The organism is Marinifaba aquimaris, assembly GCF_013328345.1.
Classification (GTDB): Bacteria; Pseudomonadota; Gammaproteobacteria; order Enterobacterales; family Alteromonadaceae; genus Marinifaba; species Marinifaba aquimaris.
In genome coordinates this window covers 1-56,514 of sequence record NZ_JABULX010000027.1, presented here as the reverse complement: position 1 = coordinate 56,514, position 56,514 = coordinate 1, and the positions used below count along the sequence as shown (strand labels likewise).

General features: G+C 40.5%; 57 protein-coding genes. 29 read left to right on the top strand and 28 right to left on the bottom strand.

The features are described from left to right. The 12 genes from HR060_RS19210 to HR060_RS15245 form a co-directional block, all read left to right on the top strand. A partial coding sequence (locus HR060_RS19210; RefSeq protein ID WP_217434950.1) for a hypothetical protein occupies nucleotides 1-234 on the top strand: 234 nt, incomplete at its 5' end. An 888-nt stretch (nucleotides 235-1,122) separates the two neighbouring features. Then, nucleotides 1,123-1,830: a MalM family protein gene (locus tag HR060_RS15295; RefSeq protein WP_174201163.1), complete on the top strand. Its 708-nt coding sequence runs from the start codon at nucleotides 1,123-1,125 to the stop codon at nucleotides 1,828-1,830. A 125-nt stretch (nucleotides 1,831-1,955) separates the two neighbouring features. Further along, complete coding sequence (locus tag HR060_RS15290) at nucleotides 1,956-2,978, top strand: IS110 family RNA-guided transposase (protein ID WP_174201162.1); 1,023 nt, start codon at nucleotides 1,956-1,958, stop codon at nucleotides 2,976-2,978. A gap of 354 nt (nucleotides 2,979-3,332) precedes the next feature. Further along, nucleotides 3,333-4,397, top strand: a complete 1,065-nt coding sequence (locus HR060_RS15285; RefSeq protein ID WP_174201161.1) for a hypothetical protein — start codon at nucleotides 3,333-3,335, stop codon at nucleotides 4,395-4,397. A 98-nt stretch (nucleotides 4,398-4,495) separates the two neighbouring features. Continuing rightward, complete coding sequence (locus tag HR060_RS15280; RefSeq protein WP_174201160.1) at nucleotides 4,496-6,619, top strand: KAP family P-loop NTPase fold protein; 2,124 nt, start codon at nucleotides 4,496-4,498, stop codon at nucleotides 6,617-6,619. Nucleotides 6,620-6,726: 107 nt separating this feature from the next. Continuing rightward, nucleotides 6,727-7,044 carry a hypothetical protein gene (locus HR060_RS15275; protein ID WP_174201159.1) on the top strand — a complete coding sequence of 106 codons (318 nt, stop codon included), beginning with the start codon at nucleotides 6,727-6,729 and terminating at the stop codon, nucleotides 7,042-7,044. After that, nucleotides 7,045-7,596: a hypothetical protein gene (locus HR060_RS15270; RefSeq protein ID WP_174201158.1), complete on the top strand. Its 552-nt coding sequence runs from the start codon at nucleotides 7,045-7,047 to the stop codon at nucleotides 7,594-7,596. A gap of 90 nt (nucleotides 7,597-7,686) precedes the next feature. Then, entirely contained in the window at nucleotides 7,687-7,968 is a 282-nt protein-coding gene (locus HR060_RS15265) for a hypothetical protein (protein ID WP_174201157.1), read from the top strand. A 91-nt stretch (nucleotides 7,969-8,059) separates the two neighbouring features. Then, complete coding sequence (locus HR060_RS15260) at nucleotides 8,060-8,308, top strand: hypothetical protein (RefSeq protein WP_174201156.1); 249 nt, start codon at nucleotides 8,060-8,062, stop codon at nucleotides 8,306-8,308. Between the two features lie 61 nt (nucleotides 8,309-8,369). Continuing rightward, nucleotides 8,370-8,981 carry a DUF1294 domain-containing protein gene (locus HR060_RS15255; RefSeq protein ID WP_174201155.1) on the top strand — a complete coding sequence of 204 codons (612 nt, stop codon included), beginning with the start codon at nucleotides 8,370-8,372 and terminating at the stop codon, nucleotides 8,979-8,981. A 126-nt stretch (nucleotides 8,982-9,107) separates the two neighbouring features. Next, on the top strand, nucleotides 9,108-9,851 hold the full coding sequence (locus HR060_RS15250; RefSeq protein ID WP_174201154.1) for a metallophosphoesterase family protein: 744 nt from the start codon (nucleotides 9,108-9,110) through the stop codon (nucleotides 9,849-9,851). A 203-nt stretch (nucleotides 9,852-10,054) separates the two neighbouring features. Continuing rightward, nucleotides 10,055-10,615 (top strand): outer membrane beta-barrel protein, encoded by a 561-nt coding sequence (locus tag HR060_RS15245; protein WP_174201153.1) that lies wholly within the window; start codon nucleotides 10,055-10,057, stop codon nucleotides 10,613-10,615. An 83-nt stretch (nucleotides 10,616-10,698) separates the two neighbouring features. Here HR060_RS15245 and HR060_RS15240 read toward each other — a convergent pair whose 3' ends face one another. From HR060_RS15240 to HR060_RS15225, 4 genes are all read right to left on the bottom strand, one after another. Then, a complete protein-coding gene (locus HR060_RS15240; protein ID WP_174201152.1) occupies nucleotides 10,699-12,150 on the bottom strand; it encodes an NAD(P)-binding protein in 1,452 nt (483 codons plus the stop codon). Between the two features lie 39 nt (nucleotides 12,151-12,189). Further along, entirely contained in the window at nucleotides 12,190-12,888 is a 699-nt protein-coding gene (locus HR060_RS15235; protein WP_174201151.1) for a phosphoglycolate phosphatase, read from the bottom strand. Between the two features lie 211 nt (nucleotides 12,889-13,099). Then, a complete protein-coding gene (locus tag HR060_RS15230) occupies nucleotides 13,100-14,296 on the bottom strand; it encodes an ABC transporter permease (RefSeq protein WP_174201150.1) in 1,197 nt (398 codons plus the stop codon). Between the two features lie 2 nt (nucleotides 14,297-14,298). After that, nucleotides 14,299-14,970: an ABC transporter ATP-binding protein gene (locus tag HR060_RS15225; protein ID WP_174201149.1), complete on the bottom strand. Its 672-nt coding sequence runs from the start codon at nucleotides 14,968-14,970 to the stop codon at nucleotides 14,299-14,301. A 102-nt stretch (nucleotides 14,971-15,072) separates the two neighbouring features. Here HR060_RS15225 and HR060_RS15220 point away from each other — a divergent pair, with 102 nt between their 5' ends. Continuing rightward, nucleotides 15,073-15,714 (top strand): DUF3299 domain-containing protein, encoded by a 642-nt coding sequence (locus HR060_RS15220; RefSeq protein WP_174201148.1) that lies wholly within the window; start codon nucleotides 15,073-15,075, stop codon nucleotides 15,712-15,714. A gap of 4 nt (nucleotides 15,715-15,718) precedes the next feature. On the opposite strand, the gene folE2 is transcribed toward HR060_RS15220, so the two are convergent. The 4 genes from folE2 to HR060_RS15200 are packed head-to-tail and all read right to left on the bottom strand — an operon-like array spanning nucleotide 15,719 to nucleotide 19,444. Beyond that, the gene (folE2, locus tag HR060_RS15215; RefSeq protein ID WP_246283192.1) at nucleotides 15,719-16,624 is read right to left on the bottom strand and encodes a GTP cyclohydrolase FolE2; all 906 of its coding nucleotides are present in this window, start codon (nucleotides 16,622-16,624) and stop codon (nucleotides 15,719-15,721) included. Between the two features lie 8 nt (nucleotides 16,625-16,632). Further along, nucleotides 16,633-17,964, bottom strand: a complete 1,332-nt coding sequence (locus tag HR060_RS15210; RefSeq protein WP_174201147.1) for a dihydroorotase — start codon at nucleotides 17,962-17,964, stop codon at nucleotides 16,633-16,635. Between the two features lie 50 nt (nucleotides 17,965-18,014). Then, nucleotides 18,015-18,734 carry a ZrgA family zinc uptake protein gene (locus tag HR060_RS15205; RefSeq protein WP_174201146.1) on the bottom strand — a complete coding sequence of 240 codons (720 nt, stop codon included), beginning with the start codon at nucleotides 18,732-18,734 and terminating at the stop codon, nucleotides 18,015-18,017. 23 nt (nucleotides 18,735-18,757) lie between these two features. After that, nucleotides 18,758-19,444 (bottom strand): DUF1826 domain-containing protein, encoded by a 687-nt coding sequence (locus tag HR060_RS15200; protein WP_174201145.1) that lies wholly within the window; start codon nucleotides 19,442-19,444, stop codon nucleotides 18,758-18,760. On the opposite strand from HR060_RS15200, the gene HR060_RS19690 reads away from it, so the two are divergent. Continuing rightward, nucleotides 19,443-19,571, top strand: a complete 129-nt coding sequence (locus tag HR060_RS19690) for a hypothetical protein (protein ID WP_281362623.1) — start codon at nucleotides 19,443-19,445, stop codon at nucleotides 19,569-19,571. The genes HR060_RS15200 and HR060_RS19690 overlap by 2 nt on opposite strands. Nucleotides 19,572-19,602: 31 nt before the next feature. On the opposite strand, the gene HR060_RS15195 is transcribed toward HR060_RS19690, so the two are convergent. Further along, nucleotides 19,603-20,067 carry a carboxymuconolactone decarboxylase family protein gene (locus tag HR060_RS15195; RefSeq protein WP_246283190.1) on the bottom strand — a complete coding sequence of 155 codons (465 nt, stop codon included), beginning with the start codon at nucleotides 20,065-20,067 and terminating at the stop codon, nucleotides 19,603-19,605. A gap of 181 nt (nucleotides 20,068-20,248) precedes the next feature. Here HR060_RS15195 and HR060_RS15190 point away from each other — a divergent pair, with 181 nt between their 5' ends. Continuing rightward, a complete protein-coding gene (locus HR060_RS15190) occupies nucleotides 20,249-21,142 on the top strand; it encodes a LysR family transcriptional regulator (RefSeq protein WP_174201144.1) in 894 nt (297 codons plus the stop codon). Between the two features lie 23 nt (nucleotides 21,143-21,165). On the opposite strand, the gene HR060_RS15185 is transcribed toward HR060_RS15190, so the two are convergent. Continuing rightward, nucleotides 21,166-22,026, bottom strand: coding sequence for a LysR family transcriptional regulator (locus HR060_RS15185; RefSeq protein ID WP_174201143.1), 861 nt, complete (start codon nucleotides 22,024-22,026; stop codon nucleotides 21,166-21,168). A gap of 118 nt (nucleotides 22,027-22,144) precedes the next feature. Between HR060_RS15185 and HR060_RS15180 the strand changes: the two genes are divergently transcribed. Then, on the top strand, nucleotides 22,145-22,807 hold the full coding sequence (locus HR060_RS15180) for an FMN-dependent NADH-azoreductase (RefSeq protein ID WP_174201142.1): 663 nt from the start codon (nucleotides 22,145-22,147) through the stop codon (nucleotides 22,805-22,807). Nucleotides 22,808-22,903: 96 nt separating this feature from the next. Here HR060_RS15180 and HR060_RS15175 read toward each other — a convergent pair whose 3' ends face one another. From HR060_RS15175 to HR060_RS15155, 5 genes are all read right to left on the bottom strand, one after another. Further along, nucleotides 22,904-25,459, bottom strand: a complete 2,556-nt coding sequence (locus HR060_RS15175) for a TonB-dependent receptor (protein WP_174201141.1) — start codon at nucleotides 25,457-25,459, stop codon at nucleotides 22,904-22,906. Nucleotides 25,460-25,624: 165 nt separating this feature from the next. Further along, entirely contained in the window at nucleotides 25,625-27,235 is a 1,611-nt protein-coding gene (locus HR060_RS15170) for a glycoside hydrolase family 3 protein (protein WP_174201140.1), read from the bottom strand. 94 nt (nucleotides 27,236-27,329) lie between these two features. Further along, complete coding sequence (locus HR060_RS15165; RefSeq protein WP_174201139.1) at nucleotides 27,330-28,106, bottom strand: ATP-binding cassette domain-containing protein; 777 nt, start codon at nucleotides 28,104-28,106, stop codon at nucleotides 27,330-27,332. Continuing rightward, complete coding sequence (locus HR060_RS15160) at nucleotides 28,099-29,067, bottom strand: ABC transporter permease (RefSeq protein ID WP_174201138.1); 969 nt, start codon at nucleotides 29,065-29,067, stop codon at nucleotides 28,099-28,101. The genes HR060_RS15165 and HR060_RS15160 overlap by 8 nt, the downstream gene beginning before the upstream one ends. A 12-nt stretch (nucleotides 29,068-29,079) precedes the next feature. Next, nucleotides 29,080-30,168, bottom strand: coding sequence for a substrate-binding domain-containing protein (locus HR060_RS15155; RefSeq protein WP_246283189.1), 1,089 nt, complete (start codon nucleotides 30,166-30,168; stop codon nucleotides 29,080-29,082). A gap of 173 nt (nucleotides 30,169-30,341) precedes the next feature. Here HR060_RS15155 and HR060_RS15150 point away from each other — a divergent pair, with 173 nt between their 5' ends. Both HR060_RS15150 and HR060_RS15145 read left to right on the top strand, forming a co-directional pair. Next, nucleotides 30,342-31,538, top strand: coding sequence for an ROK family protein (locus HR060_RS15150; RefSeq protein ID WP_174201137.1), 1,197 nt, complete (start codon nucleotides 30,342-30,344; stop codon nucleotides 31,536-31,538). Nucleotides 31,539-31,660: 122 nt separating this feature from the next. Beyond that, nucleotides 31,661-32,518 carry an alpha/beta hydrolase gene (locus HR060_RS15145; RefSeq protein WP_174201136.1) on the top strand — a complete coding sequence of 286 codons (858 nt, stop codon included), beginning with the start codon at nucleotides 31,661-31,663 and terminating at the stop codon, nucleotides 32,516-32,518. A 90-nt stretch (nucleotides 32,519-32,608) separates the two neighbouring features. Here the strand turns inward: HR060_RS15145 and HR060_RS15140 are convergent, their stop codons facing one another. Beyond that, entirely contained in the window at nucleotides 32,609-34,198 is a 1,590-nt protein-coding gene (locus tag HR060_RS15140; RefSeq protein ID WP_174201135.1) for an ABC-F family ATPase, read from the bottom strand. 141 nt (nucleotides 34,199-34,339) lie between these two features. Between HR060_RS15140 and HR060_RS15135 the strand changes: the two genes are divergently transcribed. Next, complete coding sequence (locus tag HR060_RS15135) at nucleotides 34,340-34,669, top strand: DUF1820 family protein (protein ID WP_174201134.1); 330 nt, start codon at nucleotides 34,340-34,342, stop codon at nucleotides 34,667-34,669. A 16-nt stretch (nucleotides 34,670-34,685) separates the two neighbouring features. Here HR060_RS15135 and HR060_RS15130 read toward each other — a convergent pair whose 3' ends face one another. Further along, nucleotides 34,686-35,117 carry a CBS domain-containing protein gene (locus HR060_RS15130; protein WP_174201133.1) on the bottom strand — a complete coding sequence of 144 codons (432 nt, stop codon included), beginning with the start codon at nucleotides 35,115-35,117 and terminating at the stop codon, nucleotides 34,686-34,688. A 77-nt stretch (nucleotides 35,118-35,194) separates the two neighbouring features. Between HR060_RS15130 and HR060_RS15125 the strand changes: the two genes are divergently transcribed. After that, entirely contained in the window at nucleotides 35,195-35,578 is a 384-nt protein-coding gene (locus HR060_RS15125; RefSeq protein WP_174201132.1) for a DM13 domain-containing protein, read from the top strand. A gap of 29 nt (nucleotides 35,579-35,607) precedes the next feature. On the opposite strand, the gene HR060_RS15120 is transcribed toward HR060_RS15125, so the two are convergent. The 4 genes from HR060_RS15120 to HR060_RS15105 form a co-directional block, all read right to left on the bottom strand. Next, nucleotides 35,608-36,204, bottom strand: a complete 597-nt coding sequence (locus tag HR060_RS15120; RefSeq protein WP_343044252.1) for a MarC family protein — start codon at nucleotides 36,202-36,204, stop codon at nucleotides 35,608-35,610. Between the two features lie 11 nt (nucleotides 36,205-36,215). Next, the gene (locus HR060_RS15115; protein ID WP_174201131.1) at nucleotides 36,216-36,728 is read right to left on the bottom strand and encodes a YcgN family cysteine cluster protein; all 513 of its coding nucleotides are present in this window, start codon (nucleotides 36,726-36,728) and stop codon (nucleotides 36,216-36,218) included. A gap of 80 nt (nucleotides 36,729-36,808) precedes the next feature. Beyond that, nucleotides 36,809-37,858: a lytic murein transglycosylase gene (locus HR060_RS15110; RefSeq protein ID WP_174201130.1), complete on the bottom strand. Its 1,050-nt coding sequence runs from the start codon at nucleotides 37,856-37,858 to the stop codon at nucleotides 36,809-36,811. Beyond that, nucleotides 37,851-38,144: a YcgL domain-containing protein gene (locus HR060_RS15105; protein WP_174201129.1), complete on the bottom strand. Its 294-nt coding sequence runs from the start codon at nucleotides 38,142-38,144 to the stop codon at nucleotides 37,851-37,853. The genes HR060_RS15110 and HR060_RS15105 overlap by 8 nt, the downstream gene beginning before the upstream one ends. Before the next feature lie 207 nt (nucleotides 38,145-38,351). Between HR060_RS15105 and minC the strand changes: the two genes are divergently transcribed. The 4 genes from minC (at nucleotide 38,352) to HR060_RS15085 (ending at nucleotide 40,916) form a co-directional block, all read left to right on the top strand. Beyond that, on the top strand, nucleotides 38,352-39,065 hold the full coding sequence (gene minC / locus HR060_RS15100; protein WP_174201128.1) for a septum site-determining protein MinC: 714 nt from the start codon (nucleotides 38,352-38,354) through the stop codon (nucleotides 39,063-39,065). A gap of 22 nt (nucleotides 39,066-39,087) precedes the next feature. Next, on the top strand, nucleotides 39,088-39,897 hold the full coding sequence (gene minD, locus HR060_RS15095) for a septum site-determining protein MinD (protein WP_174201127.1): 810 nt from the start codon (nucleotides 39,088-39,090) through the stop codon (nucleotides 39,895-39,897). Nucleotide 39,898: 1 nt separating this feature from the next. Then, nucleotides 39,899-40,162, top strand: coding sequence for a cell division topological specificity factor MinE (gene minE, locus HR060_RS15090; RefSeq protein WP_174201126.1), 264 nt, complete (start codon nucleotides 39,899-39,901; stop codon nucleotides 40,160-40,162). A 70-nt stretch (nucleotides 40,163-40,232) separates the two neighbouring features. Continuing rightward, nucleotides 40,233-40,916, top strand: a complete 684-nt coding sequence (locus HR060_RS15085) for a hypothetical protein (protein ID WP_174201125.1) — start codon at nucleotides 40,233-40,235, stop codon at nucleotides 40,914-40,916. Between the two features lie 88 nt (nucleotides 40,917-41,004). Here HR060_RS15085 and HR060_RS15080 read toward each other — a convergent pair whose 3' ends face one another. Beyond that, nucleotides 41,005-41,670, bottom strand: coding sequence for an SDR family oxidoreductase (locus tag HR060_RS15080; protein WP_174201124.1), 666 nt, complete (start codon nucleotides 41,668-41,670; stop codon nucleotides 41,005-41,007). A 192-nt stretch (nucleotides 41,671-41,862) separates the two neighbouring features. On the opposite strand from HR060_RS15080, the gene HR060_RS15075 reads away from it, so the two are divergent. Further along, nucleotides 41,863-44,907: a phosphorylase b kinase regulatory subunit alpha/beta gene (locus HR060_RS15075; protein WP_174201123.1), complete on the top strand. Its 3,045-nt coding sequence runs from the start codon at nucleotides 41,863-41,865 to the stop codon at nucleotides 44,905-44,907. A 75-nt stretch (nucleotides 44,908-44,982) separates the two neighbouring features. Here HR060_RS15075 and trhO read toward each other — a convergent pair whose 3' ends face one another. Continuing rightward, nucleotides 44,983-45,906, bottom strand: a complete 924-nt coding sequence (gene trhO / locus HR060_RS15070) for an oxygen-dependent tRNA uridine(34) hydroxylase TrhO (RefSeq protein WP_174201122.1) — start codon at nucleotides 45,904-45,906, stop codon at nucleotides 44,983-44,985. A 167-nt stretch (nucleotides 45,907-46,073) separates the two neighbouring features. Between trhO and HR060_RS15065 the strand changes: the two genes are divergently transcribed. Both HR060_RS15065 and ppnP read left to right on the top strand, forming a co-directional pair. Then, nucleotides 46,074-47,384, top strand: a complete 1,311-nt coding sequence (locus tag HR060_RS15065; protein WP_343044251.1) for a glycosyltransferase — start codon at nucleotides 46,074-46,076, stop codon at nucleotides 47,382-47,384. Between the two features lie 91 nt (nucleotides 47,385-47,475). Beyond that, nucleotides 47,476-47,757, top strand: coding sequence for a pyrimidine/purine nucleoside phosphorylase (gene ppnP, locus HR060_RS15060; RefSeq protein ID WP_174201120.1), 282 nt, complete (start codon nucleotides 47,476-47,478; stop codon nucleotides 47,755-47,757). Nucleotides 47,758-47,793: 36 nt separating this feature from the next. Here the strand turns inward: ppnP and HR060_RS15055 are convergent, their stop codons facing one another. The 4 genes from HR060_RS15055 to HR060_RS15040 form a co-directional block, all read right to left on the bottom strand. Then, entirely contained in the window at nucleotides 47,794-47,964 is a 171-nt protein-coding gene (locus HR060_RS15055; RefSeq protein ID WP_174201119.1) for a hypothetical protein, read from the bottom strand. A gap of 139 nt (nucleotides 47,965-48,103) precedes the next feature. Then, nucleotides 48,104-48,922 carry a LytR/AlgR family response regulator transcription factor gene (locus HR060_RS15050; protein ID WP_174201118.1) on the bottom strand — a complete coding sequence of 273 codons (819 nt, stop codon included), beginning with the start codon at nucleotides 48,920-48,922 and terminating at the stop codon, nucleotides 48,104-48,106. A gap of 35 nt (nucleotides 48,923-48,957) precedes the next feature. Next, nucleotides 48,958-50,046: a histidine kinase gene (locus HR060_RS15045; protein ID WP_174201117.1), complete on the bottom strand. Its 1,089-nt coding sequence runs from the start codon at nucleotides 50,044-50,046 to the stop codon at nucleotides 48,958-48,960. A gap of 101 nt (nucleotides 50,047-50,147) precedes the next feature. Beyond that, complete coding sequence (locus HR060_RS15040; protein ID WP_174201116.1) at nucleotides 50,148-50,612, bottom strand: Mpo1 family 2-hydroxy fatty acid dioxygenase; 465 nt, start codon at nucleotides 50,610-50,612, stop codon at nucleotides 50,148-50,150. A gap of 125 nt (nucleotides 50,613-50,737) precedes the next feature. On the opposite strand from HR060_RS15040, the gene HR060_RS15035 reads away from it, so the two are divergent. Beyond that, nucleotides 50,738-52,513, top strand: a complete 1,776-nt coding sequence (locus tag HR060_RS15035) for a M61 family metallopeptidase (RefSeq protein ID WP_174201115.1) — start codon at nucleotides 50,738-50,740, stop codon at nucleotides 52,511-52,513. Nucleotides 52,514-52,749: 236 nt separating this feature from the next. Then, nucleotides 52,750-53,925: a chorismate mutase gene (locus HR060_RS15030; RefSeq protein ID WP_174201114.1), complete on the top strand. Its 1,176-nt coding sequence runs from the start codon at nucleotides 52,750-52,752 to the stop codon at nucleotides 53,923-53,925. A gap of 139 nt (nucleotides 53,926-54,064) precedes the next feature. On the opposite strand, the gene fusA is transcribed toward HR060_RS15030, so the two are convergent. Next, entirely contained in the window at nucleotides 54,065-56,146 is a 2,082-nt protein-coding gene (gene fusA, locus HR060_RS15025; protein WP_174201113.1) for an elongation factor G, read from the bottom strand. Nucleotides 56,147-56,514 lie beyond the last annotated feature (368 nt).

Sequence of the window (56,514 nt, the reverse complement as noted above, 5' to 3'; positions counted from 1 at the left end):
AGTAGACTATTCGAGTGTTTTGCTTGGAGTCCTATTAGGTGTTCGCTCTTGTTATCGGTCTCTCAACTGAGGAGCCACGCATCAATCGAACTACCTAATAGAAAGGCCTTAGTTGCAGCTAAGGCTTGGGTCTCACTTTACCGAAATAGTTTTAAAATGTGTGGGGAATTATCCATACAAACGCCTCAAGGTAATCGGACGCATAAAGGTTGGTTTGCGCTCGTACCTCGCTAATTATAACCAACCTTTATTTACCGCTTAGGCGGGCGTTAGTTGCCTATAAATTTAAGTACAAATGTTTGGCTATATATTCTTTTTAATTTTCATTTTCCCATTGGCTTTATTAGCTATCAGTGTACTTTCTGAGCAATTCAAACTAAAAGAAACACCTTTCTTAAAAGCTGTTGTTTATGGAGCTTTTTGCTCGCCTTGTATCGTGATAATCGGTGAAAGTTTAAGAAACCAAACAATAACTTTAGGTTTATATTCCTTGTTCCAAGGGTATGATAATCAAAGTACAGTAATACAAATGTGCGTTTGTATCTTTTGCCTTTTCATTTACTTTATGCGTAAAGGCAACTAACAAACGCCTCAAGGAATCGGACGCATAAAGGTTGGTTTGTGCTCGTGCCTCGCAAAAGTTTAACCAACCTTTATCTGCCGCTTAGGCGGACGTTGTATGGTATTGGTAAAATGCTAGGTGTTAACCACTTTTTGAGTCTTGTGTTTTCGGTTGTTGTTTCTCTTTTTTATCTGCCAATCACAAGCTAAATGGTTAACGCGTATTCGTTTTAAACGTGGTTGTTTTTAACAATCAAAAACTGTGGTTTAATTAATCTCAGTAAAAAAATAAGCAAGGAAAGCTTAAATAACATCAGGGTCAATAACTACTCGGCATTCGTGCCCTTTTCTCTTGTGTTGTTTTCAGCTTTTCTTTCAAATTAATAATCGTGGTTTGTTCTATTAGTGCTAGGCGGTAAACCGCTCACTTTCAGTAACAAGCCATACAACAAGGCGCTCAAGCAAGGACTCCAAAAGTTTGGCTCGGCTCATTCTTCGCCAGTGTAGCCAAAACTTTTTCCGCCTCTTAGCTTGGCGTTATAACTCAATAAAGGTTTGTTTATGAACGTTAAGATATTCTTAATATTTCTTTTTACTATAATTTCTAGTGGTTGCCAAATGACAACCAAAATTCCCAAAAATATAGGAAGTGAACGTTCATATGAACTTAGAAATGATGCTTATAAAAGAAAAGCATGCTGCGTAGAATTAAATGCTCTCAAACAGTCAGCCCTAAAAGACTCGCTGATTGTTAACATGGAGGAAAACGAAGAGCTTGTTCAAGTAAACTCAATTACGTCTCCTTATCATTTAATAAAACTAGAAGGGCAAGAGAATACTGAATATTTTTCAGTTAAAAGCTTTTACCTTGAGCATAAGTTTGCATTTATACCAATGGTTAGTGTCCTAGATTCAGATTTTAATATAATCAAACAAACTAACTTAGAATATATGCGATATAAACATCAAGATTTAGTTTACGACGACTCTCATTTTTGGATGTACTTCAGTATCGATAAACAAAAATCACCAACAGCCCAATATATTCTCATTCACTCAGCTATAGAATTAGGAACAAAAGTCGCAATTAATAGCGATTCTTATGGTGGTGCTCAAATGACTATGGTTGGTGAACAACCTATCGTTTATCATCAAAAAGCTACAGCGTTTAAAGTAAACCCAGTTGCTTCACCTTCGGGCGCAGTAGTTATTAAAAAGTTAGGTTCTTGGTCTAAGCCTGTTAATGATTGGGTAATTGAACAACTGTAGAGGTTGAGTTATAACAAAGCTGTAAACGCGGACAAACAATAATTGGCTTTGTTCAATGGTATGGACTCCCCACCTTTTGTCGTTTTCGACTAAGGTGAAGTGACCAAACTAACGGAGCCCATACCATGCAAAAGTCTAGCACCATTACTATCGATTTAGCCAAAACTGTTTTCCAAATCGCCTTCTTTAATAAGTTCGGCATTCTTAAATCCAATACCAAAATGAATGAGCAACGTATGTTGAACTTTGTTGCTCAACATCCTGAAGCCTGTGTTTGCATGGAGGCTTGTGGCACCGCTCATCACTTCGGACGATTATTCAGCAAGCAAGGGCATGAAGTTAAATTAGTACCTGCCCATATTGTCGCTAAGTATCGTACGGGTAATAAGAATGATGCTAACGATGCCTTAGCTATTTTTGAGGCCATTAAACGCCCCAACACCTATTTTGTTAAAGTGAAAACCCTCGAACAACAAGACTTGGCTTGCTTGTTACGTTTGCGCCAAGGGTATATCAAGCAACGCACGCAGTTAGTTAATCGTGCGCGGGGATTGGGCTTGGAGTATGGCGTTAAAATACCGAAAACCGTAGCGCAATTTAAAAAGCATCTACCTGATTATTTAGAAGATGCTGACTGTCATTTAACCCACCAAGCGCGCTTTGTTCTGAGCCAATTATTGCAAGAGCTTTACCATGTAGAAGACTTGGTTAAGCAAACCACGGATGCACTGACCGAGATGGCGAAGCAAGTTCAAGCGTGTAAGTTGCTCGTCTCTTTACCGGGTGTCTCTTGGATTATTGCCAGCGGTTTATATGCAAGGCTTGGCGACGCATCTGCTTATAAATGCGGACGCGATGCCAGTGCCAGCATTGGCTTAGTTCCTCGGCATAATGGGACGGGTGGGAATAACATCGTGCTAGGTATTACCAAGCGTGGTGACCGCTATTTACGCTCACTGGTTGTGCATGGTGCGCGCGCCGTGGTCTGTGCCGTTCAAGACAAACAAGATAAACTCAGTTGTTGGATACGCAATCAAGCCAGTCACAATCATTTGAACAAAACCACCGTTGCCTTAGCCAATAAGCTTGTAAGAATGGCTTGCGCTATTTTGAAGACAGGCACGCCTTATCAGCCTCAATTCGCTTAATGAGATTTGATAAGGGGAAATAAAGGCAAGGTGGTAGCCTTGTAAACGCAAGTATGTGAAACTAATGAAAAAGTGTTGCTAAGAGCACGCAAGACAAAACCTGTGAGGGACGTCGGTAGATTTGATACCTTTCGTTCGTTAAGGAGTCTTGAACGGTGGATAAAACCATTAAGGCTTGGGGTAGCGCCCCACTAAAAAGCCGAATATACGTGAACTTGCTATACACACTTTGAATTTAATTAAACAGGCTTGCTTTACTCGGGGAGTCCATATACGTACCTCGCTTTTTTAGCCAAACTTTTTAAGCCCGTTATTAGGGCGTTAGATTTTTAATCAGATAAAGGGAGAAACTGGATGAAAAAGTTATATATCTTATGCCTGCTTGGTTTAGCAGGGTGCACCACAAACCCCCTCAATATAAATGAACCAAACCGCCCCGTCGCTACTGAAGAAACAAGTATTTATTATGCTAATGAAACACCGATGCCAGCTCATACTGCATGGCAAGGTGCTTCAGGAGCAAAGGGATTACTTGATAATTTTGCAACTTGTGAGTCAGCAAGTGAAGCAAATGAAGTGACTGTTAACGGTAAGAAATTTAAAAGTTCAACTAGATGTCATTTAGATCTTCTTTCAAATAGTGATTCTGAAACTTATGTCAGAAGCCTAAGCGGTTCAACGAAGGGGCAGATTTTAACAAGTAGCCTGAGTGTTGAGGGGCAGTCCTATGAGGTCACCATGTTATGGTCTAAGCATACTTGGATGGGAAGTCCAGATGATGATGGTTTAGATGCTGCAAGGTATCAAATAGGTGTGGGCGCCAAAATAGTTGCAAAAATATATAACGCAAAAGCTGGTATAGATTTGGCCGATATATCTGGTTTGGCAGCGTCTGCTGAAACGAGTAATTTAACTGGTTCAATTACATTCAAAAGAATCGGTATAAACGGAAAATTGTCAGAAATCATTCTTCCTGGGTTTACCGACACTCTTGATACTGATGCCGTTATCAATGCCGTGCAAAGTATGCAAAAAATACAAATACTCCTGCATTCAGATGAAGACGTAACTATTAAACCTTCAGTTTTGGGTTACGTATTACCGAGACAAGAAGAAGTAGAAAGTGAAGGTCTAGGGTGGCTATATATCGGACACTATCCTACTGAAACCAGCTTGCTCGTCCCTAAGTTCAAAATTACGAGTGTTGGCAACAAGAAAGTGAACGAGCTACTCGATACAACGATAAAACTAGCATCTGAAAAGAATATTAGAGCCGATAAACCTAGATTTCCATATTACACCGTGGCTCAAGCTGTAACTACGGTGCCAGTGGGCTGTCAGCTTAAGATCAATCAAATAGACAGCGTTGGCCAAAGTAAGTATTGGGCTTACGTATCTGCAGTGCAAGATTGCGAGTAACAAAATCTAACAAGTGGCTGCTAGGGGCTGCATTACGCTGCGCTCCATGCAGCCCCAGAGCCAGGCGTTAGCAATCTTCACAAATAATGGATCTATGAATGGGAAAGTACCATAACGACCAACCGATACAGGGTGGTCCCAATGACCCTGATTTACTAAATAGACTCGACTTTGCCAACCATTTAGCAAATGTACTTCTATTGAATCATGATGATGATTGTTTAACAGTTTCTTTGGAAGGGGAATGGGGTTATGGAAAAACGTCAGTAATAAACCTTGTCAAAGGCGCTTTAAATGAAAAAGAATCTGCACCAATTATTATTGAATATAACCCTTGGTTGGCTGGCAAGCCAGAGTCGTTAATTCAGGATTTCTTGCTTCAATTTTCATCACAGCTAAATATTAAAGATAATTCTGAGGTAGCTCTAAAAGCCTCCAAGGAGTTAATTGCATATTCAAGCCTCTTTAGCGTCGCTAAGCTAGTTCCTGGTGCGGAGCCTTGGGCATCAATTGTTGAAAAAGTATTTTCTAAGTTTGGAAATTCAACAAAGAAGATTGCAGAGCTGAAAAAACTTGATTTATTGGGAAAAAAGAAGAAGGTTGTATCTGCGATAGAAAAAATAAAAACACCAATAGTTGTCGTTATTGATGATATTGATAGGTTGACACCATCTGAAACATTCCAAGTCCTGCGTCTTGTTAAGGCTGTAGCAGACTTTTCTGGCACATCGTTTCTATTGGCGTTTGATTCAAACTATCTTATCTCTGTTTTAGATAAGAACAACATAGTAAATGCCTCTGAATACATCAACAAGGTAATACAGCTTAGGGTGCCTCTACCTGTAATTTCAGAACGAGGTATGAATGAGCTTGCAAATGTTGAGTTGAAAAACTTAAGCGATAAAAACCTAACTGATAGATTTGAAAGTGACCAAGATAGGTTAAGCTGGATCTATCATAATTATTTCAAACATTTAATCAAAAACCCTAGAGAGCTAAAAAGATTTTTTAATCACTTGAGGTTTGTGCTGGAGCAGGTAGAAGGCCAGGTTTGTTTTTCAGACCTTTTCTCGTTATCGATAATTGCTACTAAAGCCAATTCTTTATACGAGCATATCAAGAACTCGCCTGAAGCTTACATCGGAAAAAGATTTTCCAATGACGGTCTTATGATGGATAAGCCAGAAGAGGTAGTTGAGTCGTTTAAGGATGAACGAGCTTGTATCCTCAAAGTATTTAGCGAAAGAGATCGTAAATTACTAGAGGGGCTTATCGGTGATACCTTTCCGCTTCTGGATTCGGGAGGGTATTCTCATTATGGAGTTTCCGATACAGATTCCGCCGGTCGAGTGTCTGCCCCTCAAAGGCTTCACGTTGCATTTCACTACAAAACACCAATAGGATACCTTTCAGATCAGGAGATTCTTGACTTTATCTCTGGAGAAATTGACAGAGCAGAATTTCTTGAAAAAGTGATTTCTGAAGACGCCGATGATCGATTCTTTGAAATGATGACGAATTATGCAAAAGAATGCGGAGGCAATAGCTTTGATATATTGATTAGCATTTATAACGCACTTCTCAACTCTGAAAAGCTAATATCGTCTCTAGAAAGTAATTATGGCTTTATGTCTAAGGATCTTTATCGCCAAATGAATTGGCTTACAAATAAGGTGATCTCTGAGAGTGACGATAAATATACACTGATTAATAATCTTGTTGTAAGAGAAGAAAGCGCACCTTTGGCTGCAGACGTTTTGTACAAGATTCGAGGTCAGCTCCACGGAGAAAGCTATGATGAACCATGGGTCTCTGAAGAACAGCTGGCTGAGCTTGAGGTTGGCTATCAAAAGATGGCTATTAAATCTCTTTCTAATGGAACGCATATTAACAATCATCTTGAGTCACACGTTTTCTATGAGTTAAAGAGAAGCTCAAAAGATAAAACATCTGAATTTATGGATGCAGTCATGAATAGTGAGAATGGCGTAATTAGAGTGGCCGAAATAATTGGTAACTCTGGCAGTGATTCTACCAATGGCCCTTATGTTCAGATTGATGAACAAACTTTTGGTGATGTTATGGATTTAGAAAATCTTAGAGAACAAGCAGAAAAAATAGATGTGACGACCCAACCTATCCACATTCAAGCAGTACTTAAAAGTATTCTTGATGGGAAAAAATACTACCTCAGAGATGGACAGCTAGGAGAACGATGGTAGTCACAATTGCTAACAAGGCGCTATTATCGGACTGTTTTTCCGCTGCGCTTCAAACCAGCCGCAAAGCACGGCGTTATATTTTTATCCAGCAATTTAAGGAGAAAACTATGGATGATAAACAAAAAGTAAAACAAGCAATAAATGGATTATATAAATTTGCAGGCATTAATACTCAATTTAATGGAGATGTAAATAAGCAGGTCGCAGAGGTATTTGGGGAGCTATTGAAAGAAATAAATACTTGCTCCGATGCGTTTAGTTGGGTTCCTAGGCCAACAGGTGGTAAAGCAACTATAAGTTGGGTTGCTACTAATATGTCTAAAAGAGTTCTTGAGCAATTTTCTGATAAACAATCATACACTTGTGCTAGAGTGAGAGAGGCACAATATCAGCGCAGACTTCAACTAGCAGGGCTGGGTATATAGATGAAACATAAACATATTCTGTTTTCTTTAATGCTATACCCTACTCTTTGTGCCGCATCTAGTGAAATACCTAGAAAAAGCGTATGTACAAATAAACAAATCAGTGCATCAATAGCTGATATTCATCATTGTATAGATCGAACAAGTGTTACTAATATTGAAACATTAGGGGGAAGTATTCCAACTACTCACTTTAAATATAGTAATGGGCTTGAGTATTCAGTTGCATATATCCCATCCAAACTAGCGACAAATGGACTTCACACTAAATACAATATGTCAGTTAAATCATTTTTTAGTGCTCTATATGAAAAAAATTCGCCAAATGATAAATTTCAATTGATCCGTTCAGCATATAATATTGATAGCGAAAATAAATTAATTAAATTTAAACATAAACACTTTGATGTATATGGAATTATCGGAACATCGGTATTTGATTCTCTGTATATAGTTTTAGAGAATGATGAATTTTTGTACCAAATATCAGGCAACTTTAGTGAACTGGAAGCTAATAATATTTTAGATAAGCTTGAATTAAAAAAAATATAGCAAGTTGCGCAAACCAGACACGCAACGCTTGCTCGCGCTTCGCGCATTATAGCAAACGTTGCATAGCCGTTTGGCCAAAGCGTTAACAGTATGAATAAAACTCTGGTGTTTAAGTACATTGCCGTGCCAATTCTTGCAATATTTCTCATTGCATTAAGTATGTTTTTATTTGCATTTGTTTTTTCTGGAGACAAAATAGTGCAAGAAAATCCAACTATTGCTGATGATACTAATATGTTCGCCAAACCAACATCTATATGCGGTTGTTGGTATACGGCAGAGTTTGGGAAGTACAAAGAAATTCAAGGTAACACTGGCTGTAATATATTAAAAATGGATATACCTAACCGAGAAGAGCTACCTAGGTGCTAAATACAGCTAACAAGTAAATACAGAGCGGACGCATAAAGGTTGGCTTGGTTCGTGCCCCACTAATTTTAGCCAAGCATTAGATAGCTCAAGCATGGATGTAGTTATATATCAGGGCAAAAATATAAGAGTCCAAGAAGTTGCTCGCCCAATGTGGGGCACTATTTTATATCAAGCTCAAGAATCAAATGACATGTTTATCGTGTATCTTGTTTCAACTGGCCCATATAAAATGGATATACCTAATGTTTACAAACTATCCGTAAATGAGGTTGCTCAATTTCATGCTAAAAAGCTAAATATAGAGGCCTTGTGCCAAAGGTTACTGTCACACGCTACCTAACAGCCTGCAAAAGAAAGCACGTAATGGATAAGGTCGAATTTTATTTAACAGGAAGTCAGCATTGAAATATCAGGGAAAATTAACCAATTGGGATGATAAAAAAGGGTTTGGTTTTGTAGAGCCAAACGGCGGTGGCAATAGCGCTTTTGTCCATATTAAGTCTTTTAAAAAACGTTCTAAAAGACCTACTGAAGGAGACTTAATCATATATGAGCAAACCAAAGACGCCCGAGGAAAATTCAAAGCTATCAATGTAAGTTTAGTTATCGATCGCAAACTCAACAAAGCGGCGTATCAAAAACCACGTAAGTTTGGTTATTTTATTGCTGCTATTTTCTGTATTGTTTTAGCCACTGTAACCTACCTAAAATTAATACCGATTGAAGTAATGTATTTGTATGTTGCGGCAAGCTTTATCGCTTTTATTGTTTATGCGCTTGATAAATCATCTGCTAAAAATGGCCGTTGGCGCACACCCGAAAGCCACCTGCACTTACTCAGTTTGCTTGGTGGTTGGCCAGGTGCTTTTTATGCACAAAATAAGCTGAAACACAAATCCAGCAAAAGAGCATTCAAAAACATGTATTGGCTAACCGTTACTGCAAATATTGGGGCATTGGTTTGGCTTTTAGGTGCACAAGGCCAACAGTTTTTACAATCAATTTTGGGTTAGCCTATTATCAATGCAGGCCTTTACAGCTTACTCCAACAAGCAAAGCACTGGTTATTCGCTTTTTTATCACTAACTAAAAGACAGGTCTTTTATCCCACTTGTCAAACATCACCTTAAGAGTATTTTATGAGAATTGCTTTATTATCAGATATCCACAGTAATGTGTTTGCGCTTGATGCCGTCATTAAAGATTTAGCTAATCGCAATGTCGACTTAAAGGCTAACCTTGGCGATATTCTCTATGGCCCTATTGCACCTAGAGCCACTTTTGAAATGCTAATGGAACATGATTTTGTCACTATTTCAGGCAATCAAGATCGTCAAATTTATCAGTCAACGGATGAAGAGATTGCATCCAACCCTACCCTGCAATTTATTTTAGACGATTTAGGCACTCAACCTTTGGCATGGATGAAATCTTTACCTTTTGATATGCAGGTTAATGAAGAGGTTTATTTGTGTCATGGCACACCTGAAGACGATTTAGTTTATCTGCTAGAGGATGTCAGTAAAGGTTATGCGCAACTGCGATCAGATAACGAAATAATCAATTTACTCGCTGGTCAGCAATCTAAACTCATTTGTTGTGGCCATACACACACTCCAAGAGCAGTACACTTGAGTAGCGGCCAACTTGTTGTAAACCCGGGTAGTGTTGGTCTTCAAGCCTATACAGATGAAGAGCCCGTGGTTCACTCTATGGAAAATTTTAATCACTACGCGGCGTATTCAATTGTTGAAAAATCGGCTTTGGGATGGGTTGTACAGCATATTAACGTTCCCTATGACTTTGAGCGTGCAGTAAAAGAAAGTAAAAAGCGCAACCGCAGTGATTGGGCTCACTTTTTATCAACCGGCAGGCGTGTTTAACAGGCCACTCTAAACGGAGATTTGAATAAACTACCTTGGCCAGTTTACCTGTGGGTATTGCCACTATTTAAGCAACACTTTTAGTGCTTATTTCCCTCCCTACTCTTGTAATATCGCATTGGTGAACCTGATGTTAAGTGGCACATTGTGTCACAGTTCGATAAGGTTGAGGGCTAGATAAAAATAAAGGTCCTTCTTTGATTATGAATATAAAAATAACCGCGCTCGCATTCGCTTCTTCTTTATTATTAACCGCGCAAGTACAAGCTAAAGAAGATGCTACTGAAGGTAAAACAGGCTTTTATGCCGGTTTTGGTTTATCGAGCGTAAGTGCGGATGAAAGCGGTGTTTCATCTGACGAGATTGGCTTTTCTGTGTTGGGTGGCTATACGTTTTCACCTTACTTAAGTACTGAAATGTCGTTGTTTAACATAGGCGATCATCAAGATTTAGGCATTGAAGGTCATGGTATAAGCCTAAGTGCCATTGGCAGTTACCCTGTCACCGATGACATCAGTATTTTTGTAGAGTTTGGCGGTATGACTGTTGATGTTGAAGTTGATGAAGCGAAAAACTTAAGCTATTCCAACACAAATGGTGACGATGAAGAGTCGCTAGAAGACGGCCAAGATTCCAGTTTATTTTACGGTGTTGGTATTAAGTATCAATTTGATGATAGTTGGACGTTTGCTTTAAGACAATCGACTGCTGATCTTGATGCCGATATGGAGTTTTATTCTATTCAAGCCCACTACAACTTCTAATCAGCTTAGTTAAGTTTCTCTAATTTAAAGTGGTCTTTAATTCATTTATGCTTAAATTAAAGACCGCTTCGCTATTTTTTTAATTAAAGACTATTGGTTAGCGCAGCCATCTCTTTTGGGAAATTCCTGGCTAACGCTAAACTCTCTGCGCGTGCGCTTACTTCTTCTTCAGCTAAATCAACCGTCATTACATTGCCAGTATCTGGCGTGTCAGTATCAACCAAAATACCCTGCTCAATTAGGTGTTCGATGATGGTATTGGCTGCCGGTAATGCCGACGATGCTTTTACAATTTCACACCTTGCATAGGTTTTATCTTCAAAAGCCACATCTGCAACACGGAGCGAAGCATCAACACCAGGAATTTGCTGAGCACCATACATAGGCGGGCCGCCAACCGTTGCATCACTAAAAGAGGGAATAAATGTCGCAACCTTATCAATCGCTTTGGTGGTTCTGCTATTGATAATTGCAGGCTCCCATTGGTGATTGACCTTGGCCATAAACTTATTGGGTAATTGCGGCTGTGCACTGGTTAATGCAGAAGATACTAGGCCATCTTCAAACAAGGTCACATCGGGTGTCATAGCGTGAATTTGAAAGTAGCCATTTGGGTATGGCGTCAGCTGTGTCATCCCGTTTTTAGTGCCGCGTGTACCGTGAAAAATAATTTCTGGCCAGTTATTCTCATGACGAGCCCAATGGCTAATGTAAGCGGCTTTAAATTCGACCATACGCTTTGGTTGAAGACCGACCATGTCATCTATGGTTCCGGTTCTAAACCCGCAAGCATTAATTAGGTAGTCCACCTCAAACGTTTGGTTTTTATCTGCAACCGAGGCTTCAATGGTCCATTTATGGTTCTGTTTGTTTTGGTTAACAGAAATCACCTGCGTTTGGGTCAGTACTTGGCAATTATCACTTTTTTCTAACGTCAAGCTGGCAATGGCAGCTAATCGAAACACGCTAATGCCGTATTCTTGAACTAAGCAAACGGGGTACTTTAACTGGTTTAAGTCAGTATTTTTTGCAAAGGCGATCATCCATTGATCAGGCGTTTTTGGCACTTTAGGCGTTGGCTGCGTTTTTAATGCTTCAAGTGCTTGTCGGTCATACTGGGTAAAATATTCTGCTGCAGGGCCCAATACTTGGTTGCATGGGTCATCGGCAATTAGCTGACGATATTCTTGTTGCAGTATGTTTAGCCGAGCAATGACATCTTCTGTTCGACCATTGTCATCAATTGGCACGGCAATAACTGTCGGTCTGTAATCTATCGCATCGCGATAAAGTCTTGCCGTACTGATAGATTGCTTTAAAAGGTCGATACATTGCTGGTCTGATATTTCTCGGTACAGGTTACCGCCAGCGTGCAGATGGCACATGGGCGGACCATTAACTAAGCTGGTTTCTTTTTCAAATAAGACAACGTTCGCACCTTGCTCACTCAGTTTTAATGCGATGGTTGCGCCACCTACACCACCACCAATAATACCAATACGAGGTTTTGAACATTCAGAACTTTGAGACAACATATTTACGATTTTAGATAAACGAGATTGGAAATTTTACAATTAATTGGCAACTGCCGTTGAGCAAGGTAGTGTTTCGATAATATCGGCAAAATCATCTAATACGACCGTTGCACCTTGGCTCTTGATATCTTCGCCATGATTGTAGCCATAAGTTAAACCTATGCTTTCGATGTTAGCGGCAGTCGCTGCTGAGATGTCGTTTTTCGAGTCGCCAATCATCACGCATTCATTTTGGTTAACTTTCAACGTGTTATATACGTGAATTAACGGCATTGGATCAGGTTTGCGCTTAGGTAAACTGTCGCCGCCTAAAATCAGCTCAAATAGATCATCTAAGCCAAATTTTTCAAGGATAGGCCTAACAAACTGCTCGGGTTTATTAGTGACAATCGCTAATCGATAACCTTTGCTGTGCAAGCTTTTTAATGTTGTGGTGACATTGGGGTACAAGGTGGTATCCACACAGACATTTTGCTCATAGTAATCTAAAAATATGGCAAGCGCTTTTTCGAACAAGGCATTATCAAGATTGGGGCATATATCAATACTGGCCGATAACGCTCTTTTGGTTAACACCGCCGCACCGTTACCAATCCAGCTGCGAATTTCATCGATTGGAAAAGTCGCTCTACCTAAAGTTTCTAACATTTGGTTAATGCTGAGGGCTAAATCTGGAACGCTGTCTATTAACGTGCCATCTAAATCAAAAATCAGTACTTCTTTATTGTTAAATTTCAATTTAAAACTCGTGTTTAACGCCATTAATTGCCGGCGTATTGTATCTTTTATGGTTTATTTTTTCTATTAGTACGATAGAGGCCATCAACTTCGATTAACCTTAATATATAACTCTTTTTTTAGATGTGGGTTAATGGGTTATAACCTAAACAAAAGCCTGCGCTCGCTTTGTAGCTCAGCAGGCTTTTTAAGTTCACTCAACAATTAGAACCTATCGCAATTGTTTGCTGTTTTTATACGCACCAATGGCCGGTAGTAAGGCCGAAAGACTAGTGAGTAATACAATTATCGCCAGATAAATCAGTGTATTTTGATTGAGAAAATCAGTTGAAATTTGTAAGCCGAATTCACTGATAAGCGCATCGCTAAAGCCGTTAATACCTGTGTACAAGGCGATAATGGCAAGGCTTATGCTGACTAAACACATCAAAATAGCTTCAAGTTCAATTAACGCAAACACAAACCAAGATGAGGCACCGATATTTCTAAGTAATATCAGCTCTTGTTGGCGTTCGCGTAACGATGCAATCAACATGGCGCTTAAACCTAACAAAGCGGCCACTAAAACAAACACGGCAATGAGGCTCAGAGTATTTTCTAGCACTGTCATCATTTGCCATAACTCAGCTAGCGCCACACCCGGTAACACAGCCATTAATGGCTCTTGTTTGTAATTGTTAATTGAGCGCTGAATATGAAATGTCGCCAATTTAGATTTTAACCCTAACATCATCGCAGTAATGCTTTTAGGGGTTAATGCTTGTGCACTATGGCCATGGTGATGAATGGCCTCTATTCCCTGTAGGCTTACATGTAAGGTTTGATCAACGGGCGTACCGGTTGGCGCTAAAATGCCTGTCACCACAAATGGGTGTTTGTCGTGCTGATGAAAACTGGTATTACCAATACCATGTGACAAGACAATTTTATCGCCCAGCTGATAATTAAGGGCTTTGGCCACTTCACTGCCAAGCACTACATCGAGTAAATCATGAAATTGTTTGCCTTGAGCAAAACTCAATGCTGTTTTTTGTGCATAGCGGTAATGCAAAAAGTAGTCTTGATTGGTACCTAGTACGCGATAACCTTTGTGCGAATCGCCCAGTGAAATAGGAATAGCCCACTCCACTTGTTTATGAGCCGCTAGTTTTTGATAAGCCTGCCAACTGATATTGTTCGTTGGTGAGCCAATGCGAAAGACTGAATACAACAATAAATTAAGTTGGCTGGTTTTAGCCCCGACGATTAAATCGGTACCCGATACCGTGCTGGCAAAACTCGCTTTGGCTTGCTCCCTAACATGTTCAACGCCAATTAACACAAATATGCTTACCGTCATGGCAAAAATGGTTAATAGCACTGACGCTTTTCGATTAATCAGGCTTTTTGCTGCTAGGGTCAAAAACATACTTACGCCCTCCCCGCACTGTTTATGTCTGCCAGCGCCACTGCCTGATCAAACCGCTCGGCTAAGCGCCAATCATGGCTGACAAAAACTAGCGTACTTTGGGTGTTATTAACCTGCTCTAACAAAACTTGCATAAATCGGTCACTGTTTTGTTGATCAAGCGCTGAGGTTGGCTCATCGACAATAATTAGCTCAGGTTGGTTAACCAAAGCCCGAGCAATCGCCACGCGTTGCTGCTGACCAATACTGAGCTGCTGAACCGGCTTTTTATGTAAATCAGTTGAGATATTTAAGTCAGCTAATAGCGCTTGATTGCTCATTTTCGGCTTTTTGTTGCTGGCAAAACGGCGCGCTAAATTTAAGTTATCTAGCACACTCAAATAAGGAATAAGGTTAAATTGCTGAAACACATAGCCTAGGTGATTAGCCCGAAATTTATCGCGCTTGCCCGCACTTAATTTACCAATCGCATTACCAAGAATGGTCAGCTCGCCTGAACTTGGCGTTAAAATGCCAGATAGCACATTGAGCAAGGTTGACTTGCCCGTGCCAGATGGTCCGTGTAAAAACACTTTTTGGTTTTTCTCAACGTGCCAATTTTCAATCTGTAAAGTGGCTTGTGACTGATTGGGGTAAGTGAACGTCAATTGGTTCACTGAGATAGCGTTAGACATAAAGATAAAACAAAAATAGTAAAGTTATTTCACACCTAGGGAAAATAAGGTTATAACATATCAAATCTATGAGTTTTAGTTTAATCAATTAACTTTTTCGATATGTTACTTAAAGATTTATTATCACCCGTATTCAGCGTATTTTTACTGCTTTTTAGCTCATCTGTACTGGCTGATATTGTCACCAAGCCTGAACAAAAAAAACCTGCAACCGTCGAGAAAAAAGTACCAACAACGATTAAAACGTTTCGAGAGGTCGAGTGGACAGAACTCATTCCAGAAGATGACTTAAATGCCATTTTAAACCCACCTAGTTATATCGATGATATTGAAGATGGCTCAATCGAAGATCAAATTGGTGCGCAAGTTGAAAACGGGGTCTCGTCTCCTGAGGATGATGTTTATCAGCGAGCGCTGAACTCAACCCGCATCATAGAGAAGATGAACAACCAAGCGATTAAAATTCCGGGGTTTATTGTTCCGCTCGAATTTAACGAAGACAGAACCATCAGCCGCTTCTTTTTAGTGCCTTATTTTGGCGCTTGTTTGCATATGCCGCCACCGCCACCCAATCAAATTATTTTTGTCACGGCAGAGCCAGCTATCGAATTTCAATCTCTGTATGATGCGTTTTGGATATCAGGTATGTTAAAAACCAAGATGTTTGAGTCAGAAATGGCGACTTCAGCTTACACACTCGATTTGGCTGATATCGAGTATTATGATCAGCCAGCCGCCAATTAAACCGTTAAAAGCTAGATTCAATGACTACAGCATTGTGGGCGTGTAAGCTCTCTTGGTGCTCAACCTTAAACCAATAAGCTTGCACGGCTTGCATCTTAGCTAAATAGGTTTTGAGCTTTCTTGCCGCATCTTCACAAAACATCAAGTTTTGAGCATTTAGTCGAGCAAAAGCCTGTTCATCTTCGCGTTTAACCGCTGTTTGCACAGGCGTGGCTATCACCTCTTCAAAAGCAAAAATTAGAGATGCAATATCAGGTAACTCAGTACCTAATTGCAGCTTGATATAAGCATGAGAGCGTTGGCTATGCGGTGTAGCGACAGAACCTGCCTTAGATGCAATCCAATCGAGTAACTGAGCTTTATCGATGGTATCGGTGCTAAATTGCTCATCTACGGCTTCTTTATAAAGCTGACGCGATAAAGAAGCCGAGCACGGACAGGTACTGGAATACGGAATATCTAAATTAAGCTCAACGGCTAATGTATCGTTTTGATATTCCAAACACACTTCAACAGGGTACGCCTGATACCCAAAGTTATCAGACAACAAGGCTGGTTTATTGAGCATTAAGTCAAAGCGCAAATTTAATTTCGCCGCCTGACTTAAGCCCGCCTGCGATGTGATGAGTGCTTGCATTAATTGAGTCAATGTATCAACCGATAATTCACTCCCCGCTAAGTGTTCATTCAGTAAAAAATACAAGCGAGACATATGTATGCCTTTGGCTTTTTCATCTTCTAAACTAACAAACACATCAGCCATCGCACTAATGCGGTTTGACGCTAGGTGCTGACCAGCTAGCGTCAAAGGTACGGCAATTTTTTCCATCCCGACCCATTGTAATTTCAGTGGGCTATCACTTGCAGTCGATGAAGTGATATCAGGCAAGTTAGCCATTTTTTCTATCATCAATTCACTTACCTCAAAAATGCTAAACGCTTAGCCGATTGGGTAAAGTGCGTATCTTGACCGTCATAAACTAAACTACCGTTAACCCAAGTGCTCAGTACCTTACTTTTGAAAGTGTGACCATCAAATGGGGTCCACTGACATAAATAGCGCACCGATGAGTGATTAGCTGCCGTTAATCCTTCTGGATCAACTAACACTAAATCAGCAAAGTAACCTTCTTTGATGTAACCGCGCTTATCGATTTGATAACGAATAGCAGGGTTGTGACAGACTTTTTGAACCACTTGTTCGATAGTCATTCGCCCTGCGTGAACATGGTCAATTAAGCTAATTAAGGCGTGTTCAACCAAAGGTAAACCTGCTGGCGCTTGGTTGTAATCAACCTGTTTTTCAGCAAAGGTATGCGGCGCATGGTCGGTAGCAATAATATCTATTTGCCCGGTTTTAAGGGCTTCAATTAATGCGGCTCTGTCATCTGCTGATTTAATGGCAGGATTACATTTAATTAAGTTACCTTTTTCTTGATAATCTTCTTGGCTAAACCACAAGTGATGCACACAAGCCTCGGCAGTAATTTGTTTACCTTCAATTGGGCCTTTTTCAAAGAGACTTAACTCTTTTGCCGTCGTGATGTGCAGTACGTGTAATTGTGTACCGTTGCGTTTAGCCAAATCGACCGCGTACGATGAAGAGGCATAACAAGCCTTGTCATCGCGTAAAATAGGATGGTCGAAAATGGTAGGTGTCACGCCTTTATCTTTATAGCGCTGAGCATTTTGCTCCATCACAGGACCACTTTCACAATGTGTCACAATAAGGCTTGGGCAATGTTTAAAAATGGCTTCAAGCGCTTGTGGTTCTTCAACCAATAAATTACCCGTCGATGCGCCCATAAAGACCTTTAAACCACAAACTTGGCTTGGGTCGATTTTTTTAATTTCTTCTAAATTATGTTCAGTTGCGCCTAAGTAAAATGAATAGTTGGCAAACGATTTTTCTTGGCCAATGGCAAATTTTTTCTCTAACGCTTCAATCGATGTCGTCGCAGGATTTACATTTGGCATTTCCATATAGCTGGTAATACCGCCTGCAACCGCTGCTCTAGATTCACTCGCAATATTCCCCTTGTGCGTCAGACCCGGTTCTCTGAAGTGTACTTGGTCGTCAATCATACCCGGTAATACCCAAGCACCTTTTGCATCAACCACTTCGTCAGTTGGTCGTGCGCTAATATCATCGGCAATTAAACTGATGTATTCATTCGTAATTTGAATATCTGCATGACGAATACTTCCTTCATTCACCATTCGCGCATTTTTAATAAGAGTGTGTTTCATGATCAGTACCTTTAATTCGGCCTAAAAGTGGAAAAGCAGGTTCATTGCTTTTAAAAACGAATCACTGAGTTATGGGCATTAAGTGCAGACAGGCCTTGTTTATCTGCACTGAGCCAAATAACGTTTAATGTTTCAATACCGGGAAATAAATCTAAAAAACCCAGCTTTAACTGAGATAACTTGGCGGTATCACTGCAATGAAATTGATAGCTGGCGGTAATTTCACTGTGTGTATTGTGCTCGACATGTTCTGTATGCTCAGCGTCATGTTTATGGGCATGTGTTATGTGCTTATCATTTTCACTTTTTGCGTGAATATGCCCGTGCGCCTGATGATCGTGTTGAGGGTGATCGTGTTGATGGTGCTCATGTTGGTGCTTGTGATGATCATTTTCATCATAAGCAATGGGCGCAGCATCTGGCATAGGGTCAAGACTCGTTTCAGCGTCAATGCCCTGCCCCATAACAATTAATTTATCCGCAATATGACAATCGGCACCGGTAAAGCTAAACAACTGAGCAGTTTGATTCAGCTGATTTTCAGTTTTTTGGATTTGTTGTTTTTCCGCTTGGGTTTTAGCCATATGCTCAAAACTCAATAAATTGCCGGCAGGCGAGATAAACTCCACGGCCACCTGATTTTGCTCAACAGCAATATTAAGCTCAGCTTGTCCGTGAATATGTGCCGCTAAATGCTGACCATCATCATAGCTGTGATCTTGATGGCCTAATTGCAATGAAAGCGCTAATAAATGAATAAATGACATCATCTTGTTAACTCAACAAACCCTTTCTAACCAACAAAATCTAACGTCAGCAGTAATCGCTTTTCGCCGTCTTTAAGTGCAGGAGAACGATGCACTAAGCCTGCACTTTCATTTCCTGCCCACAATTCACCTTTTAACAATGAGACATCACCTGTCGACATACTTTGAATATGTTCGGCCGATTGATATAAACCCGATGCTTCATCACAACGGCCTCGATTACCTGCACCTAATTTAGTGCGATCCACATGCTCATGTGCAAGCCACTGTGAGTTGGCACCAAAATAAGTGGTGATCAAACGACACGGCACACGATCAACATGAAAGCGTGGACACATGGCTTTATCTAATACCGTTAACCTGAGCCCAACTTTCTCAAGCTCAAATAAACAGGTAAACATATCGACTAAATCAGCAATATCAGCACTTAAACGCTCAGCACCAACATAGCCTTTGAGCTTACTTCTCATGGTAATTTGTGCATTGGCTGCGGTGAGGGTTTCCGATAATTTGAAACTCGGCGCTTGCTCTATGAAGGTTTTGATTTCATTGCTGAAGGTCTCATCAATGTCGCGCTGCCAAATGGCGAGGTTGTTATCCTCTTGGTAAATATCCGCAAGCACTGCTGCATCAGTTGAAGTAGATGTAGTTCGAACTAAACCAGGTTTATTGAGAAATGCCTCATCGACAGGCTGAAAAGGAGCTAATTGCATGCAGAAAACCTCATTACAACGCAAAACAAAAGATATGTTACAACATAACATACTTGAGTTATTGCTGTCACTGATAGCTCAAGCAAAGCGCATCATGCAAATTGGCGATTTTACCCGAGATGTATAACAGGCGAGCCGTATCTAGCTCGCCCTCTCGTTTAACTAAACTGCCCCAGTTGATAACTGCCAGGTACAAAACCAAAGGCCTTGGCTAATCGGGTCCATGTATTGATTTGCGTAATAGCCAACGTGAGTTGTGTAATTTCAGTTTGGCTAAAATGTTCAGCCAATGCTTGATAATAAACATCTACTTCGCTACCGGATGTTTCGAGCTTGGTCAGCCAATTAGCCCATGATAATAAAGCTTTTTCTTGTTGGTTAAAGTAATCGGTTTGCTGGTAAACCATCACAGAATGCAACCTTTGCGGCGTCTCTCCTGCCCCAATGGATTCTTTAAAATGCATATCCATACAATATGCACATTGGTTAATAGCCGAGACGTAATAACGCACTAATTCAAGTAATGAAAAATCCAATGGGCTGGTTTCATTGACGTAATTTTCAGTTTGCATCATGCAAGCTAATAAGGGCTCAGGGATTTGATTAAAAGGGATCCTATTCATTTTTCTCACTCAGTTGTTGAAGAGATTTCATCTTAATTCAACAGATAAGCGCACAGAAGATAGACAATAAACTCATCACTTTTGCATTATTTGCAAAAATAAATGTGTTAGGGTGAGAATTAAATAAACAAAATTACGCGATTTAGCGTTCAGCTCAAGTTCAGTTCAAAAAGGTTAAGCAATGTTATCCTCTGCCAGAGTATTTTTAAAAGTTAGCGAGTTGGGGAGCTTTTCAAAAGCGGCCAAAGTCATGGATATGGCGCCCTCTTCTATTGCACGTACCATAGACAACTTAGAGCAGACACTAAAAGCAACCCTGTTTAAACGCAGTACCCGTCAATTGCAATTAACTCAGCAAGGTGAAATATTCTTAAAAGGGGCAATGCAGTTAGTTAATGATGCCGATGCACTTGTCGCCTCGATGAACCCAAGTGTTCAGCAACCCAGTGGCCAGCTGAGTATATCGGTATTTGAAAGCTTTGGCCGTATGCATATTTGCCCGCTGATACCTGAATTTCTAAAACGCTACCCTGACATTAACATCAAGCTAGATTTGAACAATCAACTGACCGATTTGTACGAGAGTAATATCGATTTAGCCATTCGCATCGGTACACCCAATGATTCGAGCTTAAAAGCGCGGCGTTTGATGAGTAACCACACCATCATCTGCGCATCGCCAGATTACCTTGCCAAACACCCGCCGCTTAACGAACCGAGCCAATTAGCCGAGCACAATTGTTTATTGCTGAGTAACGATAGGCAACGCACTTATTGGCACTTTTTAAAAGACCAACACAAAACAAAAGTATTGGTAGCGGGTAATTTTCAGTCGAAAGGCGGCACACCGCTGCTCAGTGGTGCACTCGCTGGGGTGGGTATTGTTCAGTTAGCCAATTGGTTTGTTGCCGATGCAATCGAAAAAGGTCAATTAGTACCCTGTTTAACCCATTGGCAAGCCTCACTGAACGATACTGACAGCGGCGAGATTTACGCGGTTTACCCCAATACGCGATTCCCCAATCCCAATGTCAGGTTATTTATCGACTTTATGGTGGAATACCTCGCGCTGTGATCAGTACTTGATTAGCGCTTTCCCTACATTTGATTAAAACACTGTTTAAACCACGCCACTAAATGCTGCACTTTAGCGACGTGTTTTCTTTGTGGATTAACTCTTAAGTAATAATGGTAACCGGCAAACGCCTTTACCTTATCGCTTGGCGATATCCAATCTTGATTGAGCGAAGTAGTAGCTAACACGTCGCTCAGTAAACCTAACCCTTGACCTGTCATCACGGCTTGTAAAACAAAATACTCTTGTTCAAACGTTCTAATTTCAAATTGCGTTTCATCGATATGAGCCTGCCAATTTAAGTTTTTTAATAAACCATTTTGCTGCCACTGAGTCACAAACAACACCGGCTTTTTACCCTTTTCAACTTGATAATGTTCACTGGTATATACCGACATTTGCTCTTGATATAAAAAGACTTCATCACTGTTATTAGCAGGCTCGCCGTAGCGAATAGCCAAGTCAATATGCTTGTCGCGGTTTAAATCAACCAAACTGTCACTGGCTGCAATTTTAAGCTGGCTATCGGCTAAACACTGACTAATATCAGCTGTTTTTGGGGTTAACCACAATGCGGCAAAAGAGTGACAACAAGACACGGTTAATTCGTTTTTTTGCTGTTGAATGTCATCAAGAACATGGCTGATAGCATTAAAACTAGTACGACAGACTTGCGCTAGCTTCTCACCTTCTAAGGTCAGTGAAATAGCCCGAGTATGACGTTCAAACAATGCCACGCGTAGTTGTGATTCCAGCGCTTTAATTTGGTGCGAGACCGCTGTTGGGCTGATATTGAGCTGTTTAGCGGCGAGCTTAAAACTTAAAAATTCAGCGCACACTGCAAAGGTTCTTAAATAATTAAGTGAGGAAATTTGCCCACGCATAAACACCTATAGATAACTTTAACTAATCTATAAGCCATCTTATCTCAATTGTCAGTGTTATTCATCACAGCAACAATAGTGACTAAATACAATACGCATTACCCATCAGGAGATAAAGATGAAAACGATACTTTATATCAGTTCGAGTGTAAGAGATTACCAGCCTAACCAAACCCAACATCAATCTATTACTAAAATGCTGGGTGAACAATTTACCGCGAACTTTAAAGCTCACCATGAACACACAGAAGTTATCTATAGAGATTTAAATAAACAACCGCCGTCATTTATTAATGCCGATTTTATTGGTGCAGCTTTTAGTAAAGCGCCCCTATCGATAGAGCAACAAAAACAACTCGCCGAATCAGATCAGTTAATCGCTGAAATTGTACGCGCCGATATTATTGTTATTGCCAGCCCTATGTATAACTATGGCATGCCTGCCATTTTAAAAGCTTGGTTTGATTTAGTGATAAGGGTCGATAAAACCTTTTCATTTGATTTAGCCAGAGGCGATGAGCCACTGGCGCCAATACTCAGCGGAAAGTCGGTTGTTTTATTGGTATCTTGGGGCGAATTTGCCTTTAAAAAAGGTCAAGCCAAAGCGTTTAAAAATCATTTATCTGGCCATATTGAGCAACTTGCACCCTACCTTGGTGCCAGCCAGTTTTATGAAATAGCTTCTGAATATCAAGAGTTTGGCGATAAAAGACATCAAGCATCAAAACAACAAGCCATTGAAGCAACAGCATCACTTGCTGAGCAACTCGCGACAAATTAGTCCGTTTTGCGTAGATAAAAAAAGATACCGCATGGCGTGCGGTATCTTTTGACCTTTGCTTAGCTAGCAGGGGGTGCTAAACACAGGTTGTTAGGATTAGAAGTTAACGCTGGCGCTTAAGTAATAACGGGCACCAAATTGATCAACACTGTGAACCACATTGCCAAAATCAGGCTGCTTTAACTTTAACGTTTCGTTTAAGATATTGACCGCTTCTAATGAAATATCAACATTATCATGTACATGCCAAACAACTGATGCGTCTAGTTGGTCGTAGCTATCATTAACGGCACTAGAGCCAGAGTTATTGTATTGTCTACGCCAATCGTCACGCGCGTTATAGGCTAGACGCGCACTGAAGATATCGTTTTCGTAGTAACCCGAAATGTTGTACGAGTTTTGTGATACTTCATCAATTGGCACCGTTTTACCCGCTGAATTGGTCACTTCACTATCGGTATAAGTGTAGTTTGCTTGAATACCAAAGCCGTTGCCAAAGTCTTGCTGATACTGAATTTCAATACCACTCACATCTGCTGTGCCTACGTTACGCGAACGCGTTACTAAACAGGTTTCTGAACAGCCCTCGTAATCTTCTGTAACTGTTGTGGTTTCAATATAGTCGCTGATGTTTTTAACAAAGAAAGTTGCACCTAAAACAGACGCTTCGTTGAAATACCACTCTAAACCAATATCATACTGATCTGATTTGTAAGGCTCTAAATCAGGGCTACCAATTGTGGCCGTGCCAAAGCTGACAGAAATCGTCTCAGCCATTTGCATGTCTTGATAATCTGGGCGCGATACCGTTGAGCCAGCTGCAAAGCGGAATAATAAATCTTCGCTGACATCTGCCACTAAATTCACACTCGGTAAAAAGTTGGTGTAATCGTTGTTACCTTTTGCAGGCTCACCATCAATACGACCTTTTGAGATAACATCGGTATCGACTAAGCGAAGGCCGACATTACCGCGAAAACCATCACCTTCAAAATTGGCTTTTACATAAGCAGCGCTGATCTCTTCTTCAATTGAAAAATCACTGGTAATAATCGATTCGGTTGCTTGATTTTGAGCGCCATATTGCCACAATCCACGTGTACCAATTGGGAAACGAGATGTGCTGCCCGCACGGCCTTCTTCACTGTGTAACCCCGAAACAAAACCACCGTTGTAATCAGCTAAGCTCATGCCTTGATTTACAGCATCAGTAATATCTACATCGCGATTATCAACATACGCTGAGAACAATTGCTCTTGGTATTTAACACCGGCATCTATGCTAGTGAAAATGCCTTTATCAAGCTCATAGCTAAAATCAGCTTGGTAGTAATCAATTTCATTGTCACGTACGTTTGTTAGATAAGTAAATTCATGGAATAACAAGAAGTTATCATGACTATCCAGATAAGAAGGTGTTGTTGGGAATAACTCTAGTGCACCTGCAACATCATAAGTGAAACCCGCGTTGCCCGTTTCAGCAGTATCACCCCACCAAGTACTGGATTGCTTGGTACGCCCTTCGGCATCAGATTGACCAATTACTGCACTGAGTGTCCAATCTTCAGCTTTGTATTGTGCTGATAAATTTAACGCACTGGTTTCCATTTTTGGCGTACGCAGTACCGTGTTATTAAATAATGGAGCATAACCTGGACCCGATGCTACCGATGTACCACGTGTAACGACACCTGCGCTATTTTCTGTCACGCTGTTGCCATCTAATGCACCAAAACCGACCACGGCAAATAACGCCGAGTTAATGTGGTCGTTATCCAATTCAAAGAAGTTGTAATCAAGGGCAAACGATAACTCATCTGTTGGTGCAAATTGCAACGTTAATTGGGTACTCGTACGTTCGCGCTCTTCATCAAAAACGATAGAAGACATAGCACCATAACTTGAGCGGTCAACCCCATTGGTATCGTTGAAAAGATTAGCATCTGGTGTACCAAAAGCCGTTAAGGTTTCGCGATAAACACGCGATTCTTCTACCGAGTGTGCAAACAACACACCAAAGGTTTCATCGTTGTTTTTCCAACTGTATAAACCAGAATAAGCTGGAGACCATTCTTCAGCGCCATCGCTATAACCCGCTTCAACGGAAGCGTAAACTGTGTTGGCATCCATGTTTAATGGCTTACGTGTTTTTAAGTTAACCGTACCACCCATTGCGCCTTCATTGACGTTAGCTTCAACAGACTTATATAAATCCATGCCTGAGATTTGTTCTGCCGCTAGCATTTCAAAGTTAAAACTACGGTTAATGCCACCTAAATCAAACCAGCCCACACTTGCCACGTTTTGACCATTTAACAGCACCATACTGTGCTCTGGTGCGGTACCACGAACAGTTACCCCACTCACTTCACCATAGGTTCTAACGACAGTTACACCTGGAATACGCTGCATCGCATCACCGATGTTTTTATCTGGGAACTTACCAATGTCTTCAGCTGATACTGAATCAATGACCGAGTTTGAAAAGCGTTTTGAGTTCAGCGCTTCTTTTAAACTGCCACGAATACCGCGAACCTGGATTGTCTCCATTGTTTGCTCGCTTGCTTGTTGCTCTGCGATAGCAACTTGTGAGCCACCACCGAGTGCAGCCAATATGCAGAGTGAAAGGTAGTTTGAAATTTTGGTTTTCATTGTTGTCTTTCCTTTTTTTAGTGCTTTGATGGCTAGCAGGAACACAAGCCGCTTTTATTATTATTTTTAAATTTGTTGAGCTAATTGGCAGTTAAAACCAATTAGTCAAAATGTTATACTAAATATTTATCAATCATTTTGACTAATTGTCAACGGTTTTTTTGATTATTTTTCAAACAAGCTATAAACCGCTTGCTGAGCAGCTAAATAACGGCTCGAATAAGCGCAAACGTAAGTGGATAATTGTGGGTAAAATGCCAATTCATAATCAGAACGCATGGCCAATACCAAAATATTGTCGGCCAATTTTGTTAAAGCATTTTGTACCCGATTGACCTGTTCTGGAGTATCAAAACTCTCCCCGGCCAATGGGTAATCTTCAGTCACCAAAACCAAAGGTGTATCTAAAGTCTGCTGCTTAGCGAGCCAAGCTTCGAATTCATGGTATTCAATGTGTTGATAGTTTTTGCCAAGCAAGTTGAGCTGGTTAAGGATGCCGTCCTTGGCACTTCTGGCGTCATTGGGGCCAATGCCACGGCTATTGACGATATTTTCATAACCTTTAGGGTTGGCCATAAAGCTAATGTAAAACGGTTTATCCGTTAACGGTAACAAGCTGTTGTTATCTCTTAACCGACTAACGGCGCGCAAACACGCTTGTCGGCTAAACTCGCTTGCTTGCTTATCTGAAATCGCACTGAGCGTCTTAAATTCGGTATCGGCCAACTTTTTATAGCGATGCAATAACACCTTGGCTAGTGCCTTATCAATAATCGCTTCATCAAGCTGAGAAGACTCAACCGCTTGAATGACACCGTCGATGGTCTGAGTTTGAATCGCTTTGTAGTCAGTACTTTCATTTTCGTAGTGTTCTTCGCTCAGCATGATCAAATGCGCCCCTGCTTCTAGGGCTCTAATGGCCGCTTGCTCAGGTTGATAATACTTACGCATGGCCCACATATTCATGCTATCTGTGATGATTAAGCCATCAAATTTCATTTCTTTGATCAGTAAATCGGTCAGTATTGTTCGCGATAGCGTTGCCGGATTATCTTTATCTAGCTGTGGGTATTTGATATGTGATGTCATGATAAGATCGACACCTGAGTCGACTGCAGCCTGAAACGGCGCTAAATCTTGCGTCAGTAAAACCAACAGGTCTTTATCAACCACAGGTAAATCGCGATGGCTATCAGTGTGCGTATCACCGTGTCCTGGAAAGTGCTTGGCACAGGCTAAATTTTGAGTCCGTTTAATGCCTTTAATGGCAGCGGCTACGTGTGAGGCCACGCGTTCAGTTTGCTCACCAAAAGCCCGTTGGCCAATGATAGGGTTTTTCGGATTGGCATTAATATCAGCACATGGCGATAGCAAGGTGTTATAACCGAGTGCCTGCATTTGCTGAGCAAAGACCTGATAAACATTGGCTGTTAATGTTAAATCGTCAACTTTGCCTAGCGCTAAATTTCCCGGCCCTAAATCAGTTTGCTTGGCTAAGATACCCCAGGCCCCTTCTTGATCCACACCTAATATTAAAGGGGCATCACATACTCTAAGCGCCGCTTGAGCCTGTAAGCTTTGGGCAAGTAACTTAGCTTGTTGCAAATCCCCAGCATTATCATCGGTAATATAAAAACCACCTATGTGTTTATCTTTGACCAAAGACAGTGCGTATTCTTTATCGGGTCCTGCAAACGCTAAGATAAAGAGTTGCCCGACTTTCTCGGCTATGGTCATGCTTGCAATCAGTTGTTGTACATTTTTATCGGTAGACATAAGGCTGTCCTAATATTGAAATCACTAAATTTTGGCCGCACGAATCCCGGCCCATTAAATGAGCCAAAAATTCAAATAAGGAAAATGTGCTGGTTTAAGCGGCTTGAGTAGTTGCGCCGGTAATTAAACCTACTAAGTCTTCTTTACTCACATCGCTAATGCTGACATCGGCAACCGACTGACCTTGATAAAGCACCACTGCCCTATCACAGGTTTCGACCACGTGCTGCATGTTATGACTGATAAGAAGCACCGCCACACCTTGTGAGCTGATCACATTGATAAGCTCATTGACCTGAGCGCTTTGTTCAACACCTAAAGCAGCTGTAGGCTCATCCATAATGACAATATCTGCCCCCCAATTAACGGCTCTGGCAATGGCCACAGCTTGTCTTTGCCCGCCTGATAAATTGTGGATGGCTTCTTTATATGAGGGAATACGGCTATTGAGTCGATTCAAGGCTTTTTTCGCGCGTTTATCCATCGCTTTGGTATCTAACCATCCTAACGCTCTTAAAATGGGGTTTTTATGTTTAATCTCGCGATTCAAAAATAAATTAGCGCTAATATCAAACTCAGGCACCATGGCTAAATCTTGGAATACCGTCTCGATACCCACTTCTCGAGCATCCAGAGGCGATGCAATGTTTACCGCTTGATTATTTACTTTAATCTCACCGCTATCGGGTTGGTGTATACCAGAAATACAACGTACTAAAGTTGATTTACCCGCACCATTATCTCCAAGTAAGCCGACTACTTCGCCCTTGTTGATTTTAAACGATACATTTTTCAGTGCTTTGACCCCGCCAAAGCTTTTTTGAATATTCGTCAATTCAATTGCGGTTTGATCTAATGCCGTTCTAACCATTTTTCAGCTCCTTGACGCCAATTGCCACTGCGATAATTAAAATAACGCCTCTTGCTATCATCTGCTCGTTGGTCGAAAAACCAGATAAAATCAAACCATTGTTGATCATCCCCATTAGCCAAGAACCCAAAATAGCGCCGATAATACAAGCTCGGCCACCAAATAAACTGGTACCACCGATAGCAACCGCAGCAATAACCGTTAATAAATCAGCCTCACCCAACGTGTAGCGAGCACCGTGTAAACGACCGGCATATAAAAGACCTGCTAATGCTGCTGCAGCGGATGAAATGACCAAAGCGTACAAACGGATGCGGGTGACTTTGATACCCATTGCCAAAGCTGCCTTAGGGCTACCACCCACCGCGAGTAAATGGCGACCAAATGCGAGCTTTTTCATGGCGATATAAGCAATGGCAGCAATACCAATGGTCCAGATAAACAAGCTAGGAATACCAAAAATATCACCTGCGCCAAAAAAGGCAGTAAAGTCAGAGTTGATAATAGGTACAGATTCTAAGCCGCTGATTTGTCTTGCAATACCTGTGACCACGCCCATAGTGCCTAACGTGATCAACAAAGATGAAACTTGTAAGCGCTCAATCAACACCCCATTGATTAAACCAACCGCAACGCCCGTTAATAACGCGCCAGCGACCGCAATGGGAATCCCCGTAGTTTGCAATAACATCGCGCCAACCAAAGCAGATAACGCCACCACAGAACCAATGGATAAGTCGATATGGCCAACTGCCAGCGCGAACGTTAAGCCCACAGCCATTATTGTAATGGGCGCAGTTTGGCGAACAATATTCATAAAATTATCCAAACTTAGAAACGCCGTGTCGTGCAATAAAATGGCAAAAAACACTAAAACAGCGAGAAAGATATAGTAAATAAACGCTTCTCGCTTAACAGCAAATTTCTTAACACTATTTATATTTGTTGTGAGCGTTATCATTGAGACACTCCTTTATTGAGTTAAAGCTTGATTGAGTAATTTAGGCACAGGTTTTTTAAACGCTTGTTGCCAAATGGCATTGATGTTATTTCGTTTGACCGTATCAAAGGGCACGATAGTAAATGGGGCGGCTTGATGCCCAAGTGTAGAGAGTGCTCCCAGTTTGGCCATGGTTTCACCAATATCGTAGGGGCGATCTGAAACGGTGGCGTACATATTGCCGTTCATCGCCATATCGAGCAGGTTATTAATACCCAAATCATGAGTGATAACCTTAATGTCTCGTCGACCGAGAGAGCGCAGCGCTTCGATAACCCCTTCTGCAGCCGTATCCCAAGAAACATAAATGGCATCTAATTTAGGGTTTTGCAGCACCATAGCAGCCGCAATATTCGATGTTTCGTGCTCTTTTAAAAAACCTTTCTCGCTGATGACATTCAGTTTTGGATAAGCACTCAGTGCCTGTCTAAAAGCTTGGTCGCGATTATTGGTAATAAAGTAACTTGCATCGTGATAAATCATACCGATTTGTCCTTGACCATTTACCGCATCGGCAACTAGTGTGGCCGCTGCTTTACCCATACCCAACATATCATCGGTGACAATACCGACATAATCTTTGCCTTGTTCAAAACCGGGGATCGGGTTACTCAGTAGTACGAGTTCAGCACCACCTGAGATAGCCTTGCGGTAGCTCGCTTGAGTACTGGTACCATCAACTGATAGCGATAAAATAATATCTGGTTTGAGTGCCGTTACATTTTCAAGGTCGGCAACTTGTTTGGCGGGGTCAAATTGCGCATCGGTAATGGCGACCACTTTAATACCCAAATCGGCAAACGCATCTTCTGCGCCACGAGTCACAGCACTCACCCAAGAACTTGAGCCATGCCAAACCAACGCAGCCGTTAATTGCTTTGCTTTTATATCGGCAGCCTGAGCTTGACTAACAGTGACATCTGTTGATTGAGCGGCTTGGTGTATTTGTTGAATATCCACTGCATTGGCTGCGTAGTTAAACAACAAGATATAACCGAGCAACCCTTTAAATAGGTAACGCATCGTTAAAGCGTGGCTTTTAAACGGTAACCAAGACTTCATGCCATCAATCCTTAATTGGTTATTATTTGATTAACAGTTACCATATTAGGGACGCAAAACAATAAGTCAAACATTTTTACTTATTAATTTTTATTCGGTTTTTCATAGATTAATCGGTAAACTAGCGAAAAAATACACTAACCTTTGACAGCACATTAATTACAGGTGACGAATTGAAAGGCTCCAACTCAAAACAAAATAAAGCCTTAAACTTACGTTTAGTTTTATCAGAAATTGTCACTCAAGGACCAATTTCACGAGTTGAGATCTCGCGCAATACTCACCTAACCAAACAAACCATCACCAATATGGTTGAAGAACTGCTGGCCACGGATTTAGTTTTTGAAACCGGTATTAAAAAAGAAGGCAGTGTAGGTAAACCGTCAAAAATGTTGGTGCTCAACCCAAAGGCAGCTTATACGCTAGCGGTCAGAGTATTTAGCCAAACATTAGAAGTGGGCTTGTTTGATTTATCTGGCCAAGCCATCGCCTCAGAAAATACCGCTTATCAAGCCGATTCACTGATTGATAAAATTGCTGAAACCTTAGATGCATTACTCAAACAAGCTGAGTTATCCAAAGCGGCTATCTTAGGTGTAGGTTTAACGCTTGCTCACTCTGATAGCACATCAGAAACCATGAACTTAGCAAGTTACCAAACCGCCCAAGCACTGCAGCAAACCTTAGTAGAAAAACTCAATTTACCGACAGCGGTTGAGTCGACTGCCTCTGCCTGCGCTGCATTTCATATGCTTTTTGGTGAAGCAAAATCACTCCACAGTTTTGTTTATGTACATATTGGCGATGTCGTCGAGGCTGCGGTTGTTTACGATAGAAAAATATTACTTGGCCAAAATGGCTTAACCGGTGCTATTGGCGAGCTTTTTGTCACACCAGAAACGGATGATGAAACCGCCGAATTGGGTAGGCTCAATGACTTTGCATCTCTGTCATCACTAAAAAGCTTTATCGACCAGCCCAACTTATCGAATTTAGCCTTAGCTGAATATTGCCAGCAGCATCCCGATAAAATAGCTCCTTGGTTAGAGCGCTCTGCTGAGCCGATGCGCATTGCTATTCACGCTTTAGAAACACTATTAAATTGCCAAAGTATCATTCTAGGTGGTGATATCTCACCTGAATTAATGGATAAGTTTATTTCTAACCTCAGACCTTTTATTCCCTCTATCTCACAATATGGTGAAAGACAGGTCGTCAGGTTAATTAAAACGCCGAATGTTGAAGGCATTGCTTTAAAAGGCAGTGCCGTTTTACCGTTTTATGCCGCGTTAACGACAGAGAGCATGCAAACCCTTGCTTTTGGTGAACAAACCCCTTTGTCTGATTTACAAACCCTGATATATACCTAATAAAATCAGCAAGTTAATAATTAGCTGGCTGGCCTTAACCAAGCGCATTTTTTGTACAAAAAAGAGCTTACATCCTGATTTAGTTGTTTTATAGTGATAAAAAACAATCGAGAATGGATGCTATGAAAACAACAATAATCACCCTACTGACGCTTTTTGCCCTAACCGCTTGTGGCGGCGGTTCGAGCTCATCTACACCTAGAGCAGTACAAACGAATGACCAGCAAACTCAACAAGAAACAGAGACAGAAACGGATCAAACTACAGACCAGTTAACAGGTACGATTGACTCGGAACAAGTGCTTGCTTCAAATATTACCGGCATCGATTACCCATTACATATCTATACCCCGGTGGGATATGAGCAAAATGAAAGCCAACTACTCACTTTTTATGTGACGGATGCTCAATGGAATTTTAATACCTTTGTGAACTTAATCGAAGATGCTGGCGTTGCCGCGATTTTAATCGGCATAGAGCAAGGGCCTAATAATCGTCGGGAAACTGATTTTTTATTTCCTGGCTTGAATGATTATCACAGAGTATTGGTTGAGGAATTATTGCCGTTTGCAGAAGATAATTACAACATAGATACCGACAACCGTGTGTTGTATGGCGCTTCATATGGCGGCTTTATGAGTGGCCATGTAATGCTGATGGACGATATTGAAAACCCTATTTTTAAAACCATCATTTCAGTTGATGCCAGCTTTTGGGTCGATCGCCCATTAACAACAACGATGTTAAATGAGCGTTATGCCACAAGTGATACACTTGATATTGAATTAATTCTAACCAGTGCATCAATAGCCGGTAATGAGTTAGCCGTAGAAACTTTTTACCAAGAGCTAACGGCACTTAACTTCCAAGGTTTAACCGTGCATAGATTAAGTCATACTGTTACCCATAACGACTCTCCCATACCCGCTTTTACCGATACTTTACCGATTTTATTTCCTGAAATCGTTGACACTGAATAAAGGGCAAAAGGGTCAGTACGATTAAATACCGAGCAATAAAAAAGCCCGTTTAGCGCTCACTAAACGGGCTTTTAAAAGACTACCAATACACTATTTAGCTTGGCTAGCTAGATACTCATCATAAGTACCGTGGAAATCATTAAGCTGGTTATCTTTAATTTCGATAATACGATTGGCCAATGATGATACAAATTCCCTATCGTGAGATACGAAAATAAGCGTGCCTTCAAAGTGCTCTAACGCTAAGTTCAATGACTCGATTGATTCCATATCCAAGTGGTTAGTCGGTTCATCCATAATTAGCACGTTGTGCTCTTGCATGATTAATTTACCGAAGATAAGACGTAACTTCTCACCACCAGAACACACTTTTACTGACTTTTTAATATCGTCTTGAGAAAACAACATACGACCTAGTGTGCCACGAACGGCTTGGTCATCATGACCTTCTTTACGCCACTGAGTCATCCACTCAAATAAGGTAATATCTTGTTCAAATTCATCGGAATGATCTTGCGCAACATAACCTAAGCTCGCGTTTTCAGCCCATTTAATTTCACCACTTGCAGGTGATAATTCATCGACTAATAAACGCATCAGTGTTGTTTTACCCACACCGTTAGCACCAATAACGGCTAAACGCGTAGCTGCTTCGAGTAATAAGCTTGCACCTGAGAATAGCGTTTCACCATCAAAACCATGACCTAAGTCGTTAATTTCTAGTGCGTTACGGTGTAATTTTTTCTCTTGGGTAAAGCGGATAAATGGCGATACACGGCTTGAAGGTTTTACTTCTTCTAATTGAATTTTTTCAATTTGCTTAGCACGTGAAGTCGCTTGGCGCGCTTTTGATGCGTTCGCTGAGAATCGGCTAACAAACGACTGTAATTCAGCAATTTGTTCTTTTTTCTTAGCGTTATCTGATAATAAACGTTCGCGAGCTTGGGTTGCCGCTGTCATATACTCATCATAGTTACCCGGATAAACGCGAAGCTCACCGTAATCGATATCAGCCATGTGAGTACACACAGAATTTAAGAAGTGGCGGTCGTGCGAAATGATAACCATAGTTGATTTTTGTTGGTTTAAAATATCTTCTAACCAACTAATCGTGGCGATGTCCAAGTTGTTTGTTGGTTCATCGAGTAATAGGATATGCGGCTCAGAGAATAAGGCTTGAATTAATAACACCCTTAGTTTCATACCTGGCGCGACTTCACTCATTAAACCGTAGTGAAGGCTTTCATCAATGCCGGCACCTAATAGTAACTCACCCGCTTTAGCTTCTGCGCTATAACCATCCATTTCCATAAACTGGGTTTCAAGCTCAGCAACCTTCATACCGTCGTCTTCACTCATATCAGGTAAAGCGTAGATGCGGTCGCGCTCTTGTTTTACTTCCCATAGTTCTTTGTAACCCATGATCACCGCATCAATAACTGAAAACTCATCAAATGCGAATTGGTCTTGGTGCAATTTACCGATACGTTCATTTGGCGTAACAGAAACCGTACCGCTAGTAGGTGCTAAGCTGCCGTCTAAAATTTTCATAAACGTCGACTTACCGCAGCCGTTTGCGCCGATTAAACCATAGCGATTGCCATCGCCAAATTTGACAGAAATGTTTTCAAATAATGGCTCAGCGCCAAATTGCATGGTGACATTTGCAGTTGAGATCACAGGATTTATCCTATTTAAAAGAAGAGCTAAATTTTGCGCGCACTATACGTGTTTTACCGCCGCTTTGCCATTGCAATTTAAAACCAAATTCATAGAATAACCGCGTTTTAAAACCCTCAACAGCATTCAAGGTTAACCACAATGAGCAAAAACAACTCACCCTTATATAAAGTTCAATTTGTCTGTAAAGGTGAGCAGTACGAAGTTTATGTTCGCGAAGTAGTACAAAGTGAGTTATATGGCTTTATCGAAATAGCCGATTTTGTTTGGGATAGTCAAAGTAGCTTTGTAGTGGATACCAGTGAGGAAAAGCTTAAAGCTGAGTTTGATAATGTCGAGCGTACTTATATCCCAATGCATCATTTGTTGAGAATTGATGCGGTTAAAGAAAAAGGCACCGCTAAAATCTCTGCATTAACCGATAAGGTAGCCAGCTTTCCAACAAGCCCATTTATTCAACCGAAAAAATAATCGGCGATTGTTAATTTTAAACTGCGCCGTGTTGCTTAGCTTTATGGCGCATTTCCATTGCTTTTAATATATCTCGCCAACTGATAATACCTATCGGCTGATTGAGCTCATTAACAACTGGCACACAAGATACGCCCTCATCGTTAAAGATGCTAATCAGTTGATTAATCGAGACCTGTGCGCCAACTACGACCAAATCTCGGTGCATAATTTGATGTACTCGCTTATTTAAGCTGGCTAAATCTCTATTCGTTTCAGCAGCGGTACCTAAATTGGGGCTTAGCGCTTTAAATAAATCTCGGTCTGAAATGACACCAACTAATTCATCGCCGTCGAGTACTAATAAATGATGAAACTTAACGCGATCAAAGATGTGTTTTACCTCAGATAAAAAATCATCCAGCGTCACATATACCAAGCGTTCACTCATTAGATCGGTAATTTTCAAAGCCAAAACCTCAAGTTAATGAAAGATATTTCTCTTGTTCAAGGTCTAAGCATACAAGATTAATCAACAAGAAGAAGATGATGTTTAAAAATATTTTGTGTGCGATTTCAATCGCTTTACTGTCATTTAATGGTTTGGCGGGCGATCGTGTAATTGCCAAGGGAGAATTTAAAGGGATGAGTGGCCACGTTGCCAAAGGCGATGTCACAATCACTAAAGGCGATAATGGCTATACGTTAAAGTTTGCAGATAACTTTTGGTTTGATGGCGCACCTGACCCTAGGCTAGGTTTTGGCCATGCTAAATATTGGCCGAAAACAGAATTTGCTAAGTTGACCCACCTGCGTGGTGAAAAAGAATATCAATTTCCACTATCAAGTGAACTAGAAAATTATCAAACCTTTTGGATCTGGTGTGAAGCGTTTTCAGTGCCTATCGGCCAAGTGAATTTAAAAATTTAACGAAAAAAAGAGGCTAAACGCCTCTTTTTTTATAACTTGAAAAAGCCTTGTATGCCGCTGAAGATAATTTGTGCGCCAATTGCCGATACAAATAACCCGGTGATCTTAGGCAGTATTTTGAGCCCTTGTTTACCCAGTAAATGTTGGACTTTATTGGAGATAAGTAAAATCAAACCAACGCTGACAACTGACGCTAATAATGCCATACACACAATTACGTTGTGCATGACTGAGCTAGGCTCAGCTCCGTAAACCATTAATACACCAATCAAACCAGGGCCAATAGTGATGGGGATGGCTAAAGGTACAATGGCAATATCGTTATCAGTGTTTTTAATGGCTGTTGGTGTATCGTCTTGTCTGATCATATCGATGGCGCTTAAGAACAACACGGTACCCGCACCAATTTTGAAGGCATCTAATGTAATGCCAAATAAATCGAAAATATAAATACCAAATAAGAAAAACAGCATGCCGGTGACAAATACCGCGACACAAATTTTAAATATGATGCGTTTCTTTTCTGCTTTTGATGCGTGTTTGGTCATCGCAATAAAAGCAGACATGACAAAAAACGGCGTCATCATAAAAAAGAGTTTGAGATAGAGAATAATAAATTGATCCACTTGGCACCTGTTTAATCGAGATCGTTTAATGGCCAAGTAACGATGTAATCTTCGAAATCTTCAAAGTCAACACCGTCATCACTTACCACCTTATTTCTAACCGACATACCGGCTAGATGCATTTGTGTTTTTTTGCCTTTATTCAACAAAGGATGCCAGCTAGGTAAGCCTCTTCCCTCTTGTAAACGACGATAACTACAAGATGGTGGCATATAAAAAACATCAGCCAAGTTATCGCGAGTTAATTTGACACATTCAGGCACAAGCTTGACGCGCTTTTCATAACAAGTACAGGCACAATCTTTAGTGTTTAAATACTGACACGCGATATTAGTAAAAACGATTTCTTCACCTTCGTTAAACTCAGTGGTCGTTTCAATTTCATCAACTTCATCGTCAGCGATAAATTTGTGCAGACAACATTTGGCGCAGCCATCACATATGGCTTCCCATTCTGCATCATTCATTTGTGCCAAGCTTTTGTTTAACCAAAACTCAGGCGCTAGCTGGCTGGCTTTTCTCATGCCTTAATTCAACTCATTTTTGGACTGCTAAAACAAAAATAGCGGCAAAAGCCGCTATTCGCTCGTTATTATAACTTAATTTATTTGATTACAGGATAAGCAATTCTGTCAGCTAGATAACCCACTGTCGTTACAAAGTAGTATGAACGATTCCAGTGCATTAATACTTTGTAGTTATCATAGGCTAAATAGGCTCGGCCATCCGGGCCATCTGGGATCATGATGGCAGCCGTCAAATCAACTTTAGGTAAGTTGCGACCATCCATACGACGCAGACCTAACGCTTGCCAATCGGCCAATGAACGCTCAGTTTCGTCCCACTTTTCTAACCAGTGACTGCGATTTCGGGTCTCTTTTGGCACTACATTTTTAAAGTCAAAACCGTCAGGTAATTTAACTTGGCGACCCCAAGTTAAATCGTCATTCCAGCCCACCGTTTTTAAATAATTTGCAGCACTGGCAAAAACATCAGCCTGATTAGACCAAATATCTTTTACACCATCACCGTCATAATCAACCGCATAAGCTTTAAAAGAGGTCGGCATAAATTGCGCTTGGCCCATCGCACCAGCCCAAGAGCCTTTAAAATTATCAATCGAAACGCCTTCGTTTTGTAAAATATCTAACGCTGCCCAAAGTTCTTTTTTGAAAAAAGCTTCACGACGGCCGTCATAAGATAAGGTGACCAGTGAAGAAATAATTGGGTAACGACCTTGGTATTTACCAAAATTAGTTTCAAGACCCCATAAAGAGACGATAAAGCGCGGTTGAACACCGTACTCTTGTCCTATTTTTTCCAATAAATCTTTGTGCTTTTTATAAAGCTCTCGTGCTTTTTTAACTTTCCACTCAGGCACGCGCTTTGGTAAGTAAGTTTCTAATGTCTCGACAAATTCAGGTTGCGTGCGATCGGCTTTTACCACTTTTTTGCGAAATTCAACATTGGCAAAAGCCGAGTTGATAATTTCGTCTTTAAAGCCTTTTTCTTTCGCTTCGAGCTTGAGCGCTTCAACGTAGGCGTCAAACTTTGCTCGCTCTGCTTGTTCGTCTGTTTTAGCCGCACTAAAAGCAGAAAATGAATGTGATAACGCAACAGCAATTAAACCGGTTTTTAACCAAGTTTTAATCATCCTTAAGTAATCCTTGTTGTTTTAATGATTCACGATGCTTTTTCAACATGTCTTCAGGAGGTGGTGGTAACTGCAGGTAAAAGCCTTTTTCCTCGAGTTCTGCTTTCACTTTTTCAAGGTCAGCTAAACCGAGTTTTTTTCTATCAGCTAAATTGATAATGGTCACCAACTCTGGGGTTCCAAATGTTTCCATTAGCGCTTCAGGCACTTTGCTAAAGTCATCTCTTTTTTCAACAAAAAGATATGTATCTTTTTTCTTGTAGCTTTTATATACCGCTGATAACACTGAATGAGCACCTTCTATTTATCTGTTAGTCACCTGAATTTAAGAAAAGTTTCTTTAGGCAACATTTAGTTAACTTTTATGCCAAGCTTTATGCTTGCGCTTACTAGCGGCAAACTATACCATTGGTTGGACAATTATTAGAGTATTTACGCTCAAATTTACAAAATAATAAACATTAGAAAATAACAGGCGCTTTCACCCAATACTATGTCCGAAACAGCCATCGAACTAAAAGGCAGTGGTTTCACACTATCTGTCTTACACATAGCCACAAATGACATAGCTGCTATCACCGCAGCGCTGGATGCCAAAATTAGTCAGGCTCCCAGTTTCTTTGCCATGGCTCCTATCGTTGTTAATCTCGAAAAACTTGCTGAACAAACCATTGATTTTGTTGCACTAAAAGAAGCTTTAGTCGCACTAAACTTGGTTCCTGTAGGTGTGACCGCTGCAACCGATGAACAAAAAGTAGCCGCCAAAGAAGCCGGTTTAGCAGTAATGATAGCGGCGAAACAAACGGCCGCTCCAACGCAAGAAGTCAAAGTTGAGCGCGTTGAAGTCCCAGTCGAAGTCCCTGTTGCCCAATACGTGCCAGCCATGGTTGTTAAAACCAATGTACGCTCTGGGCAACAAATTTACGCAAAAGGTACCGATTTAATTGTTCATGGCGCAGTCAGTAACGGTGGTGAAGTGATCGCAGATGGTAATATTCACATTTACGGTACGCTAAGAGGTAAAGCGGCAGCTGGTGCACAAGGCGATCAAAACGCCCGCATCTATGCGCAAAATATCCAAGCTGAGCTTGTCAGCATCAGTGGTAATTACTGGACAAGTGAGCAGATACAAGAACATCGCTGGCAACAATCAGGTTGCATTCACCTAGACGGTGAACAGTTAACAATTTCTTCTCTTCAAGAGTAAGCTTTCATATAGGAATAATACAATGGCTCGTATAATCGTTGTAACGTCAGGTAAAGGTGGTGTAGGTAAAACCACGTCAAGTGCCGCTATCGGTACCGGATTAGCCCTGCAAGGTAAAAAGACAGTGATCGTCGATTTTGATATCGGCTTACGTAATCTTGATTTAATCATGGGTGTTGAACGCCGCGTTGTTTACGACTTCGTAAATGTCATCAACGGCGAAGCAAACCTCAACCAAGCACTGATTAAAGATAAACGTGTTGATGGTTTATTTATTTTACCGGCCTCTCAAACACGCGATAAAGATGCGCTCACGTTAGATGGTGTAGAAAAAGTATTAGATGAATTAAGCGAACAGTTTGATTACATCATCTGTGATTCTCCTGCGGGTATTGAACAAGGTGCTTTAATGGCACTTTATTTCGCAGATGAAGCCATTGTGGTGACAAACCCTGAAGTATCATCGGTACGTGACTCTGATCGTATCTTAGGTATCTTAGCGTCTAAATCTCGTCGTGCAGAAAAAGGTTTAGACCCTGTCAAAGAAAACTTATTATTAACGCGTTACAACCCTAGTCGTGTTGAACGTGGTGACATGTTAAGTGTTGAAGATGTGAAAGAGATTTTAGCCATTCCTTTATTAGGCGTTATTCCAGAATCTCAAGCCGTTTTAAAAGCCTCTAACTTAGGTGAGCCTGTTGTACTTGATGAGCAAAGTGATGCGGGTCAAGCTTATCTAGATGCAATCTCACGACTTGAAGGTAACGAAGTAGATTTCCGCTTCTTAACAGAGCCTAAAAAAGGCATCTTCAAGCGTATCTTCGGAGGATAAAATGGCAATTTTAGACTTTTTTAGAAGTGATAAGAAAAAAGCAGCATCGGTTGCCAAAGAGCGTTTACAAATCATTGTTGCTCATGAGCGCAGCACATTAAGACACAGTGGTCCAGATTACTTGCCAGATCTTCAACGCGATATTTTGGCAGTTATTCGCAAATATGTAGAAGTGGATCAAGATGCGGTTAACATACAACTTGATAACCGCGGCGATGATTTATCAGTACTTGAACTGAATGTGACATTGCCTGAAGAAAAATAATTTCTTCATCTAAACAGGATATAAAAAAGCGCAGAGTATTCTGCGCTTTTTCTATTTTAAGGAAACAAAAATGAATAAATTGCTTCGCGCTGCTTCTTTATCCGCTTGTGCCCTAATTTCTGCAACGTCTTTACCTGTAATCGCTCAAGATCTCGAGCCAACGCCATCAGAACAAACTGCTTCTGAGCAAATCACATTAATGACGCCAGAGGCAAACGTATTTAGCGGTGGCTTATTTGCTGGATTTACTTTTGGTGGAGATGAATTAGCTGAAGTTGAATTCGATGATGACTATGATGAAGATATCACAGCCGGTGAGCTGCTTTATTTTGGTCTGTCATTAAAAGGCGAAAAACTCTTTGCCACCAACTTAAAAGCCAAAATCAACGTTGGTCATCACTTTGATGGTGCGTTTGCTGATAATGGCGATACAACGTTTTCTCGCAACGTAGTTGAAGGCTTAATTGGTTGGCAATTAACAGAAGAGTTTTCACTTTATGTCGGCGCGACAAAACATTCATCAGTCGAACTGGAATTTGATTTAGATTACTTTTTAGGCACCGATTTTGATACCACCGAGTTTGATGATGCAACTGGAACCGTTATAGAAGGGACATACAGTTTTGGCGACATTGGTGAGCTTGCACTAAGGTTTGTCGATATTGATTATGAAGTTGCCGACAAAGAAGGTTTTATCACTAATAGTGATATTGATGGAAGCCACGTAGGTATTTTGTACCACTATTACTTTTAATGGCCGCTGTCATACTTTCGAAAAAGGCACATTTTTATGTGCCTTTTTTATTTAAATACCACGCCTAGTTAGACTGTTAGCTATTTAACTACCAAGGTAGAACATCGCCATTGGCGTGCCAAAATGTGCCTGAATTATCTGAATTTAATTCACTAATTCGGGCCGTTAAGCCTTCAACAGCTTGCTCTGGCGTAACATCGCCAGCACCGCCAACCATATCGGTTTGCACAAAACCAGGGTGTAAAATAGCTACGCTAATCGATTGCCCAGATAAATCTACCGCGAGCGATTTGCCAGCCGCGTTTAACGCCGCTTTAGACATGCGATAGCCATAATAATGGCCTGAACCATTATCAGAAATTGAACCCATACGACTAGTAATCAGCGCAACTTTACTACCCGTCGTTAAATTATCCAGTAAGGCATGGGTAATTTTTAACGGTGCAATGGCATTGACTTCAATTTGCTTTTGGATTTGAGTAAAGTCCATATCCGCTAGCGTTTCGTTGTGAAAAATACCCGCATTGTTAATTAACAACGAGATTTTTCTATCATCTAATGCAGCGGCAAGGGCAACAACACCCACTTCATTAGTGACATCAATATCTTCAATCACTTCGGCTGTCGTTGCCAGTAATTCTTCACTTGCTCGTCGACAAACAGCAATAACATCTTTGCCTTGTGCTAGGTAGTAACGAGTAAAAGCGAGACCAATTCCGCGATTAGCACCTGTGATGACTACGTATTCAGACATAATGTCTTTCTCCATTTTAGCTAATGCTGTATTAATAAGGTTGAAAAATACCAATACAAGTGCAATCTATCTAATAATTAAAAATTGTAATGAATCTGTATTTAAACCTTTGTTTTTCATGCAGATAATAGAATGTATTACTAAACTCTACTGAATTTGAATTCTCCTAGTTAAATGGTTTTAAAATCACATATGAATAACAGCAAACTGCTTCAATCGCTGTATACAGATATACAAGACATTATTTTATCTCGACAAAACCCAGTAACGGGTTTACTACCTGCCAGTACCGCCATCAACTCTCATGGTGATTACACCGATGCATGGGTAAGAGACAACGTTTATTCCATACTCTCTGTTTGGAGTTTAAGTATGGCTTATAAGCGCCATGGCGATCGCACGAAACAAGATGAGCTTGAGCAAGCAACCATCAAGTTAATGCGCGGCTTATTAAACGCTATGATGCGCCAATCAGATAAAGTCGAAGCATTTAAACACAGCCTCTCGCCAATGGACTGCCTGCATGCTAAGTACGATACCAAAACAGCATTGCCGATTGTCGGTGATGATGAGTGGGGACATTTGCAAATAGACGCAACCTCCATATTCTTACTGATGGTTGCACAAATGAGTGCATCTGGTCTTCGTATTATCAATACCATTGATGAAGTCGATTTTATCCAAAACCTGATTTACTACATTGCTTTTGCTTATCGAATCCCTGATTACGGTATTTGGGAGCGCGGCAATAAAATCAATAATGGTAAAACAGAAATTAATGCCAGTTCCGTGGGCATGGCCAAAGCGGCATTAGAAGCACTTGATGGGTTTAATTTATTTGGTAAAGATGCAACCCCAAGAGCAATCGTACACACGGTACCTGACGGTATCTCGCGAGCGCGTAATACCTTAGCGCGCTTACTGCCAAGGGAATCTGTTTCTAAGGAAGTCGATTCAGCGCTATTAAGCGTGATTGGCTTCCCTGCTTTTGCCGTTGGCGATCAAAAGTTAGTGAAAAAAACACGCGATAAAATCCTTTCTGACCTCGGTGGCGAATACGGTTGTAAGCGCTTTTTATGGGATGGACACCAAACCGTTGTAGAAGATCATCATCGCATTCATTACGAACACGCAGAGCTGGCTAATTTTGCCAATATCGAATCAGAATGGCCGTTGTTTTACACTTATTTGTACATTCAATCTCTGTTTGAGCAAGACACAAGTGCTGCGAAGCAATATCGCGATAAGCTTGAATCTTTGATGATAGAAAAAGACGGAAAAGGCTTACTACCCGAACTTTATTTCGTTACTCAAGAGCATATCGATGCCGAGCGTGAAAACCCTAAATCGCAGCCTCGACAAGCTAATGACAACTTACCATTGGTATGGGCACAAAGCCTTTATTTCACTGGCTTAATGCTAGATGAAGGCCTAGTCGATAGAAACGATCTTGATCCACTGCGCTTGCAAATTAGAGCGAGTTCAAATAAACAGAATCAAGTGGCATTAGTGGTCTTGGCTGAAAATGATTCCGTCAAACGCTTATTGGCTGATAATGGCGTCATAGCTGAATCTTTAAAAGATATTGCCCCGCTTAAAGTGATTTCCGCACCTGAATTAGTGCAAACATATCGACAATTAGGTGCCAATCAAGCCTTAGGGTTAACTGGACGACCAAAACGTCGATTCCAAGGGTTAGCCACTGCACAAACCTACAATATCAATCAACAGCAATACCTGTGCTTATCAAGTTTGCAATACGATGATTATAACTATCGAATGTTTGACGCACACTTAGCCAGTCAAAACTTACTTCGTGAGGTCGGTCATATTGAGAAACATTGGATCAATCGCGAAGTAGCCGTGTTTAATTACATGGTGACGCAACACATGTGTGAAGCCAGCGATACTCAAGTTTTACTCGACACGATTAAATCATTGCAATTGAGAACTGAATTAGCCAATGTTGGCTACGCATCAGCTTCTCTTGCCTACCGTGCATCAAGGCAAGTTGAATTAATCTTGCCTGATTATCAAGTCACTGCCGTTTGCGGTCAGAAAGCCACTGCGACTCATGATAGCTTAACGATAGATTTAAGTCGTTTACCAGCAGAGCTTACTGAACAAGTAAAAGCCTGTATTGATCACGATGAGGCTTGTGTGGCTCAAGTATCTGACTGGCTTAAAAGGTATCAACTCGACACTAGCCTGCAAACATCTGGTGATACAATCAGTTTTGATGACTTATTGGCAGACATTTACCAATATGCATTACATAAAACCTGCTGGTTAACAGCAAGACACATTTTTGCCATTAGAAACTGGGCTCATAAAGACTTAGCCGATGACTTGTCATTGCTGTGTGCTCGTCATTTGTCTTTAGTATTGGGACAAAATGAACCGGTTACATTGGCGGGTGATCACGCTCAGTTAAAACCTAAAGAGTTGACGGCTTTGATCAACCAAACCTGCCCTGAGTACGTTGAGCGAACGCTGATTCAAGAATTATTGGTAAATTTGGGCAATACCATGCGCACCAATACACAAAACTTCTCTGGCTTGCGTTCAATTAAGCTTCATCAGTTATTGGCCTTGTGTGCTGGCAGCGATAGCTTTGATAACGAGGTAATGAATAAACTCGGTAAACTCTCTCCTTTTGAGCTTTATCAAAGCGTTAAAAAGGCACTTGATCACCAACAACAATCATTTGATTTAAATGTTGAATTTAGCTTTAACACAGATGCGCAAAACCCGAGCAACCAAGCTGATGCAATGGCAATTGATTGGAAAGCATGGCGAACGGCAAGAGGGTTAATCACCCGGTTTGATGATGACTTCTTAACGGCTATTTGGCAAAGTTTAGCGCATACCAATCGTTTAGTATTTGCCGATCACCCCCACAGTCATAATGCCCTTGAAAGTGAATTTATAAGAAGCTCAATGACGCCGCGAGAGGAAAGCTTTGCGCACAAACTCGATGAACTAAGTCAAAACCTGCATCCTATTTACTACAAGTCAGCCATGATAGAGGTGTTATATTGCTTTACTCAATATTGTAAAAACACGCCCGATTGCCAGTTTGACCAAGTGGTATTAGGCGATATCTTATCTAAGGCTGCTCAAGCATATACAAATGAGCAAGGTAGAAATACTGAACAAGACACCGCTATTGATTTATTAATCGAGCAACCTAATAGCGTACTCAATCAGTATGTGGTCAAAGTCTTAGCAGGATAAATAAAGCGTTCCATAAATATGAAAAAGGCCTGAATCAACAGGCCTTTTTTAACATCAATTCATTAATTTATTAATTTATTCGCTAATATCTTTAGCATCGCCAATGTGTTGTTTGCCACGTGTTTTAGCAAGCTCTAACTGCTTTTCACGCATCGCAAAACGGGCTTTATCTTCCGCACTGGTTTCATCGAAGCAATGATGACAACTTACACCTTTCTCATATTGCGCAAGCTGTTTTTCTTCTTCTGTAATAGGCATACGACAAGCGTAACATTGATCGTATATACCTTTTTCTAAATCGTGGTTTACTGTCACACGTTGATCAAAAACGAAACAGTCACCTTTCCACATGGTTTCTTCTTTTGGTACTTCTTCTAAGTACTTTAAGATACCGCCTTTTAAGTGGTATACCTCTTCAAAGCCCTGCTCTTTCATATAAGCCGTCGACTTTTCACAGCGAATACCACCGGTACAGAACATGGCCACCTTCTTTTGTTTTTTCGGATCCATGTTTTTAGCAACATAGTCAGGGAATTCACGGAAGGTTTTAGTATTGGGATCAACTGCGTTTTCGAATGTACCAATTTGTACTTCGTAGTCGTTACGCGTATCGATTAACACGACATCGGGATCAGAAATAAGTGCATTCCAGTCTTTAGGCTCAACATAGGTTCCAACCACATTGTTAGGATCAATGCCTTCAACGCCCATAGTCACAATTTCTTTCTTTAGCTTAACTTTAGTGCGATAGAAAGGTTGCTCATCATGAAGTGATTCTTTGTGTTCGATATCCGCTAAACGCGGGTCAGACTTTAACCAAGCTAATACAGCATCAATACCTTCTCTAGGGCCTGAAACTGTACCGTTAATACCTTCGTTTGCCAGTAATAACGTACCTTTTACTTGGTTATCAACCATAACTTGGTGTAGAGGCTCACGTAACTTTTCAAAATCTTCTAAGCGCGTGAACTTATACATTGCAGCGACAATATATTGCATGTGTTTTTTCTCCGATCAGGTGGATCGCAAATCCACTTCATTGATAAAACTTGATTAACATCAAAATTGGCCGCGCATTATACCGAAATTGACAGAAATATCGAATGCTTGGCGTAATTGCGCTAAATCTTCTAAAATGCGCAGCAAAATTGCGGTCGGGGAAAGAAGTGAATCAAGATACAGCAAATAAGAAAGTACTCTTTATCGGTTATGTTTGGCCTGAACCAAAGTCATCTGCTGCAGGTACAAACATCGTATCGCTGATCAAACTTTTTATCGAACAAGGCTACCACGTCACTTTTGCGAGTCCAGCTCAAGAAAGTCCTCATCAATACGATCTAGCTTCACTAAAAATAGACTGCCAACCTATTGCATTAAACTGCGCGTCTTTCGATAAATTTGTTAAAAGTTTAATGCCTGATGTAGTGATATTTGACCGCTTTATGATGGAAGAGCAATTTAGCTGGCGAGTTAAAGCACAGTGCCCAGATGCAATTCGTATTTTAAACAGTGAAGATTTACACTCAGTCAGAAATACACGCCATCAGTGCATCAAAGCAGGTGAAACTTATAGCGCGCATAAATTAAAGCAAAGTGATAACGAGCTAGTACAACGAGAGCTATCAGCCATTTACCGCGCAGATTTAACACTCATCATTTCTCCTGTTGAAATCAAGCTGCTCGAAGAGACCTTTAACATTAACAGCCAATATTTGCAGTATATGCCCTTTATGCTCGACAGCGTGCCAAATGAGGTTAAAGCGCAACAAGCTAACTTCGAAAACAGAACGGGCTTTATCAGCATAGGTAATTTTCGTCATGCGCCAAATTGGGACGCGGTCCTTCAACTCAAACAAACTTATTGGCCTGCGATAAGAAAATATTTTAAAAGCCAAGGTATTGAGCCACCTGCTCTTAATATCTACGGCGCTTATACGCCACCAAAAGCACAACAATTGCATAACCCCAATGAAGGCTTTTACATTCGAGGCTGGGCCGATTGTGCTTTTGATGTGATGCAACAAGCACGTGTATGCCTGGCACCACTTAGATTTGGTGCCGGTATTAAAGGTAAGTTAGCCGATGCCTTTATGTGTGGCACGCCTAATGTAACAACTGAAATTGGTCAGGAAGGTATGCTGGGGTTTGACTCATTGTTAGATTGGCCCGGTTTTATCAGTCACACACCCGAAGCGTTTGCTAAAAACGCATTTGAGCTATACCAAAATGCCGAACTATGGCAACAAAAGCAGTTATCAGGATATCGCGTTGTTGAACAAGTTTTTGATAAACAAACGATCGGTCCTAACTTTGTCGATAAATTGAATCAAATAACGTTGAACTTATCTGAGCATAGAGCAAATAACTTTATTGGTAATTTATTGAGCCTACAAATACATAAAAGTACCCAATACATGGCGCAATGGATAGAAGCAAAAAATAAGTTGGCGGACGAACGAATCAATAAAAAAGAATAGAAACCACCAAAAATAGATATTTATTCTTGTTTTAAGCATAAATATAAGATTTAATGAACAACAGATAAAATAAAAAAGTGAAGGACAAGTTATGTTTGAAGTAAACGAGTACTTTGAAGGAAAAGTAAAATCAATCGGCTTTCAAGGGGAAAAGCTTCCAGCGACAGTAGGCGTTATGGCAGCAGGTGAATATGAATTTGGTACCAGTCAAGATGAAGTCATGACAGTTGTAAGTGGTGCTCTGACTGTGATGTTACCAGGCGCAAGTAAATGGGTTGAATTTAAAGCGGGCGAAAAATTCGAAGTACCAGCAAATAATAAATTCCAATTACGAGTATCGGTTGATACCGCTTACCACTGTACTTACGAATAAATAACTAAAAAATCATCAAGAGCTAAATATTGATATTTAGCTCTTTTTTTTGTCTTTTCTGGTCACTAAATACCAGAAATAGCCCTCAAACAGCACAGCTAAAATAAAGAAAATAGCACCACCTGCTACACCTGCTCTAGCCGAAAATATAATGGCTAAAATCAAGCACACCGCAGACACACTATAGCGCAGTAACGTTTTCATCATGACCTCCCGTATTAACTAAAGATTTAAGCTTATGCCAATTAGTTAATTTAGACAGATTTTTAAGTTGAACAGGCTAATTTGCTAGACAGCAGGTACAAAAAAAGCGCAACACGTGCGCTTTTTAATATTTAGTAGCCAATTATTTGATGGCTTGTTTAATGCGATCGCGGTAACTACGACTCACCTTCAATTCTTTTTCGTTAGAAAGAACAATGTAATAGTCACCATTTTCATGAGTATACAACTTAATTACTTGGTGAATATTAACCATAGCTGAACGGTGAACACGAATGAAGATATTTGGATCGAGTTCAGCTTCCAGCTCTTTCATAGTTTTACGCATAATATGAGTCTGCTCTTTAGTATGCACACACATATAATCACCAGCAGCATCAATCCAAGAAATATCACGACAAGGTACACGCGTAATTTCACCGCCATCTTTGATGGCAAGCACGTCTGAATAACGACGTGCTTTTAACGGCTCACCTGTAGCAAGTTGCTTTAGGATTTCATCACTATTAGTGCCAGTTACTTCAGACATTAAGCGCACTAAATTAGCTTTATGCTTAGCATCTTCTTGTTGGTCGATGTAGCCTTCTACTTTAACCATGGCTTCAGCTAAGCGCTCTTCATCTAAAGGCTTGAGTAAGTAATCTAAAGCATGTACTTCAAACGCTTTAAGCGCGTAGTGATCAAATGCAGTAACAAAAATGACAAGCGGTAACGGAATATCTAAGTCTTCCAAACGCTTTAAAATATCAAAGCCATTTAATTCAGGCATCTGAATGTCTAAAAACACTAAGTCGGGTTCATGCTCTTTGATTGCATCAAGTGCATCTAAACCATTACCACATTCAGCAACTAAATCGATTTGGTCAAACGCACCTAAACGAAGGCTCAAACCTTTTCGGGCAAGCGGTTCATCGTCTACTAATATGGTTTTAATTCTATTCATTACTACTTCCTTTAAAAAATGCCTTTATATTTATTCTAGTTAGCTTCGCTTACCGCTTCGTGCGGAAGTCTAAATTGTACCTTCAAACCACTCGGCTCGTTCGCTTCAATATAAAATGCATGGTTATTGCCATACAAAGACTGTAAACGTTCTCTGATATTCGGTAAACCTACTCCACCTTCGCGAGCAAGCTGACCATTTTGTATATCTGCACCTGGGCCATTATCTGCAATTTCTATCAGTAAATCGCCGCTAAATACTCGGGCTTTTACATCAATTTGACCACCGTCAATCTTCTTAGAAATACCGTATTTTATTGCATTCTCAATTATAGGCTGCAATATCAAACTCGGTACTAAAGCTTGCATACTTATTTCGTCTATATCCCAGTTTACTTTAAGCCTGTCTTCAAACCGGACTTTTTCAATATCTAAGTAAAGTTTCAACGCTTTTACTTCTTGTTCTAACGGCACCCTTTTTATCGGGTCACTTTCAAGTGAATATCGCAAGAAGTCACTTAAACGCGTCACCATTTTATTGGCAGTATTATTTTCTTCAATCAATACCAAGGTTGAAATAGCGTTAAGTGTATTGAACAAAAAGTGTGGATTAAGCTGATAACGTAACATTTTTAATTGCGCTTGATGCGCCATCGTTTTAGCTTGCAGTGCTTTTTGCTTTTCTTGCTGTAACAACTGGTAGTATTTAATACCAAAGTAAAGGCCTGCCCAACACAAAATATTATAGAAAGACCAAGTACCGTTTGAAAAATAATGTATCCAAGAATCAGGTCGGTAACCGTATTTGTATATTTCCCAATAATTGAAGTTTTTAATTACCGCCCACAGTAGGCCTATGACATATGACGATAACATAATCGTCAATGCAATTTTCCATGGCGAACTGTTCCATACCATGCGGTAAACATAGCGAAGAGGGATTGTCAGGATCCAACCTGACCAGGCACTTAAAATAATCACGACCCAGAAAATGTCGCGCATTTCGTATAATAGAGAACCTAAGTAATGGACTAATGCATAACCTGCCCAACCTGTGGTTTGTAAAAACCAGAAAAAGCGGTCTCTATCTTCAACTAGCTTGTGCCATTTATCTGCCCAAGTCACTTATTTGTACTCCAAAACAAAAAATTGAGTAAGTCTTTCATCTTATTGTAATTTTTAACTTCATTCACGGTATTTAAGCTATTTATTATGTAGTTTCACCGTTAATATTTGACATTTAACTTTTTTAATAAGGGTAATATTACCCAGATAGGGCCAATCAGTAGAAATAATAAGTCACGAATAAAAGCAGGCTTCTTCCCTTCAATTTTGTGACCGTAGAACTGGGCTATCCAAGCGATGATAAACGCAACCAACGCATAAACCATCATATTTATTTGATACATCTGAGCTAAGTAAATAAGCAATAAACCAACTGCACATAAAAGCCCCATGCACATGCCAATAATTAATGAATAAAAACAGTACCAACAAAGCACTAACAGCATTACAGGCCATAACACCGACAAAGTAAACGAGCCTAAACTGATACCAATTGTAATCAGATCAAGTAACGCCATAACAGACCAAAAAATAATAGGTACAGCCACATGATGTATCCGTTTATTTGTAGGGTTTTGATGACTCTGACTATATTCGTTTAACCAATTTGTAAGTTGCTGATTCATAATGCACTCATTAATAAACAAAATTAAGATAACTTAAAAAACTAGTTTACCGCTAGCCTATTGAGTTATTGAATAATAGCCCATACTGTATCCGGTAAGTTACAGCAGCAAAATAAGGCTAACATATGTCTATTCAGGCGCCCGTTCACTACCAAATCGCAGCCAATCAATTTAACGGTCATATTTTTGATATCAAAATGACTGTCAGTACTTCGGAACAATCTCATTGTAATGTCTCACTACCAAGTTGGATACCAGGTAGTTATATGATCCGCGATTTTGCTAAAAACATCGTTTCTATTAACGCTTATCAACTTGATGGCCGTGAATTAGCGCTAGAGAAGCTGGACAAACAAACTTGGCGCATTAATAACAACAAGTCAGGCTTTGAATTAACCTATCAGGTGTATGCTTTTGATACGTCAGTCCGAACCGCTTATTTAGACCAATTTAGAGGGTTTATTAATGGAACTAGTGCGTTTATAAAAGTGCCTGAGTTTGAAAACAGCAAACACACTGTAGAAATACTAAAGCCAGATGCTTTACCCCATTGGCAACTCGCTACAGGCCTAACAAGAGAAGACTCAGGGGATATGTTCGATTTTGGCACTTTCAGCGCGCCGAACTACCTTGAACTTATCGATTATCCTTTTGAAATGTCTGATTTCAGTACTGTCCGTTTCGATGTCTACGACATACCACATTATGTTGTCATATCAGGTGTTCATAACGCTGATACAGATAGAATTGCTAAAGACCTCACGCCTATTTGCCAACATCACCTAGACTACTTTGAAAAACCCTACCCTATCGACCAATACCTATTCATGGTTAACGTGGTTGGAGATGGTTTTGGCGGTCTGGAGCATTTAAATTCAACCGCTCTGCTATGTGGGCGCTCTACATTGCCAACAGCACAGGATCCAAGCGATAAAATTAGTGATGAATATCAGACCTTTTTAAGTTTATCGAGCCACGAGTATTTCCACACTTGGAATGTTAAACGTATTCGCCCAGCAGAATTCATCAATCCCAACATAGGTACTGAAACCTATACGCGACAACTCTGGTTTTATGAAGGTATCACCTCTTATATCGATGATTGGTCTTTGAACCAAACAGAGCTAGTTGATGCCAATCAGTATTTGAATGTTATAACTAAAACATTACAACGCTTAGAAAATTGCCAAGGGCGATTTGTTCAAAGTACGGTTGACTCGAGTTTTGATGCTTGGACTAAATTCTATAAACAAGATGAAAATGCTACTAATGCAATTGTCAGCTACTACGTAAAAGGCGCCGTTGCAGCGCTTTGCTTCGATTTACTTTTAAGAAAAGAAACGAACCAAGAAGATAATTTGCAAACGATTATGCGAGACTTTTGGCAAGATTGGGCCAAGGGAGATTATCAGGGTACTCACTATTCAAGTTTCATTGATAAAGTTCAAGCATTGTTAAAACTAGACGTGACAGAGCAATTTAAAGCATGGCTCGAAGGCACTGAAGACATCCCCATTGCGAACTTTCTAGCTGAATTTGGTGTAGAACTAACAAAAGTAGATTTAAAGCCGCGCCAATTAGAATTGGGAATCAATGTTAAGCCAGCCAATTTAGGTATCAACATTATCAACGTTGCTACCAACAGTGCAGCGATGCATGCTGGTTTGAGTGCAAATGATAATCTTATTGCAATCAACCAACAGCAAATAACGACAGCGAACTGGCAAGCTGTATTAGCAAGTGTTGCGCATTTAGAAAAAGTAACAATACACGGCTTCAGACGTGATGAATTATTCACTACCACATTGAATACAAGCTCGTTAAAAGCAAAACAAGAAATTAAACTCAAAATCGTAGACGAAGATAAAGCAAAGCTTTGGTTAAAAAGAGTAAATAAATAGGCTTTGTTCGGTGGCTAGCCTTACTAGCCACCAATGACTAACTGGCTTATACGGTATAAAAAAATATTATGCCCAAAAACGGTATGTTAGCTTGACACTCAGGCCAATTTTTCTAATTATTCTCTTCAAGTAAAAACCTTTCTCAATGCTAAAAAACTGAATAAAAATTCACTTTATTCACAGCATCATAAGAATAAAGTCTTTTATCAAGACTAATAAAGCCAGGGACACCCTTAATGTCAGGTGACTATAAAATTGATTTAATTGCACTTCGCGATGAAATCACAGACTTAGATGAGTCGCTGCTAAAGCTTCTCGCTAGACGCCGTGAGATCAGTATCGAAGTTGCCAAAAGTAAAATACAAGATAGACGTGCCATACGTGATGTAGCACGTGAACAATTGCTAATGCAAAACCTTGTTAAAAAAGGCGAGCCATTGGCACTTGATGAAAACTACATCAATCACATTTACCGGACAATTGTTGAAGACTCAGTCGATCTTCAAATTAAGTATATTGCTGAACATTCGCTGCCAGAACATCACCAAGACAAAGTTAAAGTTGCTTTCTTAGGTGGACAGGGTTCTTACAGCCACATCGCAGCCTGTACTTATTACAAGTCTAAACTTGGCAGTGTTGAAGCCATTGAAGAAGTGGGTTGTCATGGCTTTGATGATATCTTTAAAGCCGTTAAAGCTGAAGAAGCAGACAACGCCATCTTACCATTAGAAAACACCTCTTCTGGTAGTATCAATGAAGTTTATGACCTACTACAAAAGTACGCTGAAGAGATCCACATTGTGGGTGAACAAACAATAGATGTTAAACACAGCTTATTAACCGCAGTAGACTCTGAGCTAGCGAAAATCAAGACCATTTATGCCCACTTTCAACCTGTAGCGCAGTGTTCTGATTTCTTAGCAAGTTTACCTGAAGATGTTCACGTAGAAGCGATGTCGAGTACATCGGCTGCCATGGCAAAAGTTGCTGAATTACAGGATCCAACTGTTGCTGTTATTGGTAGTGAGCAAGGTGCACAGTTTTATGGTTTAACCTCTATTATCAATCAGGTTGCTAATCAAAAAGAAGCAAACACAACACGCTTTGTCGTAATTTCCAAAGAGCGTTTACAAGTACCTCAGCAATCACTAGCTAAAACATCATTAATCATGTCAGTTAACCAAGAGCCAGGCGCACTAGTTAAGCCTCTACTCGCTTTTAGTGAGTACGGTTTAGATTTATGTAAGCTTGAATCTCGCCCTATCAACGGTAAGCCAAAAGAAGAAATGTTCTACATTGATGTTATGGCCAATGCCAATGATCCGCAATATCAAAAAGCGCTTGGTCACATCATTAATGAACGTATGACCAATTATGTTGTGACACTTGGTTGTTACGAAAGAGAAAAGTAACAAACTTAACTCCACATCTAGTAAAAAAGCCTCGAATAATCGAGGCTTTTTTTTACCATATAAAAATTTGAGTCTTTATCTTCAGAAACAAAAAAGCCCCGCAAATAGCGAGGCTTTTATCAAAAACAATAATTAAATATTAGTCTTTGTTTGCTTCTTTAGCAGCAGCGATTACTTCGTCAGCAACGTTTTGTGGACATGCTGAGTAGTGGCTGAATTCCATTGAGAACTGACCACGACCTGAAGTAATAGTACGTAAGTGACCGATATAACCGAACATTTCTGATAATGGTACGTCACCCTTAATGCGAACGCCAGTAGCGCCAGCTTCTTGGTCTTTGATCATACCACGACGACGGTTTAAGTCACCGATTACGTCACCAACGTTGTCTTCTGGAGTGAAAACGTCAACCTTCATGATAGGCTCTAATAATTGAGCACCAGCTTTAGGCATTGATTGACGGAAAGCACCTTTAGCAGCGATTTCGAAAGCAACAGCTGATGAGTCAACTGCGTGGAATGAACCGTCGAATAATTCAACTTCAACGTCTAATGTAGGGAAGCCAGCTAATACACCGCTTTCCATCATACCAGCGAAGCCTTTTTCAACTGCAGGCCAGAATTCTTTAGGTACGTTACCACCAACAACTGTTGAGTTGAAAACGAAACCAGAGTTCGGCTCACCTGGCTTGATGCGGTAGTCGATCTTACCGAACTGACCAGAACCACCAGATTGCTTCTTATGAGTGAATGAATCTTCGATTTCTTGCGTAATCGTTTCACGGTAAGCAACCTGTGGTTGACCTACTTCTAACTCAACGCCGTATGTACGCTTAAGGATATCAACTTTGATATCTAAGTGTAATTCACCCATACCAGATAAGATTGTCTCACCTGAATCTTCGTCTGTTTCAACGCGGAATGAAGGATCTTCTGCAACCATCTTACCGATAGCGATACCCATTTTCTCAGTTGAACCTTTATCTTTAGGCTTAACAGAGATTGAGATTACTGGCTCTGGGAATACCATCGCTTCAAGGATACAAGGGTCTTTAGGATCACATAAAGTGTGACCTGTTTGAACATTCTTCATACCAACAACAGCAATGATATCACCAGCTTGCGCTTCAGTTAATTCGTTGCGGTCATCTGCTTGCATTTCAACCATACGGCCGATACGCTCAGTTTTACCTGTAGCAGAGTTAAGAATAGTATCACCTTTCTTCATACGACCTGAGTAGATACGGATGAATGTAAGTGCACCGAAACGGTCATCCATAATTTTGAATGCTAAAGCACGTAATGGCTCTTCTGCAGAAACTGTAGCAACTTCACCAGTAGGCTCACCTTCTTCATCTGTAAGAGGTTGAGGATCAACTTCTGTTGGAGCTGGTAAGTAATCAACAACAGCATCTAATACTAATTGGATACCTTTGTTCTTGAATGCAGAACCACAGAAAGTTGGGAAGAATAATAACTCACGAGTACCTTTACGGATACAAGCTTTAATTTGCTCTAAAGTAGGTTCTTCACCTTCCATGTAAGCCATTAATAAATCGTCATCAGCTTCTAAAGCTGTTTCGATTAATTGCTCACGGTATTCAGCAGCTTTCTCTACTAAGTCAGCAGGGATATCTTGTACTTCGTAGTTTTCAGGAAGACCTGAATCATCCCAAACAAGAGCTTTTTGGTTTAATACGTCAACAACACCACAGAAGTCATCTTCGATACCGATAGGTAATGTCATAACTAATGGGTTAGCACCAAGTACTTTTTCTACTTGGCCTACAACACGGTAGAAGTCAGCACCCATACGGTCTAACTTGTTTACGAAGATTAAACGAGCAACTTCTGATTCGTTAGCATAACGCCAGTTAGTTTCTGACTGAGGCTCAACACCACCAGAACCACAGAATACACCAACACCGCCGTCTAATACTTTTAATGAACGGTATACTTCAACTGTGAAGTCAACGTGGCCCGGAGTATCAATAACGTTTAAACGGTGATCGTTCCAGAAACAACTTACTGCAGCAGACTGGATTGTGATACCACGCTCAGCTTCCTGTTCCATGAAGTCAGTAGTTGCTTCACCTTCGTGTACCTCACCAGTTTTGTGGATTTGACCAGTAAGTTTAAGGATACGTTCAGTCGTCGTAGTTTTACCCGCATCAACGTGGGCGAAAATACCGATATTTCTGTATTTAGCTAAATCTGCCATTGTTTTGCTCTATTAAAATAATAAGTGAATTAAAAATCCGGCGAAGTATATCACTAGACCCACCAGACATAACAGTAAAAAATCATCTAGTTTTTAGTTATTTTTACCGAAGTTGTTGAAATATGATTACAAATCTCACTTATGGAAAATTTTATCTCCGATAAATGAAAGAAATAAGTCGAGCATTCAGTTTATTGGCTTGGAAAAAAGAAAATACAAAACCTAATTTACCGAAAAAATCAGAATGCAGAAAAGCAAAAAGCCCGTTACTTTCGTAACGGGCTTTTCTTCAATAGGAGTCTGGCAGTGTGCTACTCTCACATGGGACCTCCCACACTACCATCGCCGCTATTAGGTTTCACTTCTGA

Excerpts from the sequence above, each read along its gene's own strand:
- trhO (WP_174201122.1), bottom strand. The coding sequence starts at position 45,906 with ATGCAATATATTGTCGCTGCAATGTATAAGTTCACGCGCTTAGAAGAT.
- HR060_RS15295 (WP_174201163.1), top strand. The coding sequence starts at position 1,123 with ATGAACGTTAAGATATTCTTAATATTTCTTTTTACTATAATTTCTAGT.
- HR060_RS15170 (WP_174201140.1), bottom strand. The coding sequence starts at position 27,235 with ATGTCTACCGATAAAAATGTACAACAACTGATTGCAAGCATGACCATA.
- HR060_RS15220 (WP_174201148.1), top strand. The coding sequence starts at position 15,073 with ATGTTACTTAAAGATTTATTATCACCCGTATTCAGCGTATTTTTACTG.
- HR060_RS15110 (WP_174201130.1), bottom strand. The coding sequence starts at position 37,858 with ATGATTAAAACTTGGTTAAAAACCGGTTTAATTGCTGTTGCGTTATCA.
- HR060_RS15230 (WP_174201150.1), bottom strand. The coding sequence starts at position 14,296 with ATGTTTTTGACCCTAGCAGCAAAAAGCCTGATTAATCGAAAAGCGTCA.
- HR060_RS15285 (WP_174201161.1), top strand. The coding sequence starts at position 3,333 with ATGAAAAAGTTATATATCTTATGCCTGCTTGGTTTAGCAGGGTGCACC.
- minD (WP_174201127.1), top strand. The coding sequence starts at position 39,088 with ATGGCTCGTATAATCGTTGTAACGTCAGGTAAAGGTGGTGTAGGTAAA.
- HR060_RS15250 (WP_174201154.1), top strand. The coding sequence starts at position 9,108 with ATGAGAATTGCTTTATTATCAGATATCCACAGTAATGTGTTTGCGCTT.
- HR060_RS15085 (WP_174201125.1), top strand. The coding sequence starts at position 40,233 with ATGAATAAATTGCTTCGCGCTGCTTCTTTATCCGCTTGTGCCCTAATT.
- HR060_RS15030 (WP_174201114.1), top strand. The coding sequence starts at position 52,750 with ATGTCAGGTGACTATAAAATTGATTTAATTGCACTTCGCGATGAAATC.
- HR060_RS15200 (WP_174201145.1), bottom strand. The coding sequence starts at position 19,444 with ATGCAATTAGCTCCTTTTCAGCCTGTCGATGAGGCATTTCTCAATAAA.
- HR060_RS15050 (WP_174201118.1), bottom strand. The coding sequence starts at position 48,922 with ATGAATAGAATTAAAACCATATTAGTAGACGATGAACCGCTTGCCCGA.
- HR060_RS15240 (WP_174201152.1), bottom strand. The coding sequence starts at position 12,150 with ATGTTGTCTCAAAGTTCTGAATGTTCAAAACCTCGTATTGGTATTATT.
- ppnP (WP_174201120.1), top strand. The coding sequence starts at position 47,476 with ATGTTTGAAGTAAACGAGTACTTTGAAGGAAAAGTAAAATCAATCGGC.
- HR060_RS15185 (WP_174201143.1), bottom strand. The coding sequence starts at position 22,026 with ATGCGTGGGCAAATTTCCTCACTTAATTATTTAAGAACCTTTGCAGTG.
- HR060_RS15210 (WP_174201147.1), bottom strand. The coding sequence starts at position 17,964 with ATGAAACACACTCTTATTAAAAATGCGCGAATGGTGAATGAAGGAAGT.
- HR060_RS15180 (WP_174201142.1), top strand. The coding sequence starts at position 22,145 with ATGAAAACGATACTTTATATCAGTTCGAGTGTAAGAGATTACCAGCCT.
- HR060_RS15160 (WP_174201138.1), bottom strand. The coding sequence starts at position 29,067 with ATGATAACGCTCACAACAAATATAAATAGTGTTAAGAAATTTGCTGTT.
- HR060_RS15260 (WP_174201156.1), top strand. The coding sequence starts at position 8,060 with ATGGATGTAGTTATATATCAGGGCAAAAATATAAGAGTCCAAGAAGTT.
- HR060_RS19690 (WP_281362623.1), top strand. The coding sequence starts at position 19,443 with ATGCAGAAAACCTCATTACAACGCAAAACAAAAGATATGTTACAACAT.
- HR060_RS15055 (WP_174201119.1), bottom strand. The coding sequence starts at position 47,964 with ATGATGAAAACGTTACTGCGCTATAGTGTGTCTGCGGTGTGCTTGATT.
- HR060_RS15270 (WP_174201158.1), top strand. The coding sequence starts at position 7,045 with ATGAAACATAAACATATTCTGTTTTCTTTAATGCTATACCCTACTCTT.
- HR060_RS15135 (WP_174201134.1), top strand. The coding sequence starts at position 34,340 with ATGAGCAAAAACAACTCACCCTTATATAAAGTTCAATTTGTCTGTAAA.
- HR060_RS15195 (WP_246283190.1), bottom strand. The coding sequence starts at position 20,067 with ATGAATAGGATCCCTTTTAATCAAATCCCTGAGCCCTTATTAGCTTGC.
- fusA (WP_174201113.1), bottom strand. The coding sequence starts at position 56,146 with ATGGCAGATTTAGCTAAATACAGAAATATCGGTATTTTCGCCCACGTT.
- HR060_RS15265 (WP_174201157.1), top strand. The coding sequence starts at position 7,687 with ATGAATAAAACTCTGGTGTTTAAGTACATTGCCGTGCCAATTCTTGCA.
- folE2 (WP_246283192.1), bottom strand. The coding sequence starts at position 16,624 with ATGATAGAAAAAATGGCTAACTTGCCTGATATCACTTCATCGACTGCA.
- HR060_RS15080 (WP_174201124.1), bottom strand. The coding sequence starts at position 41,670 with ATGTCTGAATACGTAGTCATCACAGGTGCTAATCGCGGAATTGGTCTC.
- HR060_RS15190 (WP_174201144.1), top strand. The coding sequence starts at position 20,249 with ATGTTATCCTCTGCCAGAGTATTTTTAAAAGTTAGCGAGTTGGGGAGC.
- HR060_RS15115 (WP_174201131.1), bottom strand. The coding sequence starts at position 36,728 with ATGAGAAAAGCCAGCCAGCTAGCGCCTGAGTTTTGGTTAAACAAAAGC.
- minE (WP_174201126.1), top strand. The coding sequence starts at position 39,899 with ATGGCAATTTTAGACTTTTTTAGAAGTGATAAGAAAAAAGCAGCATCG.
- HR060_RS15175 (WP_174201141.1), bottom strand. The coding sequence starts at position 25,459 with ATGAAAACCAAAATTTCAAACTACCTTTCACTCTGCATATTGGCTGCA.
- HR060_RS15125 (WP_174201132.1), top strand. The coding sequence starts at position 35,195 with ATGATGTTTAAAAATATTTTGTGTGCGATTTCAATCGCTTTACTGTCA.
- HR060_RS15205 (WP_174201146.1), bottom strand. The coding sequence starts at position 18,734 with ATGATGTCATTTATTCATTTATTAGCGCTTTCATTGCAATTAGGCCAT.
- HR060_RS15165 (WP_174201139.1), bottom strand. The coding sequence starts at position 28,106 with ATGGTTAGAACGGCATTAGATCAAACCGCAATTGAATTGACGAATATT.
- minC (WP_174201128.1), top strand. The coding sequence starts at position 38,352 with ATGTCCGAAACAGCCATCGAACTAAAAGGCAGTGGTTTCACACTATCT.
- HR060_RS15290 (WP_174201162.1), top strand. The coding sequence starts at position 1,956 with ATGCAAAAGTCTAGCACCATTACTATCGATTTAGCCAAAACTGTTTTC.
- HR060_RS15225 (WP_174201149.1), bottom strand. The coding sequence starts at position 14,970 with ATGTCTAACGCTATCTCAGTGAACCAATTGACGTTCACTTACCCCAAT.
- HR060_RS15040 (WP_174201116.1), bottom strand. The coding sequence starts at position 50,612 with ATGAATCAGCAACTTACAAATTGGTTAAACGAATATAGTCAGAGTCAT.
- HR060_RS15155 (WP_246283189.1), bottom strand. The coding sequence starts at position 30,168 with ATGAAGTCTTGGTTACCGTTTAAAAGCCACGCTTTAACGATGCGTTAC.
- HR060_RS15035 (WP_174201115.1), top strand. The coding sequence starts at position 50,738 with ATGTCTATTCAGGCGCCCGTTCACTACCAAATCGCAGCCAATCAATTT.
- HR060_RS15275 (WP_174201159.1), top strand. The coding sequence starts at position 6,727 with ATGGATGATAAACAAAAAGTAAAACAAGCAATAAATGGATTATATAAA.
- HR060_RS15145 (WP_174201136.1), top strand. The coding sequence starts at position 31,661 with ATGAAAACAACAATAATCACCCTACTGACGCTTTTTGCCCTAACCGCT.
- HR060_RS15075 (WP_174201123.1), top strand. The coding sequence starts at position 41,863 with ATGAATAACAGCAAACTGCTTCAATCGCTGTATACAGATATACAAGAC.
- HR060_RS15280 (WP_174201160.1), top strand. The coding sequence starts at position 4,496 with ATGGGAAAGTACCATAACGACCAACCGATACAGGGTGGTCCCAATGAC.
- HR060_RS15245 (WP_174201153.1), top strand. The coding sequence starts at position 10,055 with ATGAATATAAAAATAACCGCGCTCGCATTCGCTTCTTCTTTATTATTA.